The organism is Streptomyces blastmyceticus (assembly GCF_039521185.1).
GTDB classification, from domain to species: domain Bacteria; phylum Actinomycetota; class Actinomycetes; order Streptomycetales; family Streptomycetaceae; genus Streptomyces; species Streptomyces blastmyceticus.
Genome location: NZ_BAAABW010000026.1, coordinates 557574 through 600584 on the forward strand (window position 1 = coordinate 557574; position 43011 = coordinate 600584).

Annotated in this window: 40 protein-coding genes and 1 tRNA gene (1 of these 41 cut by a window edge); 10 read left to right on the top strand and 31 right to left on the bottom strand. The window is 72.9% G+C overall.

What is annotated here, in order from left to right; all coding sequences use genetic code 11:
- The 9 genes from ABD269_RS24850 to ABD269_RS24890 all read right to left on the bottom strand — a co-directional run.
- On the bottom strand, nucleotides 1-2353 hold the 5' portion of the coding sequence (locus ABD269_RS24850; RefSeq protein ID WP_344121183.1) for a multicopper oxidase domain-containing protein. It extends 1391 nt beyond the left edge of the window; 2353 of the gene's 3744 nt are visible here — the first part of the coding sequence; the start codon lies at nucleotides 2351-2353; the stop codon falls past the left edge of the window.
- 75 nt (nucleotides 2354-2428) lie between these two features.
- Nucleotides 2429-3466 carry a methyltransferase domain-containing protein gene (locus tag ABD269_RS24855; protein ID WP_344121185.1) on the bottom strand — a complete coding sequence of 346 codons (1038 nt, stop codon included), beginning with the start codon at nucleotides 3464-3466 and terminating at the stop codon, nucleotides 2429-2431.
- Entirely contained in the window at nucleotides 3463-3768 is a 306-nt protein-coding gene (locus ABD269_RS24860) for a Rieske (2Fe-2S) protein (protein ID WP_344121187.1), read from the bottom strand. The genes ABD269_RS24855 and ABD269_RS24860 overlap by 4 nt, the downstream gene beginning before the upstream one ends.
- On the bottom strand, nucleotides 3765-4595 hold the full coding sequence (locus tag ABD269_RS24865) for an iron-containing redox enzyme family protein (protein WP_344121189.1): 831 nt from the start codon (nucleotides 4593-4595) through the stop codon (nucleotides 3765-3767). Before ABD269_RS24865 ends, ABD269_RS24860 begins: the two co-directional genes overlap by 4 nt.
- The gene (locus ABD269_RS24870; RefSeq protein WP_344121191.1) at nucleotides 4592-5386 is read right to left on the bottom strand and encodes a dihydrodipicolinate synthase family protein; all 795 of its coding nucleotides are present in this window, start codon (nucleotides 5384-5386) and stop codon (nucleotides 4592-4594) included. The genes ABD269_RS24865 and ABD269_RS24870 overlap by 4 nt, the downstream gene beginning before the upstream one ends.
- Nucleotides 5386-5898, bottom strand: coding sequence for a DUF6190 family protein (locus tag ABD269_RS24875; protein ID WP_344121193.1), 513 nt, complete (start codon nucleotides 5896-5898; stop codon nucleotides 5386-5388). The genes ABD269_RS24870 and ABD269_RS24875 overlap by 1 nt, the downstream gene beginning before the upstream one ends.
- Entirely contained in the window at nucleotides 5888-7087 is a 1200-nt protein-coding gene (locus ABD269_RS24880; protein ID WP_344121195.1) for an aminotransferase class I/II-fold pyridoxal phosphate-dependent enzyme, read from the bottom strand. Before ABD269_RS24880 ends, ABD269_RS24875 begins: the two co-directional genes overlap by 11 nt.
- 763 nt (nucleotides 7088-7850) lie before the next feature.
- Nucleotides 7851-8426, bottom strand: a complete 576-nt coding sequence (locus ABD269_RS24885) for a YceI family protein (RefSeq protein WP_301891208.1) — start codon at nucleotides 8424-8426, stop codon at nucleotides 7851-7853.
- Nucleotides 8427-8443: 17 nt separating this feature from the next.
- Nucleotides 8444-8788, bottom strand: coding sequence for a rhodanese-like domain-containing protein (locus tag ABD269_RS24890; protein ID WP_301891209.1), 345 nt, complete (start codon nucleotides 8786-8788; stop codon nucleotides 8444-8446).
- 93 nt (nucleotides 8789-8881) lie between these two features.
- Here ABD269_RS24890 and ABD269_RS24895 point away from each other — a divergent pair, with 93 nt between their 5' ends.
- The 3 genes from ABD269_RS24895 to ABD269_RS24905 all read left to right on the top strand — a co-directional run bounded on the left by ABD269_RS24895 (nucleotide 8882) and on the right by ABD269_RS24905 (nucleotide 11394).
- Nucleotides 8882-9358 (top strand): MarR family winged helix-turn-helix transcriptional regulator, encoded by a 477-nt coding sequence (locus ABD269_RS24895; RefSeq protein WP_301891210.1) that lies wholly within the window; start codon nucleotides 8882-8884, stop codon nucleotides 9356-9358.
- A gap of 137 nt (nucleotides 9359-9495) precedes the next feature.
- Entirely contained in the window at nucleotides 9496-11244 is a 1749-nt protein-coding gene (locus ABD269_RS24900) for a TIGR03767 family metallophosphoesterase (protein WP_344121199.1), read from the top strand.
- A gap of 76 nt (nucleotides 11245-11320) precedes the next feature.
- Nucleotides 11321-11394, top strand: a tRNA-Lys gene (locus ABD269_RS24905).
- 52 nt (nucleotides 11395-11446) lie between these two features.
- Here ABD269_RS24905 and ABD269_RS24910 read toward each other — a convergent pair.
- From ABD269_RS24910 to ABD269_RS24930, 5 genes are all read right to left on the bottom strand, one after another.
- Nucleotides 11447-12667, bottom strand: coding sequence for a beta-ketoacyl-[acyl-carrier-protein] synthase family protein (locus tag ABD269_RS24910; RefSeq protein ID WP_344121201.1), 1221 nt, complete (start codon nucleotides 12665-12667; stop codon nucleotides 11447-11449).
- Entirely contained in the window at nucleotides 12664-12903 is a 240-nt protein-coding gene (locus ABD269_RS24915) for an acyl carrier protein (protein WP_301891213.1), read from the bottom strand. Before ABD269_RS24915 ends, ABD269_RS24910 begins: the two co-directional genes overlap by 4 nt.
- 23 nt (nucleotides 12904-12926) lie before the next feature.
- Nucleotides 12927-13832, bottom strand: coding sequence for a lysophospholipid acyltransferase family protein (locus ABD269_RS24920; RefSeq protein ID WP_344121203.1), 906 nt, complete (start codon nucleotides 13830-13832; stop codon nucleotides 12927-12929).
- Nucleotides 13829-14593 (bottom strand): GNAT family N-acetyltransferase, encoded by a 765-nt coding sequence (locus tag ABD269_RS24925; RefSeq protein ID WP_344121204.1) that lies wholly within the window; start codon nucleotides 14591-14593, stop codon nucleotides 13829-13831. The genes ABD269_RS24920 and ABD269_RS24925 overlap by 4 nt, the downstream gene beginning before the upstream one ends.
- A 195-nt stretch (nucleotides 14594-14788) precedes the next feature.
- Nucleotides 14789-15163: an ArsR/SmtB family transcription factor gene (locus tag ABD269_RS24930; RefSeq protein ID WP_301891216.1), complete on the bottom strand. Its 375-nt coding sequence runs from the start codon at nucleotides 15161-15163 to the stop codon at nucleotides 14789-14791.
- A gap of 96 nt (nucleotides 15164-15259) precedes the next feature.
- Here ABD269_RS24930 and ABD269_RS24935 point away from each other — a divergent pair, with 96 nt between their 5' ends.
- The 4 genes from ABD269_RS24935 (at nucleotide 15260) to ABD269_RS24950 (ending at nucleotide 21631) form a co-directional block, all read left to right on the top strand.
- Nucleotides 15260-17245: a heavy metal translocating P-type ATPase gene (locus tag ABD269_RS24935; RefSeq protein ID WP_344121205.1), complete on the top strand. Its 1986-nt coding sequence runs from the start codon at nucleotides 15260-15262 to the stop codon at nucleotides 17243-17245.
- A 139-nt stretch (nucleotides 17246-17384) separates the two neighbouring features.
- Nucleotides 17385-18161 (top strand): lysophospholipid acyltransferase family protein, encoded by a 777-nt coding sequence (locus ABD269_RS24940; protein WP_344121206.1) that lies wholly within the window; start codon nucleotides 17385-17387, stop codon nucleotides 18159-18161.
- Between the two features lie 293 nt (nucleotides 18162-18454).
- Complete coding sequence (locus ABD269_RS24945) at nucleotides 18455-20212, top strand: ABC transporter permease (RefSeq protein WP_344121207.1); 1758 nt, start codon at nucleotides 18455-18457, stop codon at nucleotides 20210-20212.
- A gap of 39 nt (nucleotides 20213-20251) precedes the next feature.
- Nucleotides 20252-21631: an ABC transporter ATP-binding protein gene (locus ABD269_RS24950; protein ID WP_301891220.1), complete on the top strand. Its 1380-nt coding sequence runs from the start codon at nucleotides 20252-20254 to the stop codon at nucleotides 21629-21631.
- On the opposite strand, the gene ABD269_RS24955 is transcribed toward ABD269_RS24950, so the two are convergent.
- Nucleotides 21632-22054: an ArsR/SmtB family transcription factor gene (locus ABD269_RS24955; protein WP_301891221.1), complete on the bottom strand. Its 423-nt coding sequence runs from the start codon at nucleotides 22052-22054 to the stop codon at nucleotides 21632-21634.
- A gap of 203 nt (nucleotides 22055-22257) precedes the next feature.
- On the opposite strand from ABD269_RS24955, the gene ABD269_RS24960 reads away from it, so the two are divergent.
- Nucleotides 22258-23259 (top strand): SMP-30/gluconolactonase/LRE family protein, encoded by a 1002-nt coding sequence (locus tag ABD269_RS24960; RefSeq protein ID WP_344121210.1) that lies wholly within the window; start codon nucleotides 22258-22260, stop codon nucleotides 23257-23259.
- A gap of 10 nt (nucleotides 23260-23269) precedes the next feature.
- Here ABD269_RS24960 and ABD269_RS24965 read toward each other — a convergent pair whose 3' ends face one another.
- Together ABD269_RS24965 and ABD269_RS24970 are read right to left on the bottom strand one after the other, a co-directional pair.
- Nucleotides 23270-25141, bottom strand: a complete 1872-nt coding sequence (locus tag ABD269_RS24965; protein ID WP_344121212.1) for an ABC transporter ATP-binding protein — start codon at nucleotides 25139-25141, stop codon at nucleotides 23270-23272.
- Nucleotides 25138-26940, bottom strand: a complete 1803-nt coding sequence (locus ABD269_RS24970) for an ABC transporter ATP-binding protein (RefSeq protein ID WP_344121214.1) — start codon at nucleotides 26938-26940, stop codon at nucleotides 25138-25140. The genes ABD269_RS24965 and ABD269_RS24970 overlap by 4 nt, the downstream gene beginning before the upstream one ends.
- 152 nt (nucleotides 26941-27092) lie before the next feature.
- Between ABD269_RS24970 and ABD269_RS24975 the strand changes: the two genes are divergently transcribed.
- Entirely contained in the window at nucleotides 27093-28067 is a 975-nt protein-coding gene (locus ABD269_RS24975; RefSeq protein ID WP_344121216.1) for a phosphotransferase family protein, read from the top strand.
- A 51-nt stretch (nucleotides 28068-28118) separates the two neighbouring features.
- Here ABD269_RS24975 and galE read toward each other — a convergent pair whose 3' ends face one another.
- The gene (gene galE / locus ABD269_RS24980) at nucleotides 28119-29078 is read right to left on the bottom strand and encodes a UDP-glucose 4-epimerase GalE (protein WP_344121218.1); all 960 of its coding nucleotides are present in this window, start codon (nucleotides 29076-29078) and stop codon (nucleotides 28119-28121) included.
- Complete coding sequence (locus ABD269_RS24985) at nucleotides 29078-29737, bottom strand: D-glycero-alpha-D-manno-heptose-1,7-bisphosphate 7-phosphatase (protein ID WP_344122065.1); 660 nt, start codon at nucleotides 29735-29737, stop codon at nucleotides 29078-29080. Before ABD269_RS24985 ends, galE begins: the two co-directional genes overlap by 1 nt.
- On the opposite strand from ABD269_RS24985, the gene ABD269_RS24990 reads away from it, so the two are divergent.
- Nucleotides 29706-30848, top strand: a complete 1143-nt coding sequence (locus tag ABD269_RS24990) for a glycosyltransferase family 4 protein (RefSeq protein ID WP_344121220.1) — start codon at nucleotides 29706-29708, stop codon at nucleotides 30846-30848. The two genes, ABD269_RS24985 and ABD269_RS24990, sit on opposite strands and share 32 nt — an antisense overlap.
- Before the next feature lie 80 nt (nucleotides 30849-30928).
- Here ABD269_RS24990 and ABD269_RS24995 read toward each other — a convergent pair whose 3' ends face one another.
- The 12 genes from ABD269_RS24995 to ABD269_RS25050 form a co-directional block, all read right to left on the bottom strand.
- Nucleotides 30929-31789, bottom strand: a complete 861-nt coding sequence (locus ABD269_RS24995; RefSeq protein WP_344121222.1) for a galactose-1-phosphate uridylyltransferase — start codon at nucleotides 31787-31789, stop codon at nucleotides 30929-30931.
- 38 nt (nucleotides 31790-31827) lie between these two features.
- Entirely contained in the window at nucleotides 31828-32844 is a 1017-nt protein-coding gene (locus ABD269_RS25000) for a zinc-dependent alcohol dehydrogenase (protein ID WP_344121224.1), read from the bottom strand.
- A gap of 54 nt (nucleotides 32845-32898) precedes the next feature.
- Nucleotides 32899-33540 (bottom strand): SIS domain-containing protein, encoded by a 642-nt coding sequence (locus tag ABD269_RS25005; protein WP_301891231.1) that lies wholly within the window; start codon nucleotides 33538-33540, stop codon nucleotides 32899-32901.
- Nucleotides 33541-33599: 59 nt separating this feature from the next.
- Nucleotides 33600-34379, bottom strand: coding sequence for a phytanoyl-CoA dioxygenase family protein (locus ABD269_RS25010; RefSeq protein ID WP_344121225.1), 780 nt, complete (start codon nucleotides 34377-34379; stop codon nucleotides 33600-33602).
- Between the two features lie 5 nt (nucleotides 34380-34384).
- On the bottom strand, nucleotides 34385-35524 hold the full coding sequence (locus ABD269_RS25015) for a DegT/DnrJ/EryC1/StrS family aminotransferase (protein ID WP_344121226.1): 1140 nt from the start codon (nucleotides 35522-35524) through the stop codon (nucleotides 34385-34387).
- Nucleotides 35521-36447, bottom strand: a complete 927-nt coding sequence (locus tag ABD269_RS25020) for an NAD-dependent epimerase/dehydratase family protein (protein ID WP_344121227.1) — start codon at nucleotides 36445-36447, stop codon at nucleotides 35521-35523. Before ABD269_RS25020 ends, ABD269_RS25015 begins: the two co-directional genes overlap by 4 nt.
- 11 nt (nucleotides 36448-36458) lie before the next feature.
- Entirely contained in the window at nucleotides 36459-37388 is a 930-nt protein-coding gene (locus ABD269_RS25025; protein ID WP_344121228.1) for a radical SAM protein, read from the bottom strand.
- A 60-nt stretch (nucleotides 37389-37448) separates the two neighbouring features.
- Nucleotides 37449-38276, bottom strand: coding sequence for a glycosyltransferase family 2 protein (locus ABD269_RS25030; RefSeq protein WP_344121230.1), 828 nt, complete (start codon nucleotides 38274-38276; stop codon nucleotides 37449-37451).
- Complete coding sequence (locus ABD269_RS25035; protein WP_344121232.1) at nucleotides 38263-39318, bottom strand: GHMP family kinase ATP-binding protein; 1056 nt, start codon at nucleotides 39316-39318, stop codon at nucleotides 38263-38265. Before ABD269_RS25035 ends, ABD269_RS25030 begins: the two co-directional genes overlap by 14 nt.
- Nucleotides 39311-40510: a 3-dehydroquinate synthase family protein gene (locus ABD269_RS25040; RefSeq protein ID WP_344121234.1), complete on the bottom strand. Its 1200-nt coding sequence runs from the start codon at nucleotides 40508-40510 to the stop codon at nucleotides 39311-39313. Before ABD269_RS25040 ends, ABD269_RS25035 begins: the two co-directional genes overlap by 8 nt.
- 109 nt (nucleotides 40511-40619) lie before the next feature.
- Entirely contained in the window at nucleotides 40620-41951 is a 1332-nt protein-coding gene (locus ABD269_RS25045; RefSeq protein WP_344121236.1) for a DegT/DnrJ/EryC1/StrS family aminotransferase, read from the bottom strand.
- Between the two features lie 206 nt (nucleotides 41952-42157).
- Nucleotides 42158-43011, bottom strand: an 854-nt coding sequence (locus tag ABD269_RS25050; protein ID WP_344121238.1) for a GNAT family N-acetyltransferase, incomplete at its 5' end; no start/stop codon positions are given.

Consider the following 43011-nt stretch of genomic DNA (forward strand, 5'->3'; position numbering starts at 1 on the left):
ACCAGTCGGCCGGGTCGCCGCCGCGCTCCGAGAGGGGTTCGCAGCGGTAGTTGACGGCCATCACGCCCTGGTCGTCGGGGGCGCCGGGGGTCGGGGGCGGGTTGATGGGCCCGCCGTGGCCGCCGGTCATCTGCGCGCCGTCCATCTGCATGTGCTCGACGAGGGGGACGAAGTCCGCGACGGCCAGCACGAATTCGCGGAACTGGCCCTCCGGGCGCTTCACGACGGCCTGGGTGCCGCGGCGCAGCGGGGTCGTCCCGTCGGCGGGCTCGAACCACTGCGCGTCCTCGGCCTCGGCGATCATCGCGCCGAAGAGGCCGTGGCGCTGGCGGTAGTTGGCGAGCAGGTGGTCGTGGAAGAAGACGGTGCCGAACTCCTCGTTCACATACCAGCGGTAGGTCCAGGAGTTGTAGCGGCCGAAGTCCTCCGCGCCCTGGTCGACGGTGGTGGTGCCGGAGATGTAGTTCCAGCCGATGCTGGAGCCGTCGGAGATCAGGGGGTCGTATTTGACGAGGTGGGTGTGGAGTCCGCACTCGGGCTGGAAGGGCAGCCTGGGGTCGAAGGCGCTCTCCTTCTGGGGGCCGGTGGGCAGCGCGTTGGTGAGGGTGAGTTCCAGGACCTCGCCCTTGCGGGCCCGGATCACCAGGGGCTCGACGGTGCGCTCGCCCGCTTCGAGCTGCCGCCGGAACTCCTCGAGCCCGCCCGCCTCTTCGAGCTCCTCGGCGAGGACGAAGAAGTGTCCGCGGTGGTCGTGCCAGGTCATGCCGTGCTCGGCGGTGGGGTCGCCGTGGTAGTAGACGGTGCCGGTGGTGGCGACCAGGTGGTAGCGGCGTACGGGTGCGTCCGGTGGGCCGATCTTGGTGAAGGCCTCGCCGGGCTGGGGGTCCCGGCAGAAGGCGGCGGCCTCCAGCGGGCTGGGCTCGCGGCCCATGCCCTGCGGCTGGTGCGGGGTGCGCGGCGGCCGGGGCGACTTCTGCGGGTAGGAGGCGACTTCCCGCATGAAGTTGGGGAAGCCGGGCCTCTCGGGCGTGGGCAGCGGCGGCGGGGCGCGGTGCGGGAGCGGGGCGAGGGCCGTGATGGGGGTGCCGTCGGGGTAGGTCCCGGTGCCGTCCTGGAAGGTGTCGAACATCCGGAAGAGGCCCCACATGCCCATATGGAAGTGGACGTACATGTGGCAGTGCCAGATCGCGTCGCCGACGGCCGCCTGCGCGGAGCCGAGGCCGCCGATCAGGTCCAGGGTCAGGCCCTCCTGGGGGCTGATGCTGACGGAGTCCACGATCGGGGACTTGGGGTCGGCCGGGTCGCTGTGCCACTGGTGGAGGTGGGTGTGGAAGACGTGGGTGTCGCGCATGCCGCCGTGGACCAGCCGGATCACCGCGGGGTCGCCCTGGTAGCCGCGCAGGACCGGGGTCGCGGGGTCGCCGAACATCCACGAGCTGTGGTGCATCTCCTCGCCCGTCTGGGCGTCGCGCACGGGGTCGAGCTGCCCGCTGTCCAGCATCTGCTGGTAGCGGTACATCCGCCATTCCATGGGCTCGATGCGGAGGTTGACCGGGAGCATGGCGAGGTTGGGCGGGGTCAGGTCGGCGAGGGTGTCCGGGCCCCGGCCGCCCGCGGCCCGCAGGGCCGGGGGCAGGGGCGCGGGCGCCGCCGCGTGGGCCGGGCCGGCCGGCGCGTCCATGGAGTGCATCCCGCCCATGGGCATCAGGGCGGAGACGTCGGCGGGGTTGTCGTTGCTGGGGTACTCCATCATGAAGATGACGAACTCGCGGAAGCTGCGGTCGGGCAGGTGCACGTCCGCGTAGAGCCCGGACGCGAGGTCGCTGCCGGTCTCCGGGTCGCTCCAGGTGGCGTCCTCCGCCTCCACCACGAGGGCGCCGATGAGGCCGTGGCTCTGGGCGCCCTCGCCGCGCGGGTCGGCCATGTCGCCGAAGTGGAAGACCCCTTCGTGCTCGCACGTCCACTCATAGGTGCGGGTGCCGCCGGGCGGGACGCTGGAGTCGGGGTTGCGCCCGACGGCCAGCCCGTCCTGGGTGCGGGCGTCGTACTGCACGCCCTGCATGGTGATGCCCGTGGGGCGGTCGAGCTCGTTCGTCAGGCGCACGAGCAGCCGCTCACCGCGGCGCACGCGCAGGACGAGGGGCCGGGCCAGCGGGTGCGGTTTCGGCACCCGCTCGGGCTCCTTGAGGTAGTCCGGGAAGGGCGACGGCCAGGTCGCCGCGAGGGACCGCAGCTCCTCCGCGTCGTCGGCGAGGGTGTAGAGGGCGCCGTTGGAGTCGTAGTCGCCGAACGCGTTGTAGGCGATGGGGACGTGCAGGGCGACGACGTCGTACGTGCGTGTGGGTGTTGCCATCAGTTGTGCTCCCCCGTGATGTCGTACGTTGCGCTTGCTCTTGTGGGTGATGTGTGGGTGTTGTGGGGTACGGGATCAGGCGGCAGTGCTGTGGGCGAACCGCGCGACCTCCTTCCCCGCGGAGAGGACCCGCCCCTCCCACCGGTAGCTCTGCCCGAAGGGCCCGTCCGTGCCGTCCCGGCGGAACGTGAGCACGACCCGGTCCCCCCGCCGCACCGGAACCTGTTCCTCGATCGGCAGGAAACAGTGCTTCCAGCTGTCGGAGGCCGTCCGCTCCGCGATCCCGTCACCGGAGATGTCCAGGGCCACCGTGTCCGAGAGCGTCGCCACGAAGTACCCCTTGAATCCGCTCAGCACCCCGTCACGGTGCACGGTGAAGACGAGCGGCACCTCGTACGTCGCGGGCGGCTCCTCCTCCTGCTCCAGGTCGAAGATGCGGACGATCCGCGGCGCGGCGAGGTGGCCGTCCAGCGGCAGGACCACGTCGTAGTAGAGGTCGAAGGGGCCGCGGGCCCCCCTCTCGCGCAGCAGCTCGGCGAACCGGCCTGCCCCGCCGCCGTCCTGCGGGGTGCCGGCCCGTACCTGGGCGTGGGCGCGGGCGGCCGTCACCGGGACGAGGTAGCTCTCCACCCGCCGCGGGAGCATCGCGCCGCCGGGCGCGAGGAAGCGGCGGCGCGCGTCGGCGAGGATCGCGGCGAACCCCTCGTTGTCGGCGAGGTTGCCCATGATCTCCGAGATGACGACGTCGACGCGCTCGGGCAGGTCCACGTCGAAGGAGAGGCCGTGGACGGGGACGAACCGGTCGCCGTGGCCCGCTGCCGCCACCCGGTCGCGGGCGGTGCGCAGCACGTCGGCGTTGAGCTCGATGCCGTACACCCGGCGGGCGCCCGCCTCCAGGGCCCACTGGGCGAGGATGCCGGTGCCGGTGCCCAGGTCGAGGACGGTGGCGCCGGGGCGTACGGCCTCCAGGACGGCGGCGCGGAAGGCCTCCATCCGCAGGTCGTCGCCGAGCATCAGGTCGTGGAAGGCGAAGTCCCAGTCGGTGAGCCGCTCGGCAGCGGGCAGCCAGACCTGTTCCGCGGTGTACGCCGGGCCGTCGGCGGTGGTGGTCACTGTCGCTCTCCTTGTGTTGGCGCCGGGGCGGTGTCCGTGGTGCCGTGCCCGGCGGGGCGGACCGGGAGCGGGCCCGCGCAGGGGCCCGAGACCTGACGGCCGGTGACGAGGTCGAAGGTGGAGCGGTGCAGGGGGCAGGTGATGCGCAGGGTGTGGGCGTTGACATAGCCGTGGGCGAGCCGGCCCTTGCGGTGCGGGCAGGCCGCCGCGATCTCGTACGCCCGTCCGTCGACGGTGACGCGCACCCACTCCCCCGGCAGCGGTTCGACGGTGGGGCCGGCGGCGGGGCCCTTCTCGCTCACGCCGCCTCCCTGGCCCGTTCGACGGCCGTCTCGAAGGCGGTGCCGATGAGTTCGGAGAGCAGCAGCGCGCCGACCCACAGCCGGGTGGGGTCCAGGCCGTGGGCGGCCTCGTACTCCCGGATGGCGACCTGCATCTCCTTGCGGTGGAAGGTGTCGATGTGCAGGTGCTCGGTGTAGTACCGGCCGTGGGCGATGCCCAGCCGCTCGCAGGCGCGGGCCTGGACGGTGAAGGCGGACGGGATGCTGGCCTCCAGATAGGCGAGGGCGCCGAGGAAGTACTCCAGGTGCGGGGCACGCTGGGTGAGCCAGAAGAAGACGTCGAGGAAGGCGTAGGTCTCGTCGCTGGTGCGGTCCAGATAGGCGTCCAGTTCGAGCGGGAGGCCGAGCTCCGCGAGGAGCTCCCGGTAGAGCTGGGAGTGGGCCTGCTGGAGGTTGCCGCAGCCGAACTCGTCGATGAGCACCCGCATCACGGCCATCTGCGCGCGGATGGGCAGCCGGGGTATGGCGGGAAAGAAGTTCTGCGCCTCGGTGAGGCCGTCCGGGGCGAACTCCGCGACGACCGACGTCATCTGACGGAGGGTCGCCTTCTCCGCCAAGTAGTGTCCGGCCGGGGTGCCCGCGCTCTCCCGGGCCAGCAGCTCGTCGAGCGCCTCGACCCATTCGGCGCGGGAGGCGAGCGGTGGCGTGGTCTCCTCGAGGCGGGCCACCAGGGGCACGATCCAGTCCCGTTCGATCCGCTCGATCTCGGCGTAGGTCCGGCTGTCGGGCAGGGAGCGGTTGTGGACGAACAGCCGCTTGAGGTCGCTGTCCGCCGGTTCGGTCCTCATGTGCGGCTCCCTTCGGGTGTCGCGGTCCGGCCGGTGCCGATCACCCGGCGGCGGTGGAGTTCGGATTTGAGGGCGCGGTACCAGTCGGGCCGGTCCAGCCCGTGCCGCTCGCAGGCCTCGCGTACGGCCGCGTTGTACACCGGCCGGACGTCGAAGGCCGTGGCGCAGAGGGCGGGTTCGACGTTGGCGAGGGCCATGACCCAGCCGTCGACGTCCCCGCAGTCGCCCACGAGGTGTTCCAGGCCCTGGAGGACCGGCACCCCGGGGTCCGCGGCGAGCAGGGCGCGGGTGGCCGTCGCGGAGCCCGCCGAGTCCTTGACGGCGGCCACGCCCGGCAGGGCGCAGATCTTCAGCAGGGTGCCGGGCTCGATGGTGTTCCCGGAGATCTCGGACTCGTGGTAGACGACGACGGGCAGCCCGGCGGTCTCCGAGACGGCGGCGTAGTGGTCGTACATCTGCTGCTGGGTGACGTCCGGCCCGTACGGGGTGGTGGTGACGACCGCGGCGGCGCCGAGGCGGGCCGCGGTGCGGGCCCGCGCGGCCACCTCCGCCGTGCCGGGCCGCTGGATGCCGGCCAGCACCGGCAGCCCGTCCGCGCGGTCCAGCGTGTGGGCGACCATGTCCTGCCACTGACGGTCCGTCAGGGCCCAGCCCTCGCCGGTGCTCAGCGCCGGGAGCAGGGCGGTGACATGGGGCCGCACCGAGTCGACGAGGCGGGCGACGTCCCGCCGGGACACCTCGTCACGGTCGGAGAGCGGGGTCACCAGGGCGACCGTCACTCCGTGGTACATCAGTCCTCCCCCCACAGCCGCTCGTGCGGGATCCGCAGGGCGAGCGATGCACGGTAGAGCTTCTCCAGGTCGTCGGGGAAGGCGACTTCCGGTCCCGGTTCGGGCGCGAGGACGGGCAGCTCCCGGCGGGCGAGCAGCCGGGGGCTGACCGAGCGCAGGACGCCGTCGCGGTGCAGGACCATACCGGCCAGGAGCTGCTCGTGCACGGGCAGGCCCGCCGTGGCGGGCGCGCCGAGCCCTGCCCCGATGTCCTCGCGCGTGTAGCCGAGGCGGTCGATGCGCATGTCGGTGTGCAGGTGGTCCATGAAGGGGTAGTAGGCGTCCTGGAGTTCGCGCGGGAAGCGCCACACCAGGTCGTCGCAGCGGCCCACCTGTTCCAGGCTCATCACCACCCGGCCGTGGAGCCGGGTGGCGAAGAAGGACTTGCAGGCGGTCCGCGTCGCCTCGTCCGCGCTGTTCATGCCGAGGAACAGCGCGGCGTCCGCATACGTCGTGCGGAGCTCACCGGGCATGGCGGTCCAGCGCGGCGGCGAGGCGGGTCATCGCGGCGGAGAACATCTGCGGGTCGCGGGCGAGGGCGATCCGCAGGTAGCTCTCGCCCTTGCCGGGTTCGCTCCAGTAGAAGTAGCGGCCGGGCAGCAGGTAGAGCCCGTCGGCGGTGAGTTCGCGCTGCAGCTCGGTGGCGGTCAGCTCGGGGTGGTCGATCCTGAACCAGGCGACACTCACGTTGACCACGGGCTCCTGGTACTCCAGGATCGACCCGTCCAGGGCCTTCCGCGCGGTCTCGCGGTTGCGGGTGAGGACGTCGCGGACCGAGGAGAGGTCGTCCTCGATGGAGTCCTCGATGTACTCGGCGAGCATGTTCAGCACGAACGGCGAGACATTGAGCAGCACGCTGGTGTGGAGGTTGTATACCGCCTCGTGGATATCGTCGCTGACGGTGAGCATCGCGCATTTCGCGTCCTGCACCGGCCAGGTCTTCCCGGTGTCCTCGATCGCCATGTAGCTGACGCCTGAATTCTCCAGGAGCTCGTACATGTCGAACCGGGCGACATCGGGATCGAATAGCGTGAAGGAGGCGAAGCAGAAATCAATCACCAGCAGCTTGCCGTGGTCCTTGCAGAAGCGGACGACTTCCTCGAATCCCTTCCGGCCGTGTTTCAGCAGGCTGAACCCGGTGGGGTTGTTCGGGTCGACCAGGAACAGGGCGTCGGTGCGGACCCTGCGCTTGAGCTCCGAGTAGATCCGGTCGGGGTCCGCGAACGCCGATTCGTCGACGGGGTGGAGCGGCACTCCCATATTGGCGAGCACGTCGTAGAGATTGTCGAAGCACGGCTCGATGAGGGACACCGCCATTCGCCGGCGCTTGAGGTACATGCCGACGACCATCGTCGATATGGACGCGGCGTAGGAGAGCATGGTCTTCTTCCGCGCCAGCGCGGTCGGCTGCCGGTGCAGGCGGAAGAAGGCGTCGACGAACCGCTGTTCGTAGGTCTCCTGGAGACCCTCCTCCGCCTCGTACCACAGCTGCGGGAGCCGCTCGACGATCTGCCGCTGGCTGGCCGACTGTCGCTGGTGGGTGTGGGCGTCGGCGAGGTTGAACTCGGTCCGCAGCGCCTGGATCTCGTGCTGCGTGAGGTCGACGAGGGCCCCGTCGGCGAGGCTCTCGGGTGAACTGGTGCGGGTGCCGCTGTGGTTCATGGTTCCTCCCGTGCACACGGTCGGTGATCGGGCCGGCCGGGTCCGGCGCGGTCCGTGGCGCTGCTCCGCTCGTCCGGCCGCGGCCCGCCGAATGGTGCTCGGCTCCGTCGCCGGGATTCGCCGTGGGAACGCTCCGTATACGATGCGCGGCGCGGTGCCGACGCACCGGCCCGCCGGAGCGTGGAAGAAATTGCGCAGGCGCGTATTGTTCTGCCGCGCGGGGCGCAATTCACCTGGGTGGGTGCCGCCTTGAGGCGTGCGGCCACTCGGCCGTGCCGGGCCGGCGTCCGGCTCCGGATTGCCTTGTGGCGCGGCGGCGGCTACGCGCGCCCGGGCAGGGCGAGTCTGTGCCCGTCAGCCGTGCGGACGCCCCCCGGAATCCGATGATCTTTTCGGCCACCGCTCGCTGATGCCCCGATCACGGTGTTTCTCCCGCGTCGGCCGGCATCGTGATGCGAACACGGTCAAATTTCCCTGCCATGTTCCTTCTCCCCCGTAAACGGACCGAAGTCCGACGCGCAGGACTATGCCATACCCGCAACACCGTGGGCAAGCGTTTTCATAGCCCCGATTTACTTGTAGGAAATAGATCAAGATCCGTTCATCCGGCCCCGGGCGAAGGGGAATTGAAAGAGATCCATTCCGCACCGGGTGCGCAGTTCAGCGGCCCTTTCCGGCCCCCGCCGGAACGGCACAGCGCCCCGCACGCGGCACCCTTCCGGGCGTCGGCGTGCGGGGCGGTGCGGTGTGCCGTCCGCCGGGGTCAGCCCTCGCGGATCGTCTCGATCTCCAGCGTCAGCTCGATCTCCTTGGAGACGAGGATACCGCCGGTCTCCAGGGCCATGTTCCAGGTCAGGCCCCAGTCCTCGCGGTTGACCTTGCCGTGCGCCGAGAAGACCGCACGGTCGTTGTTCCACGGGTCCCGGGCGTAGCCGAGGTAGTCGACGTCCAGGGTGACGGGGCGGGTGACGCCCTTGATGGTCAGGTCCCCGGTCATCTTGCCCTTGCTGCCCTGCCAGGTCACCGACGTCGAGGCGAAGGAGGCCTTGGGGTGCTTCTCCACGTCGAAGAAGTCGCCCGAGCGCAGGTGGTCGTCGCGGGTCTTGTCGCCGCTGTCGACGCTGGCCATGTCGATGACCGCGGTGACCCGGCTCTCCTCGGGCCGCTCGCCGATCTCGACGGACGCCTCGACGCCGGTGAAGCGCCCGCGCACCTTGGTCAGCATGAAGTGGCGGCCCACGAAGCCGACCTCGGCGTGACCCGGGTCGACCTTCCATGTGCCGGCGGACGGCAGTTGGACGCCGTTCACCTGGCGGGTGGGGGAAGCGGAGCTGCTCATGGGGTTTCGCCTTCCTTTCAGGCGGTCCGGGTGGAGGGCCCGGTCTCGGTCGGCAGACCGGCGTCGATCCAGTCCTGCTTGCCCTCGCCGTACTCGTACACATTGGCGTAGCCGAGCTCGGTCAGGCGCTTGGCGGCGATGCCGGAGTTGCCGCAGGGCTCGTTGGCGCAGTAGACGATGATCTCGGCCTGCTTGTCGGGCAGCAGCCCGGGGGCGAGCTTGTCGACGGCGTCGTGCGGGAGGTTGAGCGCGCCGGGCAGGTGCGCCTCCTCGTAGTACGAGGCGGGGAGCGCCTCGACAACCGTCACGGCACCGCTGTCGATCTTCTTCTTGACGTCGTCACGCCCGATGTTGCGGACCATGTCGCCATCCCTTCGAGGTTCGAGTTTTCCGTGCGTCCGCACACACACTACCAAGTGCGTGCGGACGCACACAAGGGCCGGTATGCTTTCCCCGTGAGCAAAGGGGATGTGGGCATCGAGGCATGGCGAGCACTGCTGCTCGCCCACAACACAGCCGTCCGCGCGATCGAGAGCGACGTGCAGCGCGAGGGCCGCGTCCCCCTGACGTGGTACGACGTGCTCCTGGAGCTCAAGGCCGCCGGCGAGCACGGACTGCGGATGCAGGAGGTCGCCGAGCGCGTGGTGCTCAGCCGCACCCGGGTCAGCCGCCTCGTCGACGAGATGGTCCGCGTGGGCCTCGTCCGCAAGGACGCGGACGGCGCGGACAAGCGCGTGGTCTGGGCCGTCATCACGGAGGAGGGCCTGGAGGCGCTGCGGGCGACCGCACCCGCGTACATGCGCGGCATCCGGCGCCACTTCTCGGCGTATCTCACCGAAGAGGAGACCGAGGTGGTCGCCGAGGCGCTCACCAAGGTGGCCCGAGGTGAGCGCCTCGACACGGTGGCCGCCCCGGCCCGCCGGCGCGGCTGACGCGGCGGCACGGCTTCGCGGACACTTTTCCTTCGCTGTTCGTTCACCGAACACCCCCTCCCGATCAGCGCCCTGACCGACGACGATTACCAGCCGGTAAGTACGGGGCTGGAACGACGGAGTCAGGGGTGCGCGGCATGTCCGCATACAGCAGACGGCAGTTCTTCACCGGGGCGTCGGCCGCGGCGGCCGGGGCGGCGCTCGCGCTGGCGGACACCCGGTTCGCGAGCGCGGCGGCGCGCGACCGCGCGGTGGCCGCCTCGGCCGCGCGAGCGGTCCGCACCGGCGGGACCACGCTGGAGCAGGTGGCCGCGCCGACGGGCAGCGGCCCCTACAAGCGCCTGCGCTCCGGCCCCGGTTGGCCCCTGGTCGTACGGACCGACCTCGCCCCCGCGGCCTCCGCCCGGGACGACCGGCGTACGGCGCTGGCCTCCTTCGTGCAGTTCACCGACCTGCACCTGGCCGACACCGAGTCGCCGGTGCGCTTCGAGTTCCTCGCCCCGCACCTCGACAGCGCCCACCGCCCGCAGGAAGTGCTGACCGTGCGCGGCGCCTCGTCGCTGGTGGAGCGGGTGAACGCGTTGTCCGGCGGCCCCTGGACGGGGCGGCCGTTCTCCCTGGTCATGGCGACCGGCGACAACACCGACAACCACGAGCTGATCGAACTCGACTGGTACCTCTCCGTCATGAGCGGGGGCCGCGTCACGCCGAACAGCGGCGACCCGGCGCGCTACGAGGGCGTGCAGAACTCGGGCAACGCGGCCTTCTGGCACCCGGAATCGTCCTTCCGGGACGCCTACAAGGGCCGGGGCTTCCCCGAGATACCCCGCTTCCTCTCCGCCGCGGGCAGCTCCTTCACCGCTCCGGGGCTGCGCACCCCGTGGTACTCCACGGTCGGCAACCACGACGACAGCATCGAGGGCACGCTGCCCGACCTCGGCCTCCTCCACTCGCTCTACACCGGCGACCGCAAGCTGGAGGGCTGTGACCAGGCGGAGGCGGCGAAGCTGGCGGACGCGCTGCGCAAGGATCCCGCGCAGGCCGTGCTCAGGCTCGCGAAGCTGCTGGAGAACTCCGGTCCGGTGCGCCGCGTCACCCCCGACGCCCGGCGCGCGCCGTTCACCCCGAAGGAGTTCGCAGCGGCGCACCTCGACCCGAAGTACACCGGCCCCGGCCCCGTGGGCCACGGCTTCACCGCGTCGGCCGCCGACAGCGGGAAGCTGTACTACACCTTCCCCGTCGCGGACGGCGTGCTCGGCATCAGCCTGGACACCACCAACCCGGCCGGATGGGCCGACGGTTCGGTGGGCACCGCGCAGCTGAAGTGGCTGGAGTCCGTGCTGCAGTCCCACAGCGGCCACTGGTACGACGCGGACGGCCACGTCGTCAAGGGCGGGCCCGCGGGTCAGCTGGTCGTCGTCTTCAGCCACCACACCAGCACGAGCATGGGCAATCTGCTGCCGAACCCGCACCACCCCTTCGAGAAGCGCCACGACGGCAACGCCCTCGTCGCCCTCCTCCAGCGCTTTCCGAACGTCGTCGCCTGGGTGAACGGCCACACCCACGAGAACCGGATCACGGCCCACGGCCACGCCGTGCCCGAGCGCGCCTTCTGGGAGATCAACACCGCGTCGCACGTGGACTACCCGCAGCACGCCCGGATCGTCGAGATCGCCGACAACGGCGACGGCACGCTGTCCCTCTTCACCACGCTGGTGGAGTCGGCGGCCCCCTACGACACCGACTTCTCCGACACCTCCGAGGCCGGTCTCGCCGCGCTCTACCGCGAGCTGTCCTACAACGACCCCTATGCCACACCGGACAAGAAGATCGGTGCCCCGGCCGACCACAACACCGAGCTGCTGCTGACGAAGCCGCGCGGCTGACGTACGAGAGCCGCCGCCCCGGGCCGGCCGACGGGCCCGGGGCGGACCACCCGGAACGTCATGTAATATTTCTTCCGCGCCGCTAGCTCAGTTGGTCAGAGCGGCTGACTCTTAATCAGCAGGTCCGGGGTTCGAGTCCCTGGTGGCGCACCGCACAAGGCCCCCACTCCGGTGGGGGCCTTGCTTCGTTCCCACGCCCGGTTCACGAGGTGCTGAAGACGAGCACCGCGTTCTGGCCCCCGAAGCCGAAGGAGTTGCTCACCGCCGCCGTCAGGCGGGCGCGGCGGGGGGCCTTGCGCACGACGTCCAGGGGGATGGCCGGGTCGGGGTTGTCGAGGTTCGCGGTGGGCGGGATGAGCTGGTGCTGGAGGGTGAGCACGCAGCACGCCGCCTCGATGCCGCCCGCGCCGCCCGCGGAGTGGCCGAGTACGCCCTTGGGGGCCGTGACGGGCGGCGGGTCGCGGAACACCCGGGCGAGGGCCCGGAATTCGGTGAGGTCGTTGATCCTGGTGGCGGTGCCGTGGGCGTTGACGTGGTCGATGTCGCCGGGCGTCATGCCCGCGTCGGCCAGGGCCACGCGCAGCGCGTCCGCGGCGCCGCGCCCGTCGGGGTGCGGGGCGACGGTGTGGTGGGCGTCGCAGGAGGCGCCGTAACCCCGCAGCAGGGCGCGGGGCCTCGCGCCCCGGGCGCGGGCGTGGGCGGGGCGTTCGAGGACGAGCAGCCCGGCGCCCTCGCCGAGGACGAAGCCGTCGCGGTCGGTGTCGAACGGCCGGGACGCGCCCTCGGGGTCGTGGCCGCGCACGGACAGGGCACGCATCTGGTGGAAACCGACGGCGGTGCTGCGGGCCCGCAGCGACTCGCTGCCTCCGGCGACGGCGATGTCACAACTGCCCGCGCGCACCAGGTCGCGGGCCACGCCGACGGCACTGGCGCCGGAGGCGCAGGCGGTGGAGACGGCCAGGTTGGGGCCGCGGGCGCCCAGGTCGAGGCCGACCTCGCCCGCGGCCATGTTGGGGATGCTCCGCATGATCGCCATGGGCGAGACCCGCTCGGGACGCCCATCCGCGATCCACGCGAACTCCCGGTCGTAGTGCTCCATGCACGCGGTGCTCGCCCCGATGACCACCGCCACCCGCAGCGGGTCCCAGGCGGTGGTGTCCAGGCCCGCGTCGGCGACCGCCTCGCGCGCGGCGGCCACGGCCATCGCGCTGAACCGGTCCAGCCGGGCCGCCGCCCGGCGCCCCAGCGCGGCGCCCGCATCGAAGTCGCTCCGGCAGGAGAAGCCGACCGGCAGCCCGGCCAGCAGCGGGTCGGGCGCGGCGCGGCTCCGGCCGGACAACAGCCCGTCCCAGGTGGCGGCCGCCCCGACACCGGCGGCGGTGACGAGCCCGAGGCCGGTGACGGCCACCTCGTCCTCGCTCACCGGCCTGCCCCACCGGGCGCGTCCAGCAGGGCCGCCGCCTCGGCGAGGGTCAGGGTGTTCAGGTCCTCGAGCGGGAGCACGGCCTCGGTGTGCTCGTCGAGGGCCACGGCCAGTTCGACCAGGGCCATGGAGTCCAGGGCCAGGTCCGCGAACGTACGGTCCGGGGCGAGCCGTTCGGGGTCGATGCCTATCCGGGTGACGAGGGCCTCGGTCAGGGTTTCGTACGCACTGCCCATCGCTGTCCTTTCGCTGTCGGTTCTCACAAAGGGTGCGGTGCGGGGAGCGCACCGCACCGGGTGCATGCCGCGTGCGGTACGCGGCAGTGCCGTGCGGAGCAGCGTTGCCGCGCCGTGCTGTGCGCGTCGACCGCGCGCTCGGCGAGCGCGGCGAGTTCGCGGCGGCCGGGCGCGGCGCCGGGGGGAATGGGGGGCAGGAGGAGCACGTCGACGGCCAGTCCGCGGATCGCGGCGGTGTTGCGCCAGGACTCCGCGGCGGACATGGGGCCCACGTAGGAGGCGGCCGTCGTCGGTCTGCCCGCGACGTGGTAGCGCAGGGCCACCGGGTGTACGGCCGCTCCGGCGTCGAGGGCGGCCTGGAAAGCGGCCGGGCGGTAGCGGCCCCCGGCGGCGCCGCACCAGGTCGTGCCCTCGGCGAAGACGGCGACCGCGTCGCCGTCGCGCAGCGCCGTGGTGATGCGGGCGACGCTGTCCGGCAGTGTGGACAGCCGGTCCCGGTCGACGTAGAGGCTGCGGCCGATGGCCGAGACCCACCCGACGACCGGCCAGCGGCGCAGGTCGGCCCGGCTCACGAGGCGTACGGGCAGCGCGGCGGGGAGCACGCAGGCGTCGAGCCACGACGTGTGGTCGCCGACGACCAACGGGCCCACAGCGGCGGTGTGTTCGCGTGCCCCGCCGACCGTCCAGCGGACCCCCATGGAGCGCAGTACGCCCCGCATGAACCGGCGGTAGGCCGCGTCCGACACCCGGTGCCCGGCGAGCCTGGTCAGGGCGAGCAGCGGCACGTGGGCGAGCAGCAGCAGGAACGCGCCTGTCCGCAGCGCCCGCCGGACGCGTCCGACGGTGGGCGTGCCGGGCGGCAGGCAGCCGCGCCCGCAGGGGGAGACCGGCCGCCAGGGCGCGCCGGCCGTGGAGTGCGGTGGCATCATCCGCTCATCCTTCGCAGCAGGCGGAGGTAGTCGGGGTGCACCCGGTCCAGGGACAGCAGGACGAAGAGGTCGGCGGTGTTGAAGTCCGCGTCGAAGGCGGGTGGTCCGCACACCCGGGCGCCCAGGCGCAGGTAGCCGCGCAGGAGTGGCGGGAGCGCGCCGCCCGCATCGTCGGGCGCGGCGGCGGCCCGCCAGGGGATGTGGGGGCGCACCCGGTACGACGGGGGCGCGTAGTGCAGATCGCGTGCCGTCCGCCAGGCGGCGGCCGCCCGGCCCCCACCATCGTCGAGGGGGACGGAGGCGCAGCCGCACAGCCAGCGCAGCTGTCGCTCGGTCAGATAGCTGAGGATGCCGGCCCACAGGGCGAGCATCACCGTGCCGTTGCGGTGTCCGGGGTGGACGCACGCGCGCCCGGCCTCGACCAGGTCACCGCGCAGCGGCGCGAGCGCGCCGAGGTCGAACTCCCCGTCCGCGTACAGCCCTTGGGCGGCGCGTGCGGCTTTCGGGGGCAGCAGCCGGTAGGTGCCGACCAGTTCCCCGGTGGCGACCGCGTGGACGACGAGGTGGTCGCAGAGCTCGTCGAAGGCGTCCACGTCGCGGCCGTCCACCGCGGACACGGCGCCGTCGCCGAACTCGCCGGTGAGGACGGTGTGCCGGAGCCGCTGCGCGGCGTGCACGCCCTCGCCCGTGGCGAGCGTGACCTCGTAGCCGTGCGGGGACGTGGCGCCCGCGGTGCGGGCGAGGACTCGTGGACCGTTCATCGCGGGGCCGTCCTGTCGAAGCCGCGGGAGCCGACGGCGGCGCCGCGGCCGCGCGGCGCCTCCCGGTCAACCTGCCCAGCTCACCCGGCCCCGTACGCCTCGGCGCTCGACTGTTCATCGGAATCTGTGAAGTTCGTGCCCCGCCCGCCCCGCTCCGGTCACCCTGGGGCGTGCTTCAGGGGGAGAACGGCGCCGTCACAGGGCCGCTTCCGCCGGGGCGTCGCGCAGGCCGAGCCGCAAGTGCTCCACGTGGTAGAGCGCCTGGTCGAGGAGTTCGGCGACGTGGTGGTCGTAGAGGGCGTAGATGATCGAGCGGCCCCGGCGTTCGGCGGTCACCAGGCCGAGGTTGCGCAGCAGGCGGAGCTGGTGGGAGCAGGCGGACTGTTCCATGCCCACCGCCTGGGCGAGGTCGCCCGCGGCGCAGGGGCCCTCCTGGAGGCGGGCGAGGATCAGCAGCCGCGAAGGGGTGGCCAGGGCCTGGAGCGTGGCGGCGACGTCCGCGGTCCCGACGGTGTCCAGGCGTTCGCGGGTGGTGGCGTTGTTTTCGTTCTTGTCGGCTCCATGACCCATATGGCCATCCTAACGATGACGAATGAAGACCTGTTCATTCATTCCTGTACGGTGGTCGTGTTGCCGCTCCTCCGTCCGCGAAGGGTTGTCCCCGCCATGCCTTCCACCCTGCTCCGGCGCCCCGAACGCGCGGTACCGACCTCCACGACGCCGCCACCGCGGCGCCGCACCCGGGTGTTCGCGCTGGCGGAGGCCCGCTGGGCGGCCGCGGCCACGCTCGCCTTCCTGACCGCGCTGCCGCTGCATCTGACCGGGGCACCGGCCTGGGCCTGGGGCCCGCTGTACGCCGTCGCGTACGCGGCCGGGGGCTGGGAGCCGGGCTGGGCCGGGCTGGTGGCCCTGCGGGAGCGGACCCTCGACGTCGACCTGCTGATGATCGTCGCCGCGCTCGGCGCGGTCGCGATCGGGCAGGTGATGGACGGCGCGCTGCTGATCGTCATCTTCGCCACGTCCGGCGCGCTGGAGGCGCTGGCGACCGCCCGTACCGCCGACTCGGTCCGCGGCCTGCTCGACCTCGCCCCCGACACCGCCACCCTCCTGCTGGACGACGGCGAGGAGCGGACGGTCGCCTCCGGGGACCTCGTGGTCGGCGACACCGTCCTGATCCGGCCGGGCGAGCGGGTCGGCGCCGACGGGCGCGTCCTGGACGGCCGCAGCGAGGTCGACCAGGCGACCATCACCGGCGAGCCGCTGCCGGTCGCCAAACAGGCGGGGGACGAGGTCTTCGCCGGGACCGTGAACGGCACCGGCGCGCTGCGCGTGAAGGTCGAACGGGACGCCTCGGACTCGGTCGTCGCGCGGATCGTGGCCATGGTCGAGGAGGCGTCGCGGACCAAGGCGCCGACGCAGCTGTTCATCGAGAAGGTCGAGCAGCGGTACTCCATCGGCATCGTCCTGGCCACGCTCGCCGTCTTCGCCGTGCCGCTCGCCTTCGGCTCGGGCCTGACCGGCTCGCTGCTGCGGGCGATGACCTTCATGATCGTCGCTTCCCCGTGCGCGGTGGTGCTGGCCACCATGCCGCCGCTGCTGTCCGCGATCGCCAACGCCGGGCGCCACGGCGTGCTCGTGAAGTCCGCGGTGGTCATGGAGCGCCTCGGCCGGGTGGACGCGGTCGCGCTCGACAAGACCGGCACGCTGACCGAGGGCACACCCCGGGTGACCGACGTCCGCCCCCTGGCCGAAAGCGGCCTGGACGCCGACGGGTTGCTCGCGTCGGCCGCGGCGGCCGAGCACCCGAGCGAGCACCCGCTGGCCCGCGCCGTCGTGCGCGCCGCCCGCGAGCGGGACCTGCGCATCCCGCCCGCGGAGGGCTTCGCCTCCTCCCCCGGCGTCGGCGTGACCGCCACCGTCGGCGGGCACGCGGTCGCCGTCGGCGCTCCGGCGCGGCTGTCCGGCGGCTCCGATGACGGGGCGGCCGTCGGGGCCGCTGCCGTCGCCGGGGAGCTGGAGGGCGCGGGCCGCACCGCGGTCCTCGTCCGCCGCGACGGCGTCGCCGTCGGCGTCCTCGGCATCGCCGACCGCCTCCGGCCCGGCGCCGCCGCCACGGTCGCCTCGCTGACGGCGCTGACCGGTACGGCCCCGATGCTGCTGACCGGCGACAACCCCCGCGCCGCCGCCCGCCTCGCCGCCGAGGTCGGCATCGGCGACGTACGCGCCGGGCTGCTGCCGGAGGACAAGGTCGCGGCCGTGCGGGAGCAGGGGGCCGCCGGGCGGAAGGTGCTGATGATCGGTGACGGTGTCAACGACGCGCCCGCGCTGGCCGCCGCCCACACCGGCATCGCCATGGGCCGGGCCGGTTCCGACCTCGCGCTTCAGACGGCGGACGCCGTCGTCGTCCGCGACGAACTCGCCGCCGTTCCCCAGGTGGTGGCCCTGTCCCGGCGGGCCCGCGGCCTGGTGGTACAGAACCTCGTGATCGCCTCGGTGTTCATCTCCGGCCTGGTGGTCTGGGACCTGGCCGGGCATCTGCCGCTGCCCCTCGGCGTCCTGGGGCACGAGGGCTCGACCGTCGTCGTCGGCCTCAACGGCCTGCGGATGCTCCGCGAGGCGACGTGGCGGAGGGCGGGCGGAGCGCACCGCTGACGGCGTGCCGGGACGCGACGCTCCCGCCCATGGCACGCAGTGCCGCCGCGAATGGCTCAATAGTCCCTCTCCCCATGATCCGTGCGGCCGACTAGCGTGCCTCGGCGCGGGGGCCAGTCGGCCGAGGGGGTCACTGATCGTGTTCTACTTCGCTTTCAAATCCATGGTGTTGGTGCCGTTGCTGCGCTGGCTGTTCCGGCCGCGCGTGGAGGGGATGGAGCATCTGCCGGACACCGGCGCGGCGATCATCGCGGGGAACCACCTGTCGTTCTCCGACCACTTCATGATGCCGGTCATGGTCAGGCGCCGGATCTCCTTCCTCGCGAAGATGGAGTACTTCACGGGGGCGGGCCTCAAGGGCCGGCTCACCGCGGCGTTCTTCCGGGGCATCGGGGCGATACCCGTGGACCGGTCGGGCAAGGAGGCGGCGCAGGCCGCGGTCGACACGGCACTGGGTGTCCTGGAGCGGGGCGAGCTGCTGGGCATCTACCCCGAGGGGACCCGCTCGCACGACGGGCGGCTCTACAAAGGGCGGGTCGGCGTGGCGGCCATGGCGCTCAAGTCGGGCGCGCCCGTGATCCCCTGCGCGATGATCGGCACGTTCGAGGCACAGCCGACGGGGCGGCGGCTGCCGCGCCTCGTGCCGATCACGATCCGCTTCGGGGAGCCGCTGGACTTCTCCCGCTACGACGGGATGCAGGACCACCGCGCGGTGCTGCGGGCCGTCACGGACGAGATCATGTACGCGATCCTCAAGCTCTCGGAGCAGGAGTACGTGGACACCTACGCCACGGAGGCCAGGGCGGCCCTCGGCGCGAACCGGCCGCCCTCCGGCACCGGTGTCCGCGCGTGGGGTGCGCGCCCGGAGCCGACGGGCCGTCTGGCGCGGGGCACCGACCGGCCCGCGGCGGCGTGAGGAGGTGGCGGCGGGTCCCGTGCGCCCCGCCGCCACACGGAACGGCCGACAGGATGACGACCGGCTCCCGCGAACGCGCGGCCGCCCCGTACGCGGCGGACCCGACCCCCGGACGCATGGCTCCCGCCCCCGACCTGCGATTATTTGCGTAATAACGCAACAAACGGCAGACTTCCGGCGTCCCGGCCCTCAAGCCCGCTCGGTGGAATCGCCCCCGCCCGTGCCGTCGGCATGCCCGCCGTGGCCGCGGCGCGGGATGATCTGTGTCCGAGGCGTGGTGGGAGGTTCTGGTGATGTCGTCGTTCCGGAGGGGCTCCGCCGTCGCGCGGACCGCGCTGCCGCCCCGGGTCACGGGCCGGCTGACCCGCACGACCTGGGTCGACCTGGTGGTCGCCGCCGGTGTGCTCGTCCTCTTCTACATCACGCTGCGGGTGGGGCAGGGCACCACGGTGCGCTTCTCCACCGGCCAGTCGGTGGTGATCGACACCGATCCCTCCCGGCTCCCCTACGACGCGGCGCGCAGCCTGCTGCGGATGTTCGTCGCGCTCGCGGCCTCGATCGTCTTCACCCTCGGCTACGCCACCGCCGCCGCCCGCAGCCGACGGCTGGAGCGGATCCTGATCCCGGCGCTGGACATCCTCCAGTCGGTGCCCGTGCTCGGCTTCCTCACGGTCGCGGTGACGGGCTTCATCGCCCTGTTCCCCGGCTCCCTGCTGGGCCTGGAGTGCGCGTCGATCTTCGCGATCTTCACCTCGCAGGCCTGGAACATGACCTTCGGCTTCTACCGCTCCCTCACCTCGCTCCCCCGCGAACTCGACGAGCTGTCCCGATCGTTCCGCTTCACCCGCTGGATGCGCTTCTGGAAGGTGGAGCTGCCGGCCGGGGCCATCGGCCTGGTCTGGAACGGCATGATGAGCTTCGGCGGCGGCTGGTTCTTCCTGGTCGCCTCGGAGGCGATCAGCGTCAACAACAGGAACTACGCGCTGCCGGGCGTCGGTTCGTACGCGGGCGCCGCGATCGCCGCCGGCGACCTCGGCAAGGTCGGCTGGGCCATCGTCACCATGGCCGTCATGGTCATCGGCGTGAACTTCCTCTTCTGGCGGCCGCTGACCGCCTGGGTGGAGAAGTTCAAGAACGAGCAGTCCGAGGCCGGCGAGATCCAGCGCAGCTACGTCCTGGGCTTCCTGCGCCGCTCCTCCTGGCCCCGGCTGCTCGGCCGCCTGCTGCGGCCCGTGGGCCGCGGGCTCGGGCGGGCGGGCCGGGTGCTGGGCGTCGACGACCGGCCGCTGACCGTCGACCCACGGCAGCAGCGCACCGGTGACATCGCCTTCGCCGTGGTGGCGGGCGGGCTGATCCTGTGGGGGCTGATCGACCTCGTCGGCTATCTGCGCGCGCGGACCGGGCTCGGCGTCCTCGGCGAGCCGCTGCTGCTCGGCCTCGCCACCCTCGCCCGGGTCGTCGTGGTGGTCGTGGGGGCCACCGTGGTGTGGGTGCCCATCGGCGTACGCATCGGTTTCTCGCCCAAGCTGACCCGCATCGCCCAGCCCCTGGTCCAGGTCCTGGCGAGCTTTCCCGCCAACTTCCTCTTCCCGCTCGCCGTCTGGTTCTTCCTGAAGACCGGGCTGTCGATCAACATCGGCGGCGTCCTGCTGATGGCGCTCGGCGCCCAGTGGTACATCCTCTTCAACACCATCGCCGGCGCCATGTCCATCCCCACCGACCTGCGCGAGGCCATGGACGACCTGGGGGTGCGCGGATGGCAGCGGTGGAAGCGGCTGATCCTGCCCGGGATCTTCCCCTCGTACGTCACCGGCGGGATCACCGCCTCGGGCGGTGCCTGGAACGCCTCGATCGTCTCCGAGATCGTCCCCTTCGGCGCCACCACCCTCACCGCCACCGGCCTGGGCGCGTACATCTCCCACGCCACCGCCGACGGCGACTTCCCGCACCTGATCGCGGGGGTGGCCGTGATGAGCCTCTACGTCGTCGGCCTCAACCGCCTCCTCTGGCGCCGCCTGCACCGCATCGCGGAGACCCGCTGCGCCATCTGACCGCCACGCCCGTTCCCGAGAAATGCGATGGAGCCCCCCATGGTCCTCAGCGCCTTCCGCAACCTCCGCGGCGTCCGGACCGCCGCACCGGTCGTGCGCGCGGCGGACGGTGACGTCCTGCTCGCCGCCGACGGCCTGACCAAGTCCTACGCGGGCGCCGACCGCGAACTGCCCGTCCTCACCGGCATCGACCTGACGGTCCGGGCCGGCGAGGTCGTCGCCCTGCTCGGCAAGTCGGGCTCCGGCAAGTCCACCCTGCTGCGCTGCCTGGCCGGGCTCATCCCGCCCAGCTCGGGCACCGTCTCCTACCGCGGCGCGCCCCTGACCGGCGCCAACCCCGGCACCGCCATGGTCTTCCAGACCTTCGCGCTGCTGCCCTGGCTCACCGTCCAGCAGAACGTCGAGCTCGGTCTCGAGGCCCGCGGGGTCCCTGCCGACCGGCGCGCCGAGGCCGCGCTCCAGGCCATCGACCTCATCGGCCTCGACGGCTTCGAGTCCGCGTACCCCAAGGAGCTCTCCGGCGGCATGCGCCAGCGCGTCGGCTTCGCCCGCGCCCTCGTCGTCGAACCCGACGTCCTGATGATGGACGAGCCCTTCTCCGCCCTCGACGTCCTGACCGCCGAGAACCTGCGCGGCGAGCTCATGGAGCTGTGGGAATCGGGCCAGTTCCCCACCCGCGCGGTCGTCCTGGTCACCCACAACATCGAGGAGGCGGTGCTGATGGCCGACCGCATCGTCGTCCTCGGCTCGCGCCCCGGCACCATCCGCGAGACCTTCGAGGTCGCCCTGGAGCGCCCCCGCGACCGTGACTCCGCCGCCTTCGAGGACCTCATCGACCGCGTCTACCGCACCATGACCGGCCGTACGAAGGAGACCAGGACCCCGGGCCGCGCGGAAGCGGCCGAGCCGGAGCGGCGCACGCACGCCAACACCCCGCTGCCCACCGCGAGCGTCGACGGACTGTCCGGTCTCGCCGAGATCGTCGACCACCGCGGCGGCCGCTGCGACCTCGCCGACCTCGCCGACGACCTCGGCCTGGAGATCGACGACGTGCTGCCCCTCGTCGACGCCCTCGACCTGCTGGGCCTCGCCTCGATGAGCGAGGACGACCTGGTCCTCACCGGGCGCGGCACCGCCTTCGCCGACGCCGACGTCCAGCGGTCCAAGCAGATCTTCGCCGAGGCCGCGCTGGAGGTGCCGCTCGTCAGGCTGATCACCACCAGCCTCCGCCAGAACCCCGACCGCACCCTGCGCGCGGGGTTCTTCCGCGATCTGCTCGCCCACCACTACACCAGCGAGCAGGTCGACCAGCAGCTGGAGACCGCCACCGACTGGGGCCGCTACGCCGAGCTGTACGCGTACGACGCCGACCCTCAGGAGTACCGCCTCGACGCCGCGGCCGCCGGCATCGAGGACTGACTAGCGCTCCGTCGCCGCGCGGCGGGCCCGCAGCGGGCGGGCCGCCCGCGCCCGGACCGGCTGCTCCTGCGCGACGGCGGCGGGCCGCTCCCGCGCGGCCTCCGGCGCCGCCTGCGCGGCCGGGGCCGACGCGACCAGCGACGCCTCTTCCAGCAACGCCTTCACATGCGGGCCGGCGACGCGGTAGTAGATGCGCGTGCCCTCCCGGCGCGAGAGCACCAGGCCGGCCGTGCGCAGCTTCGCCAAGTGCTGGGAGACCGCGGCCACATGGGCTCCGGTCAGGTCCGCGAGGCTGCCGACCGGGAACTCCTGCCGGGACAGCGCCCACAGCAGGCGGTAGCGCGTCGGATCGGCCACCGCCTTCAGCACCGCCACGGCCCGCTCCGCACCGGCCGCATCCCACGCCTCGACTTGCCCACCCATGCAAATACCCTAACCCAGCCCTCCCCCGGCGGCCGGGACGCGCGCGACGGCCCGGCCGGCCGTCGGGGATCCGGGGCCGGGGCCCGCCGGGCGCGCGCGGCGTAGTCGCCCGATCACGGCCGCCGTGGGAGCCTGGGGCGTCCTGCCGTACGCGCGGGAGACGCCCCGCCGTCTCCCGGCCGAGCGAAGGGTGTGAGTCGTCGATGGCACACAAGCCGCCCATCGATCCGGTGGTCTGGCGGCCTCCGCCTCGCCCGCGGGCGGACCGCCGCACCACCATGCCGCCGCCGCGGCTGCTCCCCATCGGCGGGGAGGGGCCGGAACACCTCGCCGTCGACGCGTCCGGGCACCTGCTCACCGGGGTCGCCGACGGCCGGATCCTGCGGGTGGACCCCGCCGGAGGGCGCGTGGCGGAGGTGGCCCGTACGGGCGGGCGGCCGCTGGGGCTGCACGCGCTGCCGGACGGGCGGATCCTGGTCTGCGACGCCTACCGCGGGCTGCTGCGGATCGACCCGTCGAGCGGTGCGGTGGAGACCGTCCTGACCGAGGCGGCCGGTGAACCGCTGCGCGTGTGCAGCAATGTCGCCGTGACCCGGGACGGCACGGTCTTCGTCAGCGACGCCAGCCGCAGATTCCCTCTCCACCTGTGGAAGGGCGACCTGATGGAGCACTCCGGCACGGGCCGCGTGGTGCGGTGGGTGCCCGGGAGCGCCGCGGAGGTCGTCCTGGACGGGCTGCAGTTCGCCAACGGCGTCTGTCTGGCGCCCGACGAGTCGTTCCTGGTGGTCGCGGAGACGGGGGCCTACCGGCTGCGGCGCCTGTGGCTCACGGGCCCGCGGGCGGGTACGTCCGATGTGTTCGTCGACGAACTGCCCGGCTTCCCCGACAATCTGACGACCGGTGAGAGCGGCCTGGTCTGGGTGGCACTGGCCTCGGCGCGCGATGCCATGCTCGATCTGTTGCACCGTCACCACCCGTTCCTGCGCAGGGCGGTCTGGTCCCTGCCGACCGCCCTGCTGCCCGGCGCGCGCCGCACGGCCTGGGTGCGGGGCTACGACACCCAGGGCCGTACGGTGCACGACCTGCGGCGCCGCGACCGCGACTACCACATGGTCACCTGCGCCCTCGAACACGACGGCCGGCTCCACCTCGGCAGCCTGGTGAAGCACGCGATCGCCACGCTGCCGCTGTCCCGCGCCGGCTGAGCACCGGCCCTCACCCGCCCGTCGAGGTCACCCACGTCCGGTACAGCCGGGAGAACGGCCCGCCCGCCGCGATCAGGGCGCGCGGCGGGCCGTCCTCGACGATCCGGCCCGCGTCCATGACCAGGACGCGGTCGGCCGACAGCACGGTGGACAGCCGGTGCGCGATGATCACCGCGGTCCGGCCCGCGAGCACCTTGGCCAGGGCCGCCCGCACCGCGCGCTCGGTCGGGATGTCCAGGCTGGAGGTCGCCTCGTCGAGGAGCAGGACGGTCGGGTCGGCGAGGAACGCCCGGGTGAGGGCGACCATCTGGCGCTGCCCGGCCGAGAGCCTGCTGCCGCGCTTGCTCACCTGGGTGTCGTAGCCGTCGGGCAGCGCCTCGATGACCTCGTGGGCGTGGACGGCCGCAGCGGCGGCGCGGACCTCCTCCGCCGTCGCGTCCGGCCGGGCCAGGGCGACGTTCTCCGCGATCGTGCCGGTGAACAGGAAGTTCTCCTGGGTCACGATGACCACTTCGCGGCGCAGGGCGGCATCGGTCAGGTCGCGCAGGTCGACACCGTCCAGCGTGACGGTGCCGTCCGAGGGGTCGTAGAACCGGGCGGCGAGCTTGGCCAGGGTGGACTTCCCCGCGCCGGTCGCGCCGACGACCGCCACGATCTGCCCCGCGGGCACGGTCAGGTCGAGCCGCGGCACGACCAGCGGCCCGGCGGGGGTGTAGCGGAACTCCACGGCCCGGAACTCCAGCCGCCCGCGCTCGGTGCGGCCGGCGGGCAGGGCCACGGGTTCCCGGGGTTCGGGGACGGACGGCTCGACGGCCAGCAGGGCCGAGATCTTCTCCAGGGCGGTGCTCGCCGCGACATAGAGGTTGGTGAAGTGGGCCAGCTCGTCCAGCGGGTCGTAGAACTTGCGCAGGTAGAGGACGAAGGCCGTGAGGATGCCCAGCCGGAGGGAGCCCTCCGACAGCCGCCAGCTGCCGATGGCCAGGACCAGGACCAGCGCGGTGTTGCCGACCAGGCGCACTCCGGCGGTGTAGCGGGCGACGACGGCGAGGGCCTCGGTGTGGGCGTCGCGGAACTCCTCGTTGAGGCCGTTCATCCGGGCGCCCTTGCGGGGCTCGGCGCGGAACGCCTGCACGGCCCGGATCCCGCCCAGGGTCTCGCCCAGCTCCATGAGGATCTCGGCGACGGTGTTGCGCGCCCTGCGGTACGCGCGGCGGGAGCGCTCCCGGAACCAGCGCGTGAGCAGGACGAGCGGCACGAACGAGACCAGCACCACCAGGGCCATCGGCACGTCCAGCCACAGCAGGAGCCCGGCGATGCCGAGGACCGTCAGCAGCGAGGTCAGCAGGCCGTCCAGGCTCGCCTCGACCAGGTCGCGCACGGCGTCGACGTCCGCGGTCAGCCGGGAGACGACCCGGCCGGAGGTGTACGCGTCGTGGAAGGCGACCGGCAGCCGCTGCGCCTGCCGGAAGATCCTCATCCGCAGGTCGAGCAGGACGGCCTGCCCGACGCACCCGGACAGCCGGAAGAAGGCGTAGCGGGACGCGGCGGACACCCCCGTGCACAGCGCGAAGCCGGCCACGCACCACACGAGGGCGCCCGAGCGTCCGGCGACCGCGTGCGGGACGCCGGTGTCGATGGCACGGGCGATCAGCAGCGGACCGGCCAGCTGCGCGACGTTCTCCAGCACAAGCGCGGCCAGCGCCACCGCAGCGCGCAGCAGCCAGGGGCGCATCAGGCTGACGAGCAGCCGCCGGGACCGGGCACGGACCCGGCGCTGGGTGGCCTTGTCGAGTACGGCCGCGTCCTCTCCGGCGTCGAGGCCCGGCCGTCCGTGCGGTGGTGCCGCGGGTGCCCGGTCCGGGTCCGTCGAGGTGGTGGTCACCGCGGCATCGCCTCCTCTCCCCCTGCTTCCCAGGGCTCGGGGGCCGCCATGAGGGCCCGGTAGCGCGGGCAGTTCGCGAGCAGTTCGTCATGGGTGCCGACGGCGGTGATCCGGCCGTCGGCCAGGACCGCGACGCGGTCGGCCATCCGGGCGGTGTTCGGGCGGTGGGCCACCACCAGCGCGGTCGCGTCGCTCAGCACGCCGCGCAGCGCCTTCTCCACCTCGGCCTCGGTGTGCAGGTCGAGCGCGGACAGAGGGTCGTCGAGGACGAGCAGGGCGGGCCTGCCGAGGACCGCCCTGGCCAGCGCCAGCCGCTGACGCTGGCCACCGGAGAGCGACAGGCCCTGCTCGCCGATGCGGGTGTCAAGACCGTCCGGCCGCAGCGCGTCGGTGAACTCCTCGGCGGCGGCGATGCGCAGGGCCTCGCGGATCTCCGCCTCGCCCGCGCCGGGGATACCGAGGGCGACGTTCTCGCGGATGCCGGCCGAGGAGAGCATGGCGTCCTCGAAGGCGCAGCCCAGCCGGGCGCGCAGGTCGGCGAGCGGCAGGTCGCGTACGTCCACGCCGTCCACGGTGACCCGGCCGGAGGTCACGTCGGTGAGCCGGGGCACGAGGGCGGTCAGGGTGGTCTTGCCCGAGCCCGTGGCGCCGACCAGGGCCATGGTCTCGCCCGGCCGCACCTCCAGGTCGACGCCGCGCAGCACGGGCCGCTCGGCTCCCGGGTAGCGGAAGTGGACGTTCTCGAAGCGCAGATGGCCGCGCGCGGGCAGGGGGCCCGTACGGGGGTGCGGGGGGTCGGTGACGGAGGGCGGGCTGTCGCGCAGCTCCCAGTAGCGGTCGCAGGCGGCCGCGGCCGTGCTGGTCTCCGACAGGGCCCAGCCGATGCACTCGGTGGGCCAGCGCAGATAGGTGCTGATGGCGATGGCGGCCACCAGGTCCCCCAGGGTGAGGCCGCCGTGGATGATGCCCGCGGTGCCGACGGCGAGCTGCCCGGCGATGCCGAGTTCGGGCAGGACGAGGAGGGCGGTGGACAGGGCCGCCATGATGCGGACGATGTGCAGCTCGGTGTCGCGCAGGCAGCGGGCCTGCTCCCGGAAGAGGCGGGTACGCACCCGCGCGCGCCCGAAGGACTTCAGCAGCCGCATGCCCAGCATGGTCTCCTCGGCGATCGTCGTCAGATCGCCGCCCTGGTCCTGGGCGCGGCGCGCGACGACCTTGTAGCGCGTCTCGTAGAGGTAGGAGACCAGCAACAGCGGTGCGGCGCTGCACAGTCCGACGAGGGCGAGTGCCGGTGCGATGGTGAACAGCACGGCCAGCCCGACGACGAGGGTGACGGTGTTGACGACCAGGAACAGCGCCGCGAAGGCGAGATATTTGCGCAGTGTCACCAGGTCGTTGACGGCCCGGGAGAGCAACTGGCCGGTCTGCCAACGGTCGTGGAAGTCCACCGGCATGCGCAGCAGATGGGTGAGCAGGTCGGCCCGCATCCGCGACTCCACCAGGGCGGTCGGCCGGGCGATGAGCTTGCGGCGGGCGTAGAACAGCCCGGCCTCCGCGGCGCCGAGGACGGCGACGAGGGAGATCAGCCAGGGCAGCCGGCGGTGGTCGCCGGAGGTGAACGGGCCGTCGATGATCCGCTGTACGACCAGGGGAATGGTGAGCCCGCACAGCTGGGCGCACAGCGTCGCGCCGACGGCACCGGCCACGGGGCGCCGGACGGGGGCCAGGTACGGGGCGATCCGCCGGAGGGTGGCCAGCGAAGAACCGGGCCTGCGGGCGATGACGGGGTCGGCACTCAATGCGCGCTCCTCATGCTTTTTCCGCGTCCTCGACTGCTTCTCAACATACGGTCCGATGGCGGGACTTCATGGTTGCCGGCACCCCTTTCCGTGCTAACCTGTTGCGAATTCCGTCGGAAATCCTCGTTGCCGTGCAGAACGGGAGTCGCGCCGTGCCGGAAAGCCGCCCCACGGATCTCAGCGAAATCAATTCGGACGACATCTACGCCAAGCTCCGGAACGACCTGGCCTTCTGGGAACCCTGGGTCCGCAAGGCGCTGGATTCCCTCGGTCTCGCGGCCCCCGGCCGTGTGCGCATTCCCGGGGAGAGCACCAATCCCGTGCTGCTGACGGACACCGGACTGGCCGTCAAACTCTACGGCGAGCACTGGTGCGGCCCCGAGAACCACGCCTCCGAACTGGAGGCGTACGAAGTCCTGTCGGGGCACGGCCTGCCGATCCCGCGCTTAGTGGCCCGCGGGGAGCTGCGCCCCGGCGGGGACGGCTGGTCGTGGCCGTTCCTCGTCATGGAGACCGCCCCCGGGATCACCTGGCGGGAGGCGATGGCGGCCCTGGACCGCCCCCGGCGCCTTTCCCTGGCCCGGCGCTTCGGCGCGGTGCTGCGCCGGTTGCACGAGGTGCCGCTGACGGGCACGGCCGCGCTGCGCCCCGGGTCGGACGTCTTCGCCGAACTGCTGCGCGAGCGCCGGGCGGAGACGGTCGCCGACCACCGGGAGTGGGGCTATCTCTCCCCCCGGCTGCTCGGCGGCGTCGACGCGTTCCTGCCCGACGTCGACACCCTCCTCGCAGGGCGGGAGCCGGTCCTGGTCCACGGCGACCTGCACGGCACCAACCTCTTCGTCGACCCGGCGGGTGAGCGGATCACCGGCCTGATCGACTTCACCGACGTCTACGCGGGCGATCCGCGCTACAGCCTCGTCCAATTGCATCTCAATGCCTTCCGGGCCGATCTGGGACTGCTCTCCGAGCTGTTGGAGGGGGCGGGGTGGGAGGTGCCGGGGTCTTTTGCGGAGGAGATGCTGCAATTCACCTTCTTGCACGATTTCGATGTGCTTGAGGAAGTGCCGGTGGATCTGACCGGCATCGATGACGTGGGGGCGCTGGCGCGCCGGCTCTGGGGCGTCTGAGGCATCCAGCCCGTCCAGGGAGCTCCCGCCGCAGGCGGCAACGGCGGGGCCTCACCCCGCACCCCGCCGGAAGCGAAGCGCGTCGGTGATCATCCCCTCCAGGTCCCCTCTCCCCGGCTTCCAGCCGAGTTCGCGGCGGATGCGTTCGTTGGACGCGACCAGGACCGCCGGGTCCCCCGCCCTCCTCGGCGCGGCGCGCACCCGTACCGGACGCCCCGCCACCCGCCCCACCGCCGCCACCACCTCCCGCACGGAGAAGCCCGTGCCGTTGCCCATGTTGTAGACGCGGTGCTCGCCCGGCACCGCCCCCCGCAGGGCCGCCAGGTGTGCCTCGGCGACGTCCGCCACGTGGATGAAGTCGCGGACGCACGTGCCGTCGGGCGTCGGGTAGTCGTCGCCGAAGACGGCGAAGTCCGCCCGCCGTCCGAGCGCGGCATCGAGGGCGAGCGGGATGATGTGGGTCTCGGGCGCGTGGCGCTCGCCGTACCGGCCCACCGCCCCGGCCACGTTGAAGTACCGCAGGCTCACCGAGGCCATGCCGTGGGCGCGGGCGTAGGCCGTGAGCGCCAGGTCGACGGCGAGCTTGGAGTCGCCGTACGGATTGGTGGGCACCGTGGGCGCGGTCTCCTCGATCGGGACGCTCGTCGGCTGGCCGTAGACGGCGGCGGTGGAGGAGAAGACGAACCGGCCGACTCCCGCCGCCAGCATGGCGTCGAGCAGGGTCAGCGACTCTACGGTGTTGCCGTGCCAGTACCGTTCCGGGCGGCGCACGGAGTCGTCGATCAGGGCCCGTCCGGCCAGGTGCACCACGGCGTCGAAGGTCTCGGGCCCGCCGAGGACGGCGGCCGCGTCCGCCATGGTCCCCCGGACGAAGCGGGCGCCCTCGGGCACCGCCTCGGCGAAGCCGGTCGACAGGTCGTCGAGGACGGTGACGCGGTGGCCCTCCTCGATCAGCCGGTGTGCCACGACGCTGCCGATGTAGCCCGCCCCGCCGGTCACCAGGATTCTCATCACCAACCGCCTTTCAGCAAGAGGTCGACGGCGGTCCACAGGTCCGCCGCCACGAGGTCCGCCGCGGAGTCGGGGGCCTTCGCGGCCAGCCGGACCGTGGCCGTGCCCGCGGCCCGGCCGGCCAGCACGTCGCTCTCCGTGTCGCCGATCACGACCGCGTCCGGGAGCGCAAGGCCCGGGAAGTCGGCGGCGGCCCGCGTGAGCAGGCCGGGCCGGGGTTTCCGGCAGTCGCAGCCGCCTTCGTCGTGGACGCAGGAATAGCAGGCGTCCAGAAAAGCGCCCTCGGCCCCGAGCAATTCCGCCAGGCGCCGTTGCACGGCCGCCAGGTCGCCCTCCGACATGATTCCCCTGGCGACTCCGCGTTGATTCGTCACCAGAATCGCGGGGCGTTCGCTCTCGTTGATCCGGCGTACCGCTGCGGCGGCCCCGGGCAGCAGGGTCAATTCCGCAGGGGACGTCACGTATTCGCCCGGAGGCGGCTTCACATTCAACGTGCCGTCCCTGTCCAGAAAGAATGTGTCCGGCGGCTTCGGGTGTTGTTGCTTTCGGGGGCGGACTTCCTCCCCGGACTTTTTCACGTTAGGGTCCTGTTCATTCTCAGTCGTCTGTTCTGGAAGGTGTACCGGAATGGGTCGGACGGATCGAGCACGGCCCCGCATTCTCTTCGCATCGGCCAATGAATCGGCCCCCTGGGGCCCGAGTGAGACCAACTGGGCGCTGGCCGCCGGGCACTGGCTCGGGCTGGGCGCGGACATCCACGCGAGCGTCAAGGGCTGGGAGGAGGTCCCCGCCGAGCTGGCCGCCCTGGAGCGGGCCGGGTGCGCGGTCCACCGCCGGTGGGACCCGCCGCCGCACGACCAGCGCCCCGTCCATGAACTCCCCTGGTCCGAGCGGCAGTCGAGCATCCTGACCAAGCTCCGGCCCGACCTCGTCGTGGTGTCCCAGGGCGACAACTACGAGGGCCTGGGCTGGATGGAGGAGTGCCTGGAGCGCGGCTTCCCCTACGTCGCGTACTCCAACTCCGCCTCGGAGTACGAGTGGTGCACCGACGATGTCGCCGAGCGGCTGTCCCGCGCCTATGCCGGGGCGCTGGCCTCCTTCTTCGTCTCGGAGGGGAACCGGGAGCTGACCGAACGGCAGGTGGGCGGCACGATCGTCAATGCCCGGGTGGTGCGCTGTCACTTCAAGGTCGACTACGCGGCCGCGCCGCCCTGGCCGGAGGTCGGTGACGGCCGCGTCAGGATGGCCTGCTTGGCCCGGCTCGACCCGAACAGCAAGGGCCACGACGTGCTGTTCGACGTGCTCGCGCTGCCCAAGTGGCGCGAGCGGCCCCTGACGGTCTCCCTCTACGGCGCGGGAGCGCACGAACGGGTGCTGCGGGCGCTGCGGGACCGGCTCGGCCTGACCAATGTGGAGTTCGCCGGGTACGCCGAGGACATCGAGAGCGTGTGGCGCACCCATCACGGGCTGCTCCTGTGCTCCCGCGCGGAGGGCCTGCCGACCGTCATCGTCGAGGCGATGCTCTGCGGCCGGCCGGTGGTCGTCAGCGATGTCGCGGGCAACGCCGAGCTCCTCGAGGACGGCGTCACCGGGTTCGTCGCCGCGGGCCCGGTCGCCGCCTGCTTCGACGAGGCGCTGGAGCGGGCCTGGCAGCGGCGCGCGGAGTGGCCGGAGATCGGCCGCCGGGCGGCCGAGGCCGTACGGCGCGAGATACCGCCGGACCCCATCGCCCTGCTCGTGGAGCAGTTCCGGGAGCTCGCCGGGGGGTGAGCCGTGGGGTCGGGCTCCCGGGTGGCGTCGGCCGCCCGGGAGCCGGATCGCCTCGGGGCGGCGCCGTGCGGACCCGCGCATCACGCCTCCCTCAGCCGCTCGGCGGCCGTCTCCGGCTCCAGCGGGGTGAAGTACATCCCGCTGCCCAGTTCGCCCGCCGCGATGAAGCGCGGCACCCCCGGCGCCCGCCACACGGCGTTGATCTCCACGTACAGGTGCGCCCACGGCCAGGCGCGGCCGTCGGTGGGCCGCTGGTGCACCCAGAGGAAGTACGGGGCGGGCCCGCCGAACAGCCCGTCGATCCGGCCGAGTGCCGTGCGCAGCAGCCCGGCCAGCGCCCGGCGCCCCCGGGGGCCCGCCTCCGAGAGGTCCGCGAGGTGTCCGCGCGGGGCGAGCCGCAGGGCGTAGGGGAACAGCGGCGCCTCGGGCACCCAGGCCAGCCAGTCACCGGTCTCCGCGACCACGAGGTCCTTGGGCGGGTCCTCGCACAGCGCGCAGCGGCGCAGCCGTTCGCCGCGGGCCAGCCGGGCGGCCGGGCCGTCGGGGATCTCGGGGAACGCGAAGGCCTGGCCGTGCGGATGGTCCACGGTCGCCCCGGCGTCGGCGCCCCGGTTCTCGAAGAGCAGCACGTGGGCGACGTCGGGCCGGGAGCCAAGCGCGGCGGAGCAGTCGTGCCAGAGCTCCACCGCGGCCTCGGCCTGCCGGGCGCTCATCGTGCTCCACGACGCCTCGTGCTCGGGGCAGTAGAGCAGGACCTCGCACCGCTGCCCGTCCAGGGCCGGCCAGCGGTTGGGGATCCGGCGGGTCGCGTACGGCCCGGGGGCCTCCAAGCCGCCGGGGCAGAACGGGCAGTCCGCGGTGCGGTTGCGGGGCCTGCCCTGCCGGCTGCCGTTGACGATGACGCGGACGCCGGTGAGCGGGTCCGTCCGCAGCTCAGCCACCCGGTCCGTCACCTCCCGCCGCCGGACGGCCGCCCGCCTCAGTCCCGGGCACGGACGGCCACCCGGATCGCGTCGCCGTCGCGCTCCTCGGCCAGCAGGAACGCCTTGCCCGCCTCTGCCAGCGGCAGCACGTCGGTGATGACGTCCTCGGTGCGCAGGGCGCCGCGGGCGATCAGGTCGACGGCGCGGGGCATGAAGTGGGCCGGGCCCATGACGCCGATGGTCTCCATCAGCTTCAGGGTCCACTCGGCCGAGGGGAGGTCGACGCGCTTGCCCACCCGGTAGCCGATGAGGCCCACCCGGCCGCCGGGGCGGACCAGTTCGGTGGCCCGCCGGATGGCCTCGGGTTCCCCGCAGGCGTCGAGCACGACGTCCGGGAGGCCCTCCGGCCCGGCGGCCGCGGTCCACTGCGCGACCTGTTCCGCGTCGGTGAGGGCCGTCTCGGCGCCGAGGCGGCCCGCCACGCCGGCGCGGTTGCCGACGGGGTCGACGGCCAGGACGACGCGGGCGCCCGCCGCGCGAGCCGCCTGGAGCACGTTGAGGCCGATGCCGCCGCAGCCGACGACCGCGACCCGCTCCCCCGGTTCCAGGCGCACCCGGTGCAGGGCGTGCAGGGCGACCGCCAGCGGCTCCGCCTGAGTGGCCGTCAGAAGGTTGACGTGGGCGGGGAGCCGGATCAGGTTCTCGGCGGGCACGGTGATGAGTTCGGCGCAGCCGCCGGGGTCGGTGAAGCCGAACTCCCGCAGCTCGGGACACATCACCCGCTGGGATTTCCGGCACCACGGGCAATGGCCGCAGGTCATGGCGATGTCGCCGACGACGTGGTCGCCGGGTGCCACCAGCGGGCTGCGGCTCTCGGTGACGACGCCGCTCCACTCGTGGCCGGGAACGGCCGGGAAGGCGGTGCCGTGCCAGGCGTTGTTGAAGAGGGAGACGTCGCTTCCGCAGATGGAGTTGTAGGCCACGCGGACCACGGCCCAGCCCTCGGGCGGGCGCGGGTCGGGCAGTTCCTCGACGGACAGGTCGCGCGGGCCGTTCAGCACGGCTGCTCTCATGGCTGGCCTCTCTACGGGTCGGCTACGGCATCGGCTGCGGGGTCGTCCGCACAGTCATCGGCGGGTGGAGCGGGAGGGGCCGTCCCGCAGCGACTGGGTGACGAAGTGGAAGATGACGCTGTGCATCGCCTCGGCCATGCCGACGTCCTTGGTGGGCGCGTTGACCTCCAGGTCGGCCAGTTCGCGCAGGGTGCCGCCGGTGCCCGCGGTCACCGCGAGCACCCGCAGCCCGGCCTCGCCCGCCCAGCGGGCGGCGGCGACCACGTTGGGGCTGGTGCCCGAGCAGCTGATCACCAGCAGCCGGTCGCCGGGCCGGGCCAGCAGCCGCAGCGGTTCGGCGAAGACCCGTTCGTAGCCGCAGTCGTTGGCGTATGCGGTGAGCATGGAGAGGTTGTCGGTCAGCGCGACGGCGCGCAGCGGCGGGCCGCCCTCGGTGTAGGTGCCCTTGAGCAGGTCCTGGGCGAGGTGGGAGGCGGCGGAGGCGCTGCCGCCGTTGCCCGCGAGGAAGACGGTGGCGCCGCCGCGGCGTACCTCGTCGAGCTCGGTGATCAGCCCTTGGACCTGCTCGCCCATGGCGTCCAGCAGGGGGCCCGCGGCGGCGAGGTATTCGCTCCACGGGCTGCGGGAGGGCCGCTCGTCGGGGGGCCCGGCGGTGTCCTGCCCGGGGGCGGGCGTGGCGAGGGATTTCCGGTTCATCTCTGCTTACCTGCCATCGTGTCGGGGAGTTCCGTACGGGCTCCGGTGCGGTCGGTGCGCTAGGACACGAAGTCCTCCTCCACGTCGTGGTCGACGTAGCCGGCGCCCCTCAGGTCGCCGGTCTCGCCGTCGAGTTCGCGCCAGTCGGTCAGGAAGGTCGGCCCGTAGCCGTAGGCCACCAGCAGCCGGTCGCCGGGGGTGCGCTTGCGCCGGGTGCCGTGCATCAGCGCCTCGTTGAGCAGCAGGAGGTCCCCGGCGCGCACGAAGACGTCGGAGAGGGTGGGGAAGCCCTCGTCGATCAGCGAGGCGCGGGCGCCGCGCTCGGCGCGGGGCCGCAGCAGGGGGAAGTTGGCCTTGTGCGAGCCCTGGATGTAGCAGAACGAGCCGTCCTCGGGGGTGGTGATGTCGCTGAGGTAGAGCAGGGTCTTGACGTACGGGCAGTAGAGCTTGCCGTCGTGGTAGGTGTGGGTGATCGACATGTCGCGGCCGACGGTCCGGCCGCCGTCGAGGTCGAGGAGCTCGGAGTTGCCGCCGTGGAGGTAGAGCACGCTGTCGGGGCCGCGGCGCAGGCCGTAGCCCTCCAGGACGCGCAGGGGCTGGTTGACGACCTCGCGGACGGGGCCGACGAGGCGGGGGTCGAGGGCGAGCCGGGCGAAGAGGCCGCTGGCGCCTGGGAGGTCCTGGAAGCGTTCGGTGTTGGCGAATCCGGAGTCGGCGGGGCTGAGCCGGGTGAGTTCCGCGCGGGCCTCGGTGACCTCGGCGGGGGTGAAGGCGCCCCGGATCAGGAGGAAGCCGGTGGTGTCGAAGAGGTAGAGCTCTTCCGGCGACAGTGCGGGCATGGGGGTCACCTCTCGGCGGCGGTGTCCAGGGCCGCCCGCAGCGCGTCGAGGACGGTGTCGGCGTCGTCGTCGCCCATGCGGGTGTGCAGCGGCAGACAGATGTGGTGGGCGCAGAGGGCGTCGGCGACGGGGTGCCGCCCGGCGGGGATCCTGCCGTCGAAGACGGGCTGCGCGCTCAGCGGCATCTCGTAGATCTCGCCGCCGAGTTGGACCCCTGCGGCCTTCAGCCGGGCGCGCAGGGCGGTCCGGTCCACGGCGGGGTCGAGCGCGACGACGTATTTGTACCAGCTCGCCGGGGAGTGTTCCGGCAGCACGGGCCGGACTCCGGGGAGGGCGCGCAGGCCCGCGGTGTAGCGCTGGGCGAGCCGTTCGCGGGTCTTGAGGAATTCGTCGAGGCGGCGCAGCTGGGTGCGGCCGACGGCGGCGTGCAGTTCGCTCATGCGCGCGTTCTCGCCGAGGGCGGTGTGGTGGCTGCGCCACTCCTCCGGCTTGCCGAGGTTGCGGTAGAGGCGTACGCGGGCGGCGAGTTCGTCGTCGTCGGTGGTGACCATGCCGCCTTCGGCGGAGGTGATGACCTTGGTGGCGAAGAAGGAGAACGCCCCGGCCGCGCCGAAGGTCCCGGCGTGGCGGCCGGCCAGGCGGCTGCCGTGGGCATGGGCGCAGTCCTCGACGAACCACAGTCCGCGCTCGGCACACCAGTCGGCGATCGCGGTGACGGCGGGGGTGATGATGCCGCCCATGTGGACGAGCAGCACGCCCGTCGTCGCGTCGGTGACGGTGGCGGCGAGGGTCGCGGGGCTCGGTGCGAGGGTGCCGGCCTCGACGTCGGCCAGGCGGACGCGCAGTCCGGCGAGGAGGGGTGCGGCGGCCGAGGAGTAGAAGGAGTTGGCGGGGACGAGCACCTCGCCGTCGCCGCTCTCGCCCGCGACCGCGCGGATGGCGCAGACGAGCGCGGCGGTGCCGGTGGCGACGGCGACGGCGTGCCGGGCGCCGGTGAAGCGGGCCATCTCGGCCTCGAATGCGGCCACTTGGGCGCCCTGGGCGAGCTGCCCGGTCTCCAGGGAGGTCCGCACCGAGGCAAGGATCGTCTCGATGTCGGCGGTGGAGAAGTCCGGGTGCACCGGGACGACGCGTGGTGCGGTCATCGCTTCGCCTCCGCCTTGGGTCCGTCCGTGCCGCGGGCGGCGAGCTCCATGCGCAGTCCTTCGTCGATGCCGATGCGTGGTGTCCAGCCCAGCTGGGCGCGGGCCTTGGCGGTGGAGACGAGGCGCTGGGAGTAGACGAGTTCGCCGCGGCGGGTGGGCTCGTCGCGGTGGACGACGGGCACTCCGCCGAAGAGGGCGGAGACGCGGTCGGCGAGCTCGCGGGTGGTGAGGATGTCCGGGCCCTCCAGGTTGTAGACCTGGTTCGCGGCGGCGGGGGCGGTGGCGCGCAGGAAGGCGTCGGCGAGGTCGTGGACGTGGAGGAAGGCCCGGCGTTCTGTGCCGTCGCCGAAGACGGTCAGGGGCCCGCCCTCGGCGGCGAGCCGCAGGAAGGCCGAGACGACGAGGCCGGGCCACATGCCGGGGCCGTAGACCGGGCTGTAGCGCAGGACGGTGGAGTCGAGTCCGCGCAGCCGCGCGTAGTCCCGGGCGAGCAGTTCCTTGGTGATCATCGAGGTGGTGTAGAAGTGGCCGGCGCCGGTGGGCAGGAAGGGTTCGTCCTCGTCGATGGCGTCGACGCGCATGGCGTTGTAGACCCAGCAGCTGCCGGCAAGGACGACGCGGGAGGCGCCGCAGGCGGCGGCCGCGTCGAGCACGGCGGCCGTCCCGGTCACATTGACGTCCATGGCGGTGACGGGGTCGGCGAGGACGGCCCGGGCGTCGGCGACCCCGGCCAGATGCATCACGGCGTCGGGCCGGAAGGAGGCGAAGAGCGCGGCGAGTCGGTCCTTGGCGGTGACCGACAGCGGTGCGCCGGGGTAGGGGTCGCCGGGTGTCCAGCGGGTGTCGACGACGAGGACGTCGTGGCCCTCCTCGTGGAACCGGCGGGCCACGTGCCGGCCGATGAAGCCGGATCCACCTGTCACCAGGCAACGCATCAGGACCTCTTCCGAAGGCTGGGGGACGGCAGGAGCGGGGCGGACTCGGCCGACGCGCAGCCGTCGTCCGCGTCCGGCACGGTCTCCAGCAGGGCGAGGAAGCGCCGGTCGGCGAGCTCCTCCGTGGTGTGCTGCTGGGGGATCCGGAAGTCGCGGCGGGTGCGCTGCTGGTGGGGCATGCGCCGGCCGGCGCTGCCCATGCAGTTGCGGCAGGCCCGCAGGGGCTGGGGGCTTCGCAGGTGGGCCAGGAGCCGTTCGGCGAATCCCGGGTCGTCGGTGATGCGCAGTCCGTCCGCCCTGATGTCCTGGGGGTCGCCGATGATCTGCGGGATGAAGACGGACTGGGGGCAGGTGAAGAAGTGCCCTTCGTAGACGGTGTGGCAGCGCCAGACGTGGGCGATCTGGCAGGTGGCGTGGATGCGGCGGATCAGCTGTTCGTCGTCGGTGCCGTGTTCGGAGTAGGAGTAGCGGAAGTGGGAGTAGTGGTTGACGGTCAGGGTGACGCCGTGGTCCTCGGCGTGGCCCAGGATCCGTGCCCGCGCCTCCTCGGGGAGCTCCCGCCCGGGGTAGACGGAGATCTCGACCTCGTCGACCGCCGCCCAGAAGTCCTCGCCCATGCGGGGCAGCAGGAGGCCGTTGGTGCAGACGAGGACGCGGGGCGCGATGCCGGCGGCGCGGATGGAGTGCAGGATCTCCACCAGGCGGGGGTGCAGCAGGGGTTCCCCGCCGAGGACCTTGACGAACTGTGCCCGGAAGGAGCGGGCCAGCAGGGCCAGGTCGCGGGCGATGGTCTCCGGCTCGGCGAGGGAGCGCCGGAAGGCGGGTGAGAGGTGGCTGCACGAGGCGCAGCCGAGGTTGCAGTGGTAGGCGACGTTGATCTCGCAGCCTTCGGGCGTTTCGACCTTTCCGTTCACCATGCGATAGGTCATCGAGCTGCCTCAATCTCCACGGGGTTGTCGCTCGGTGGTGCCGGCCCGCGCCGTCCGCGCTCAGTCCCGCCAGGAGAACGTCGCGTCGAAGGGGCGGGAGAAGTCGTTGGAGTATCCGCCGAGGTGGTAGCGGAGGGTGGGTCTGCCGGTGCAGGAGACGGGCTCGCCGCGCTCGCGCAGGCTCCTGGCCAGCTTGTCGTCCTCGCCGATGAGTTCGGCCTCGTCGCGGGCGTCGAAGTCGTCGGTGAAGGGCACCTCCAGCAGCAGTTCGCGGGCGAGCAGCCACTCCCCCGTGTCCACGGAGACGACGGGGTCGGGCACCCCGGGCGGGTCGAACCGGTCGCGGCGCACGCAGCTGCCGGGTTCGACGACTCCCCTGGCGCGCATGCGCGCGTACTCGGCGCGCCCTTGTGCGGGGTCGCGGGCCCAGGGGTCGCGCTGCTCCAGATAGGGGCTGCCGTCCTTGTTGAACATCTTCAGGTGGGAGTGCACGGCCCGGTGTCCGGTGCGCGCGGCGCATTCCAGCAGGCCGGCGAGGTGGTCGGGTTCCCAGGTGTTGTCGTCGTCGAGGAAGGCGATCCACGGTGCGCGGCTGACGCGTACGGCCATGTTACGCAGCCTGGACGAGCGGCCGGGGCCGGAGACGTCGCCGGGGCCGCGGCCGGCCAGGATCCAGCCGACGCCGGCGGGCAGGGGTTCGCGTTCGCGCAGTGACAGATAGGTGTCGTGGCAGTCGTCGATCACGACGAGGTGCTCGAAGGGGGCGTCGAGCCGCTGTTCCCGGACGCTGTCCAGGGCGCGGGCCAGGAGGCCGGGGCGGGTGCGGGTGATGGTGACGACGGTGACGAGCACGGCAGGGCCGCCCTTCGTTCGTTCAGAGGGGGACATGGCCCGCCTCGCTGCCGCTGTCGGTGAACCGGAAGGGCAGGCCGCGCAGCCCCGCCGCGTCCATCGCCCGGCGCACCTCGGCCTGGCGGGCGGGCTCGCACACCAGCAGCAGGAAACCGCCGCCGCCCGAGCCGAGCAGCTTCCCGCCCGCGGCGCCGGCCTCGACGGCCCGGTCGTGGAGCGCCTGCAGGGCGGGGCTGCTCACCCGTGAGCCGAGCCTCGACTTGAGCTTCCAGTGCTCCTCGACGAGCGCGGCCACGCCGTCGACGTCGCCCGTGCGCAGGCAGTTCGCCATCGTGTCGGCGATGCGGCGGATCGCGTGCAGGCGGGCGAGGGAGCCGCCGTGGCCCTGGAGGGTGCGCCGGTTCTGCTCGGCGAGGACGTCACCGGCGTCGCGGCTGATGCCGGTGTGGAAGAGCATCAGCCGCTGCTCCAGCTCGGCGCGCACCCGGGGGGCCACGTCGAGGGGTTCGGGGTCGACGTGGCCCGAGCGGTGGAAGCGCAGCAGCCGGATCCCGCCGTACGCGGCCAGGTAGTGGTCCTGCTTGCCGACCGCGCGCCCGAGGTCCTCGATCTCCACGCGGCTCGCGGACTCGGCCAGTTCGCGTGCGGTGGCGGGGCGGGGGTGGGCGGCGGCGTGCAGCAGGGACACCGCGAAGGCCGCGGAGCCGCCCAGCCCGCTGCCGGACGGGACGTCGCTGAAGACGGCGACCTGCCGGTCGCGGTACAGACCGGCGCGCAGCAAACAGGCCCGGGTCATGCCGTTGGGGTGGTCGGCGGCGGACGCGCACAGGTCGTACGAGTCCGTGGCGGCGCGCAGCCGGCCGGTGAACTCCCGGGGGAAGACGGTGACCGCGACGAAGCGGTCGATGGCGCAGCCGATGACCAGGCCGCCGTGGCGGGAGGAGTAGCTGGGGATGTCCGTGCCGCCTCCGGCGAGGGAGATCCGCAGCGGTGAGCGCGCGGTGACGATCGCCGGGCGGGCCGGGTCCACCGCCGGGTGCGGGGCCGGAGGGTGCGGCAGGGAGCGTGTCTCAAACACGGCTCTCGCATCCCTTGGCGCATTCCTTGCCCTGGCGCAGGAGTTCGTGGACGGCGGCGAGGACTTCGGTGCGGGGCACCGGGGTGAGGTAGTGCTGTGCGGGGTGGGCCGCAGCTCCCAGTGCTTCGAGCAGCACCATGGGGATCTCCCCGGCGCGGTGGCGCTGGTAGCCGCGTTTGTTGTCGAACTCGATGTGCTGCATGACCGCTTCGGGCGAGAGCCCGACGGTCAGGCACCGGCAGACGCCCGCCTGGTCGATGAGTTCCTCGTGCACGCCGACGGCGGCGGAGTCCAGCATGCCGAGCCGGTGGGCGATGCGGGCGGCGGCGGCCATGCCGAGGGCGACGGCCTCGCCGTGCCGGACGCCCGTCGTGCCCGGGCCCCGGCCGGTGCCGGCACCGGCGAGTTCGAGGGCGTGGCCGACGGTGTGGCCGTACTCCAGCAGGACGCCCACGCCTTTCTCCAGGGGGTCCTCCAGCAGCACCCGGCCCTTGACGTCGAGGCTGAGCTCGAAGATCTCCGCCAGTTCGGCGGGGGTGTAGTCGGCGCCGGGGCGGAGCAGGCGGCGCAGCCGGGGTATCTGGCCGGGTTCGAGTGCCAGTGCGTTCTTGACGGTCTCGCAGGTGCCGGAGCGCAGGTCGCGCGGGGAGCCGAGGGCGACCACCCCCAGGTCGATGAAGATCATTTCGGGTGGGTGGTAGAGGCCGACGGTGTTCTTGGCGTGTGCCGTGTTCACCGCCTGCTTGGCGGAGATCACCGAGTCGCAGGCGGCGATGACGGTCGTGGGGAAGTGCGCCAGCCGGAGGCCCCGGAAGAGCAGTCCGGCGAGCAGCCCGGCGACGTTGCCGGGGATGCCGCCGCCGACGGCGAGCACCACGGAGCGGCGGGTGACTCCGAAGTCCAGGGCGAGGTCGATGAACCGGGAGAGGGTGGCGAGGTTCTTGTGGTCCTCGCCGGGCGGGTGGGAGAGCAGCAGGGTGGGCGCGCTCTGTTCGAGCAGGCCGGCGAGTTTGCCGGAGACCACGCCGCGGACGGTGTCGTCGGTGACGATGACGAACCGGTCCGCGTCCAGGGCCGCAAACGCCTCCGCCGCCTCGTCCAGGCAGTCGTGCCCGAGCAGCACGCGCACCTGTTTGTCCCCTACGTCGAATCGGCGTTCCCGCAACCGTGGCGGGGGCAGCTGGAGGTCCATCACCATCACCTTCGTCGTGCGCCTCTGTGGCCTCTGGCGGGGGTGTCGGGGCGCGCGGAAGGCGCACTCCGTACGGGAATCGAGGTCGGCGCGCCGGTTGCCGGGGCCGTCAGGCCCGGGAGAGCTGCCCCCTGACCTTCGCCACGGCCGTGGCGATCAGGTCCATGCGTTCGGGCGGGGCGAGGAACATCCGGTGCGGCAGGACGACGGCGTTCTCGCCGGCGGCCTCGGCGACGGGCAGTGCGAACCGGGACGGGTCCAGGTCGCGGGCGCGCCGCGGCCCGGCGGCGGGCCGGATCCAGCCGGAGGTCAGCGGCTGGTAGAGGACGTTGTCGTTGAGTGCGGAGTCGATGGGTTCGACGTGCACGTCGAGGAGCCCGGACAGCACGGCCGCGACCTCGTTCTTGGCCCCGTGTCCGAAGACGGCGGGGTCGAGGCGGAGGCAGAACTGGTAGGCGGCGTCCTCGTTGAGGGCGGGCGGCCGGGCGAGCGGGGCCACGCCGTCGATGTCCGCGAGCAGTTCCTCCAGCCGTCGCATCGACGCGCGTCTGCGGGCGTTCTCCTCGTCGAGGCGGCCGAGCCCGTCCAGCGCGACGGCCGCGTTGAACTCGCTCATGCAGTAGTTGTATCCCTGCACGCCGGGGAGCTCCTGGAGCTCCAGTTCGCCGGGCGGGGTGCCCTCCCGCCGCCCGCGCCCGTCCACGCGCTTGCGGTAGAGGCGGTCGTGGATGCCGGGGTCGGAGGTGACGGCCACTCCGCCCTCGCCCGAGGTGAGCAGCTTGGTCTGCTGGAGGCTGAAGGCGGCCGCGTCGCCGAAGGACCCCAGGCGGCGGCCGTCCCAGCTCGCGCCGTGCACGTGGGAGCAGTCCTCCAGCAGGCCCAGGCCGTGCTTGCGGGTCAGGGCGGTGAAGCCGTCGAGGTCCGCGGCGGAGCCGTAGAGGTGGACGACCATGACGGCCCGGGTGCGTTCGGTGATCGCCGCCTCGGCGGCCGCCACCGACATGCACAGGGTGTCCGGCTCGACGTCGACCAGGACCGGTACGGCGCCGACGCGCAGGACGGACGAGGCGCAGGCCACCCAGGTCAGGCCGGGGACGAGCACCTCGTCGCCGGCGCCGACGCCCAGTGCCTCCAGGGTGATGGTGAGCGCCGCGGATCCGTTGCAGGTGGGGACGGCGTAGGTGGTGCCGGTGAACGCGGCGAACGCCTCGGCGAAGGACTGCTCGAAGGACGGCTCACCCGTGTAGGCCCCGCTGACCGCCCAGCGGCCGGAGCGCAGCGCGGTGAGCAGGCGCTCCTCGGTGGTTCTCGTGTGGACGGGCCAGTCCGGCCACACCGAGCCCTGGCCGGTGTGCCCGTCCGGTGCCCGGTGCGCGGGCTCTTCGGCGGGCCGCTTCCCGTTGCCGGACAACCGCTTCTCGCTGTGGGTGTGCGTCTTCAAGCTCCGGACCTCCGTGCTCACGGGACCACAGGCGCAGGGCCGCCGGTCCGCCCGGGCGCGGGCGTCGCCGAGGGGCTGTGGTCGGAAGGGGTGTGCCACGGGTCTCACGCAGATCACGCGTCTCGCACGTCACGCCGATGCGGGCGACATGGTTCCGGATCTTACGCCACGGGCTGATGTGACTGTCAACCATACTGTCGTCAACTTCACGCCACATAAGGCGAGTTGAATATGCCGCGAGGGGGCGGGGAGGAGGCGCCGGCCGCCGGTGCTCCCACCGCGTAGTGGACGTACTCGCGCACGAGGCGGAACCCCGCCTTGGCCGCGAGGCGGCGGCTGGGCTCGTTGTCGCGGGAGCAGGTCCAGCTCGGGGTGCGGCCCCGGGCGGCGATGTCCGCGCACAGCCCGCCGACGCAGGCGGAGGCGAGGCCCCTGCGGCGCTCTCCGGGGACGGTGACGACGGCGATGTCCTCGTAGGGGTCGCCGAGGAAGTAGGTGCAGGCCAGCGAGAGCGGGCGGCCGTCGCGGAAGGCGCCCCAGCAGTGGCCGGACGCGGCGAGGCCGAGCGGCCCGCCCCAGCTGTCGCCGATCCACGCCGCGGCCGGACCCAACTCCCTTACGGACCGGGCGTCTTCGCGGGTCAGCGGGCGCACGGTGACGGCGGGGTCCGGTGGCGGGGCGGTGGCGGGTTCGCCGCCCACCCACACCATGCGTTCCCACGGGACGATGCGGTCGAAGGCCGCCGCGAGGACGGGCAGGAAGCGGTCCGGGGCCGTGACGTAGCTGTGGGCCAGCGGGGCCAGCCCGCCCGGGTCGACGGCGCCCGGGTCGCCGCCCAGCAGCACGTACCCCGCGCAGCCGACGGCGGCCGCCCTGGGCCCCTGCGGGCGGTCGGCCCACACCCGGCCGACGCCGGTCCGCCGGACATGGCCGGTCAGCGCCCCCGGACCGGGACGGCCGGACGGGAACCAGGCCGTCCAGGATCCGGCGCCGTGGGCGGTACGACGAGGAAGCTCGATCACGGGATCCGCTCCGGGTGTGCGCGGGGCGGGCGGGGGGG

Coding starts and splice junctions, on each gene's coding strand:
- ABD269_RS24865 (WP_344121189.1), bottom strand. CDS start 4,595: ATGAGGACCGAACCGGCGGACAGCGACCTCAAGCGGCTGTTCGTCCAC.
- ABD269_RS24870 (WP_344121191.1), bottom strand. CDS start 5,386: ATGTACCACGGAGTGACGGTCGCCCTGGTGACCCCGCTCTCCGACCGT.
- ABD269_RS24875 (WP_344121193.1), bottom strand. CDS start 5,898: ATGCCCGGTGAGCTCCGCACGACGTATGCGGACGCCGCGCTGTTCCTC.
- ABD269_RS24880 (WP_344121195.1), bottom strand. CDS start 7,087: ATGAACCACAGCGGCACCCGCACCAGTTCACCCGAGAGCCTCGCCGAC.
- ABD269_RS24885 (WP_301891208.1), bottom strand. CDS start 8,426: ATGAGCAGCTCCGCTTCCCCCACCCGCCAGGTGAACGGCGTCCAACTG.
- ABD269_RS24890 (WP_301891209.1), bottom strand. CDS start 8,788: ATGGTCCGCAACATCGGGCGTGACGACGTCAAGAAGAAGATCGACAGC.
- ABD269_RS24900 (WP_344121199.1), top strand. CDS start 9,496: ATGTCCGCATACAGCAGACGGCAGTTCTTCACCGGGGCGTCGGCCGCG.
- ABD269_RS24915 (WP_301891213.1), bottom strand. CDS start 12,903: ATGGGCAGTGCGTACGAAACCCTGACCGAGGCCCTCGTCACCCGGATA.
- ABD269_RS24920 (WP_344121203.1), bottom strand. CDS start 13,832: ATGATGCCACCGCACTCCACGGCCGGCGCGCCCTGGCGGCCGGTCTCC.
- ABD269_RS24925 (WP_344121204.1), bottom strand. CDS start 14,593: ATGAACGGTCCACGAGTCCTCGCCCGCACCGCGGGCGCCACGTCCCCG.
- ABD269_RS24930 (WP_301891216.1), bottom strand. CDS start 15,163: ATGGGTCATGGAGCCGACAAGAACGAAAACAACGCCACCACCCGCGAA.
- ABD269_RS24935 (WP_344121205.1), top strand. CDS start 15,260: ATGCCTTCCACCCTGCTCCGGCGCCCCGAACGCGCGGTACCGACCTCC.
- ABD269_RS24945 (WP_344121207.1), top strand. CDS start 18,455: ATGTCGTCGTTCCGGAGGGGCTCCGCCGTCGCGCGGACCGCGCTGCCG.
- ABD269_RS24950 (WP_301891220.1), top strand. CDS start 20,252: ATGGTCCTCAGCGCCTTCCGCAACCTCCGCGGCGTCCGGACCGCCGCA.
- ABD269_RS24955 (WP_301891221.1), bottom strand. CDS start 22,054: ATGGGTGGGCAAGTCGAGGCGTGGGATGCGGCCGGTGCGGAGCGGGCC.
- ABD269_RS24960 (WP_344121210.1), top strand. CDS start 22,258: ATGGCACACAAGCCGCCCATCGATCCGGTGGTCTGGCGGCCTCCGCCT.
- galE (WP_344121218.1), bottom strand. CDS start 29,078: ATGAGAATCCTGGTGACCGGCGGGGCGGGCTACATCGGCAGCGTCGTG.
- ABD269_RS24990 (WP_344121220.1), top strand. CDS start 29,706: ATGGGTCGGACGGATCGAGCACGGCCCCGCATTCTCTTCGCATCGGCC.
- ABD269_RS24985 (WP_344122065.1), bottom strand. CDS start 29,737: ATGCGGGGCCGTGCTCGATCCGTCCGACCCATTCCGGTACACCTTCCA.
- ABD269_RS25000 (WP_344121224.1), bottom strand. CDS start 32,844: ATGAGAGCAGCCGTGCTGAACGGCCCGCGCGACCTGTCCGTCGAGGAA.
- ABD269_RS25005 (WP_301891231.1), bottom strand. CDS start 33,540: ATGAACCGGAAATCCCTCGCCACGCCCGCCCCCGGGCAGGACACCGCC.
- ABD269_RS25010 (WP_344121225.1), bottom strand. CDS start 34,379: ATGCCCGCACTGTCGCCGGAAGAGCTCTACCTCTTCGACACCACCGGC.
- ABD269_RS25015 (WP_344121226.1), bottom strand. CDS start 35,524: ATGACCGCACCACGCGTCGTCCCGGTGCACCCGGACTTCTCCACCGCC.
- ABD269_RS25025 (WP_344121228.1), bottom strand. CDS start 37,388: ATGACCTATCGCATGGTGAACGGAAAGGTCGAAACGCCCGAAGGCTGC.
- ABD269_RS25030 (WP_344121230.1), bottom strand. CDS start 38,276: ATGTCCCCCTCTGAACGAACGAAGGGCGGCCCTGCCGTGCTCGTCACC.
- ABD269_RS25040 (WP_344121234.1), bottom strand. CDS start 40,510: ATGGACCTCCAGCTGCCCCCGCCACGGTTGCGGGAACGCCGATTCGAC.